Origin of the sequence: Pseudomonas sp. FeS53a, from assembly GCF_000931385.1 — a bacterium.
Classification (GTDB): Bacteria; Pseudomonadota; Gammaproteobacteria; order Pseudomonadales; family Pseudomonadaceae; genus Metapseudomonas; species Metapseudomonas otitidis.
Map to the genome: position 1 here is coordinate 1 of NZ_JYFT01000040.1, position 54611 is coordinate 54611.

Sequence of the window (54611 nt, forward strand, 5' to 3'; positions counted from 1 at the left end):
CTGGCCGCCGGCGATCACCACCTCGGCATCGCCGCAGCGAATGGCCTGGGCCGCGAGGTGCAGGGCCTTGAGGCCGGAGCCGCAGACCTTGTTCAGGGTCAGGGCCGGCACCGCGTGGGGCAGCCCGGCGAGGATGGCGGCCTGGCGGGCGGGGTTCTGGCCGGAGCCTGCGGTGAGCACCTGGCCGAGGATGACCTCGTCGACCTGGGCCCCGTCGAGGCCGGTCTGGGCCAGCAACTGGCGGATCACAGCGGCACCCAGCTCCGGCGCGGGGATGTTGGCCAGCGAGCCCTGGAAGCTGCCGACGGCGGTACGGGTGGCGGCAACGATGACGACGTCTTGCATGTCGATTCCTCCTCTCAGCCACGCCACGACGGACCTGGCCGGTCAATAAAAAACCGCCCCGGGAACCGCCATGCGTGGTGGCGGCGCGTCGGGGAGGCAGGGTAATCAGAAGCTCATTTCGATCACATCGTCCGGCACCACCAGCGGGCCGGCGGTCTTGGCGACGATCTCCTCCACGCTCACCCCGGGGGCGCGCTCGCGGAGGATGAAGGTGCCGTTCTCGATCTCCAGGTAGGCCAGGTCGGTGAGCACCTTGCGGATGCAGCCGCACCCGGTCAGCGGCAGGCTGCAATGGCGCAGCAGCTTGGACTCGCCGTCCTTCGAGGCGTGGGTCATGGTGACGATGATGTTGTCGGCACCGGCCACCAGGTCCATCGCGCCGCCCATGCCCTTGACCAGCTTGCCGGGGATCATCCAGGAGGCGATGTTGCCGTTGACGTCCACCTCGAACGCCCCCAGCACGGTGAGGTCCACGTGCCCGCCGCGGATCATCGCGAAGGACTCGGAGGAGTCGAAGATCGCCGCGCCCTTGACCGCCGTAACGGTCTGCTTTCCGGCATTGATCATGTCGGCGTCCACTTCCGCCTCGGTGGGGAAGGCGCCCATGCCCAGCAGGCCGTTCTCGGACTGCAGCATCACTTCCATGCCCTCGGGCACGTAGTTGGCCACCAGGGTGGGGATGCCGATCCCCAGGTTCACGTAGTAGCCGTCCTTCAGTTCGCGGGCCACGCGCTGGGCCATCTGTTCGCGGGTCAGTGCCATGTCGGTTTCCTCGGATTCGTCGTGTCGTGGTCAGCGAGTGGTGCGCTTTTCGATGCGCTTCTCGAAGGTCCCGCAGATCAGGCGATCGACATAGATGCCCGGGGTGTGGATCTGCGCCGGGTCCAGCTCGCCCGGCTCGACGATCTCCTCCACCTCCACCACCGTGATGCGCCCGGCGGTGGCCACCACCGGGTTGAAGTTGCGCGCGGTGTGGCGGTAGATCACGTTGCCGTAATGGTCGGCCTTCCAGCCCTTGACGATGGCGAAGTCACCGGTGATGGACGGTTCGAGGATGTAGTGACGGCCGTTGAACTGGCGCGCTTCCTTGCCCTCGGCCACCGGGGTGCCGTAGCCGGTGGCGGTGTAGAAGGCCGGGATGCCGGCGCCACCGGCGCGCAGCTTCTCGGCCAGGGTGCCCTGGGGCGTGAGTTCCACCTCCAGCTCACCGGAGAGCAGCTGCTGCTCGAACAGCGCGTTCTCGCCCACGTAGGAGGCGATCATCTTGCGGATCTGCCGGTCCTCCAGCAGCACGCCCAGGCCGAAGCCATCGACGCCGCAGTTGTTGGAGACCACGGTGAGGTCACGCACCCCGCGCCGCCGGATTTCGGCGATCAGGTTCTCCGGAATGCCGCAGAGGCCGAAGCCCCCGGCCAGGACGGTCATGCCATCGGTGAGCCCGTCGAGGGCTTCCGCGTAACTGCCTACACGCTTGTCGAGTCCGCTCATCGCTGATCCTCTGTTGTTGTTCTGCCTGGCCAGCCGGCCGGTGAGTGGGATGCAGCTTCTCGCGCACGGACTCATTTGTTAATTTTGTTTTTCCTCAGCATTGATCCGAAATCCTGATAAATGACCGTCAAGCAACTGCGTGCCTTCCTCGCCGTCGCCCAGAGCCTGAGCTTCGCCCAGGCCTGCGAACGCCTGCACCTGTCCCAGCCAGCCCTGTCCCTGGCGATCAAGACCCTGGAGGAATCCCTCGGCGGGCAGTTACTGGTGCGCACCACCCGCAGCGTCGCCCTCACACCCGAGGGCGAGACCCTGCTGCCCATCGCCCGGCGCCTGCTGGCCGACTGGGACGACGCCGAAGAGCTGCTGCACCAGCACTTCACCCTGCAACTGGGCAAGGTCGCCATCGCCGCCATGCCCTCCTTCGCCAGCAACCTGCTGCCGGTGGCGCTGAAAGCGTTCCGCGACCGCCACCCGAAGGTGAACGTCGCCGTGCACGACGTGATCAACGAACAGGTACTGGAAATGGTGCGCAGCCACCGCGTGGAACTGGGCATCGCCTTCGAGCCGTCGAGCCTGGAAGGCCTGGCCTTCACACCCTTCTACAGCGACCGCTTCGTCGCCGTGGTGCCGGCCGGCTGCGCGCTGGCCGAACGCGACACGGTGAGCTGGGCGGAGCTGCTGGGCGAGCCCTTCATCACCCTGCAACGCCCCTCGGCCGTGCGCCTGCTGCTGGAAGACAGCGTCGCCGCCCGCCACGGCCACCTGCCCGTCGCCTTCGAAAGCCACCAACTGGTCACCGTCGGCCGCATGGTCGCCCAGGGCCTGGGCGTCAGCGCCGTCCCCAGCCTGTGCATCCAGCAGATGGAAGAACTGGGCGCCCGCTGCGTCCCCCTCGACACCCCGCAAGTGGAACGCCGCGTCGGCCTGCTGCGCCTCTCCAGCCACCAACTCTCCACCGCCGCCCAGGCCCTGGCCGACGTGCTGCTGCACCTGCGCGATTGGGAGCACCAGCTAACCCCAGCGCGCCGAGCGCGCTAGAGCAGAAGAGCTGTTTCGGTACTCACAAGGTAAGCGGGCGTACGCCCTATTCCCCGTTCAACAACGCCTTCCCGTCCACACCCTCGCCGATCACCAGGTAATGCCCGCCGGCGACGTGGTGGAGGGTGCGCAGGTCGTCCTGGCCGTCGAAATGCCAGCGGCCTTCGCTGAATACCCGGCTGTCGGCCTGGGCGGCGATGACTTCACCGAGGAAGAGGTCGTAGCCCTGCTGAATGTGCGCCTCGGGCAGCAGGCGGCATTCCAGCCAGGCGACGCACCCGTCGATCAGCGGCGCAGCAACCTGTTCGCCCGGGAAGTGCCCGACCTGCCAGGTGGCGAACTTGTCGTGCCCGGCGGCGTCCAGTTCCTGGCCCGAGCTGGAGCCGAGGGTCTGCACCAGGTCCACCTGGTGGCGGGCCGGCACGCTGAGCACGAAATGGCCGTCGGCCTCCAGCAGGCGCCGGGTCCAGGTGGACTTGTCCAGCACCACGGCCACCTTCGGCGGGTCGAAGTCCAGGGGCATTGCCCAGGCGGCGGCCATGACGTTGCGCTTGCCGCCATGGGCGGTGCTGACCAGCACGGTGGGGCCGTGGTTGAGCAGGCGATAGGCCTTGGCGAGGGGGACGGGACGGCGGAATTCAGCGGACATGACACGCTCCAGCAGGGACACGGGCCCGGCAGCCTGCCTCAGCGCGGGCGGCGGCGTCCAGTGGCTACAGGCCGCGCAGGGCGAGCGCTGCCAGGCCCAGCAGGAGCACGCCGCACAGGCCGTGGCTGGCCCGTTGCCAGAGGGCCGAGGCGTTGCGCCGCAGCCAGGCAACCAGGCCGGCGCAGAGGAAGCAGCAGGCCACCGAGGCGGTCATGAAGCCGGCGAAGAAGGTGGCGGTCTGGGCCAGGCTCGGGGCCTCGCCGACGATGCCGGCCAGGGCACTGCCCAGGGCGCCCCAGTAGACGATGTTCTTCGGGTTGGTCAGGGAGATCGCCGCACCGGTCAGCAAGGCGCCCCGGTCCGCCGCTGGCGCGGCTGCGTCATCGGCCTCCGGCAGCCGCCAGGCATCCCCCAGGCTGCGCCAGCCGAGCCAGGCGAGGTAGGCGGCGCAGGCCAGGGTCAGCGGCACGCGCACCGCGTCCTGGGCCAGCAGCAGGGTCAGCCCGGCCAGCCCCAGCAGCGCCCAGAGGGCATCGCCGGCCAGGGAGCCCACCTGCACCATCAACGCCGGGCGGAAGCCATGCAGCAGGCCCCGGCGCAGGGTCTCGGCCAGCACGGCACCGGGCGACAGGCAGAACGCCACGCCGAACAGAAAGGCGGAAATGAACACCATCGACATCGAATGCTCCCAGGGCACGGCCAGAAAGGCGCGAGTATGCCGGCTCGCCCCAGGGCGGACTTGGATCAGATTGCAGTCTGGCCACGCAGGCGCCGTCCCAGTTCACCGGGGGTGATGCCGTAGGCGGCACGGAAGTGCCGGTTGAGGTGGCTCTGGTCGGCGAAGCCCAGGGCATGGGCCACCTCGGTGGCCGGCACGCCCGCCCGCAGCAGCCCACGGGCGCGGCAGGTGCGCAGTTGCATGGCCCACTGGCGCGGGCTCAGGCCGGTTTCCTTCTGGAAGGCACGCAGCAGGTGGAAGCGCGAGACGCCCACCAGCGCGGCCATTTCCTCCAGGTCGGGCGCGTCCTGCAGGCGGTCGGCCAGCAGGGCCTGGACCCGGGCCACCGGGCCGCGCCCGAGGGCGGTGCTGCGCGGCAGGCGTGCGGCGCAGGCATCCACCAGGTGCGCCAGCGCCTCCAGCAGGCGCTCCTCGGCGCGCTCGCGGGCGTGGGGGTCGGCCTGCAGGCCCAGCACGACCGCTTCGCTGAGGCACTGGCCCAGGCGCGGCTGGCGCCAGCAGGCACGCTCGAACTCAAGGTGGGCCAGGCCGAAGTCGGCAGCCAGTCGGTCTGCGCAGAGGTAGAGGCCGGCGAAGCGCCAGGGCTCGCCCTCCTTCACGCCGCCGCCCTGGATCTGGCCGGGGTTGTAGAGGGTGATGTCGCCCGGTTGTGCGCTGAAGGTGCGCCGGTCCAGCCACACCTCTTCCACGCCGACGAGGTTGACCCCGATGACGCATTCGTCGTGGCTGTGCTTGGCGAAGCGATGGCCGGTGCCGCTGCAATGGGCGACTTCCATCCGGCCCAGCATGGCCTGTCGGGAAGAGAACATCGCATCCGGCCCAGGTGGGAAAGGCGCCGAGCATACGGCGCCCGCCACCGGGCCGGCAATGTGCAGACGGTCAGGCCACCTGGGCCGGGGACGGCTCGGCGACGCTGCGGCCCAGTGGCAGGTGGGTCACGGGCAGGCTGTGCAACGCGGTATCGGCTTCCAGGCGCAAGGCATCGGCCTCGTCGAGCAGTTGGCGCCACTGCTGGGCGTCGATCACGGCGAAATCGTGCAGCGCATCGATGTAGCCGCGCGCCACCGCGAAGCGGTAGGCGAGCGCCCGGCGGTCCGGCGCGCTGCGCATCAGGGCCAGTTGCGTGCGCGCATTGTTCAACGCCAGTTCGGCGGAAATCTTCATGGTGTGGACTCCTTGCATGCGTCCTCGCAAGTCGGCGCCCCCTGGCGCATCGACAGGGTTTTGAACACGCCACCCCGCTCCAGGTTCAGCCAATCGTTCAACGGACGGGACCCCGCCAGGTGCGACGGGGTCCGACATCTCCTACGCAGTTGCCATTACAGGGCCATGACAGGCGATGGCCCTCGGCCTCAACGCAGGCTGCGCAGGTGCAGGAAGCCGAACAGCAGGACCTGGATGCGCTCCAGCCAGGGCGAAGGCCGGGCCCGCAGCTTGCGGTTGAACAGCGCGGCCTCGCCGACGTGGGCCAGCAGGACCAGGGCGGAAACCAGCAGCAGCGGCCGATGCAGGGTCTCGCCGAAGGGGTAGATGACGTTGAGCAGCGCCACCAGCCAGAACATGGCCAGCGCGCCCTTGAGGAAGGAAGGCAGGTGCATGGTGTCTCCATCGTGAGGGGCGGGAGACAGAGTGTGCCGCCTGGCGGCGGCACGGCTCTCCGCACTTTTGGTTGGCAGGCGCCCTGCCCGGCTCAACGCACGGTGAGAGCGATGGGGGCGTCCTCGAAGTCGAAGCAGCCGAGGAAGGTCTTGATGTCCAGCAGGTTGCCGTCGACCTTCACGTCCCCCAGCAGCGCGCCCTTGAGCAGGCTGTTCTCGCCGCTGATGACGGTGTCCAGGTAGCGCTTGTCGAGGGTCAGGCGCAGGGGCACGGCGGGGTCGATGCCGGACTTGAGCTGGGCCACGCCGCGGCGCACTTCCAGGGTCCAGGCTTCGTCGATGTCGGGGAAGGCGAAGCCCAGGGCCAGTTCGACGTCGCCGCTCTTCTCCGGGTCGATGCGCGTCACCCAGTTCTGCAGGAAGATGCGCGCCGGCAGGTTCTTCAGCATGTCCGGGGAGAGGAAGGCCGCGCGCACCCGGCGGGACATTTCCAGCGCCACGTCGCCCTCCAGCTTGCCTTCCAGCTCCATGGCACTCATCAGGTACCAGTTGCGCCAGTTGATGTTCATGCTGGCGTAGCCCAGGCGGCGGAAGCTGCGGGCCTTGATGTCGCGGGCGAGTTTGTCGTCGTGGTCGACGCGGATGGCGTAGCCGGACAGTTCGGCCGCCCATTGCCAGTCGCCCTTCAGGTAGGCGTCGCCGGCCGCCATCAGCACCTTGTCGCGACCACCCATGAGGGCGATCAGGCGCTTGGCCTTCTCCGCCGGCGGGATGGGGTCGAGGTCCACCGGGTCGCCCTGGAACCAGCCCAGGTAGCCCTGGTAGATCTGCCGCACGCTGTGCTTCACGGTGCCGTAGTACTCGCGCAGGTAGGGCGTGTAGCCGGCCAGGTGCGGCGGCAGCTTGACCTTCTCCACCAGTTCGTCGGGGGTCAGGCCCTTGTTCATCCAGCGCACGGTCTGGTCGTGGATGTAGGCGATGGCGTCGCGGGTCATGCGCAGCACCTCCTCCACCTTCTCCCGCCCGCTCACCGGCTGGCCGTGCAGCGGCACCATCACGTCGGCCTGGAAGGCCCGCAGCTTGTCCAGGCTCGCCACCCACACCACCGGGTCGCGGAACTTGGTGCCGCGCAGGGTGTGGACGTTGGGCAGGGTCGGGCCCTGGGTCACCTCGGCGCTGATGAGCACGCGGTTGTCCGGCAGGTAGAGGACGATTTCGTCCGGCGCCTCGCTGGGCACATGGAGGAACTGCACCTTAAGCCCGGCGATGGTGGTGTCGAGGCTGTCGCGGAAGGTGTCGGTGGGGGCGATGAAGGTGGAGGCGCCCTCGTGGGCCAGCGGGCCGAGGCCGGCGTTCATGTCGCGCTTGTCCTCGTCGGAGAGCGCAACACCGAAGCTGTAGCCCGAGCGCATGGCGAGGATCGGCCCCACCAGCGAGCCCTGGGTGACGACGTTGTCCAGCAGGGTTTCCTGGGCGTAGATGCGCACCTCGCCGCTCTTCACCTGCTCTTCGCTGACGAAGGCCTTCACGCCGTTGATGTGGTCCGGGTGGAAGTGGGTGTAGACGATGGCCTTGATGGGCTTGTCGCTGATCTTGCGGAACTCGGCGAGGACCTTGCGCGACTGGTCCACCGACTCGCCGGTGTCGACGATGATCAGCCCCTCGGGCGCCTCGATCATCACGCTGTTGGCGAGGTTCCAGCCCACTGCCGACCAGACGTTGTCGGCCACCTGGTAGACCTTCTGGTTGAAGTGCCGGGTGTGTTCGGCCAGTTCGGGGTTGATGCTGGCTTTCAGGGTTTCGTCGGGCAGGGCGGCGTCGGCCCCCAGGGGCAGGGTCGCGGCCAGCAGCAGGCCGCTGAAGCGGGTAGTCAGTCGCATGATCGGCTCGTTGTTGTTGTGGATGAGCGCAGACAGGCTGGCAGCGGCCGAATGATAATGCCAATGCATTCTTATCCAGCTTTCAATGCAGGTAACGCATGAACGACCTACGCCAGCTCCGTCACTTCGTTGCCCTGGCCGAACACGGCCACTTCGCCCGTGCCGCCGAGGCGGTGAACCTCAGCCAGCCGGCCCTGAGCCGCAGCATCCAGGCCCTGGAGAACGGCCTGGGCTGCCGCCTGCTGGACCGGGGGCCGCGCCAGGTGAGCCTGACCGCCCACGGCCGGCTGGTGCTGGAACACGCCCGGCGCCTGCTGGACGGCGACCGCGCGCTGCGCAGTGCGGTCTCCCAGCTGGACAACCTGGGCAGCGGCGAACTGCGTCTGGGTGCCGGCCCCTACCCCGCCGCCCGCCTGGTGCCCCGGGCGCTGGGGCGCTTCGCCGGGGCGCACCCCGGGGTGCGGGTGCAACTGGCCATCGACACCTGGTACAGCCTGCACCAGCGCCTGCTGGACGATGCCCTGGAGCTGTTCGTGGCCGATGTGCGGGAACTGCGCGACGACCCGCAGCTGGAGGTCACGCCGCTGCGCAGCTGGCCCGGGGTGATTTTCTGCCGACCGGGGCACCCGCTGCTGGGCCGGCGCCGGCACCGGCTGACGGCGGCCGACCTGGCAGCCTACCCGCTGGCCGGCACCCAGGTGCCTGCCGAGGTGGCGCAGGCCCTGGGGCAGTTGGCGGAAAGCGGCCAGCCGCTGGGCATCGAGTGCGACAACTTCATGGTGCTGAAGGCGCTGGTGGCGGAAAGCGACGTGCTGAGCATGGCGCCACTGGACGTGGTGGCCGAAGAGATCGAGGCCGGGCGCCTGGCCCTGCTGGAGCTGGCGCCCGGCCTGCTGTCGCAACGCTCGGCCTACGGCCTGGTCAGCCGCGCCGGGCGCACCCTGTCACCGGCGGCCGAGGCGATGCGCGGGCTGATCCTCGACGAGGACGCCCGCACCCCACCGGCCTCGGCCGGCTGAGCTAGCGCCCCCAGCCGCCGCGACCATCGTGGTCGTGACGGTCACGGCCCTGCCAGTAGCGGGGTCCGCCGTCCGGCTGGCCGCCCCAGTTCTGCAGGCGCGGGGTGTAGTCGTGGCGGCGTTCGCCCCAGTCGTTCCGGGGTTGCTGGCGCCAGTCCTGGCGTTGGTACTCATGCCGCTCGTAGCGCGGCGGGTCGCGCCGTTCCGGCCAGCCGCGCACCACGGGCGGCGGAGGCGGCGGTGCGTAGCGGCGCTCGCGGATGATGTAGGTGGGGTACGTGGGGTAGCCGGGATAGGACTCGACGCGGTAGTAGCCGCCGGACTGGCGCGGGTACTCGCGGTAGTCGTCGTAGTCATAGGCGGCGCAGCCCGTCAGGGGCAGGCCCAGTAAAGCCATCAGCAACAGGGTTCGATTGGACATGGCGGCCTCCTTCGACCGCTGGGACGGTGCCCACGAATGTCGGCACCCGGGATTGCTCCCACCGGATTCGACAGCGGGCCGGTGCGGCGGTGTGCAACCTGCCGTCGGCAAAATCCTTTACGGCGTATTTCCACGCACCACGGCGAGGCAGCGCGCCCCATCCCTGGGCGCCGGTGGGCAGCCGACGAACCACGGGGCGGGGCCCAGGCCCTTCTGCGGCGGGCCTTTGCCCGTGTTGGCACGGCCTTCGCTTTGTGACTGGCGTGCAGGAGCTACCCGGCCCACCGGGATCGCGGCACCACAATTTGCAATGGCTGGCTAGGGTTCCGGTCCGCGCAGGCGGATGACTGGTCCGAGAGCTGGCGACCTCCAGCGAGGTTACACGGCGGGACAAAAGCCCGGGAGAACGCGCCCCTTGATCGGGATGTGCCGCGCCGCTCCGCCCGCCCTCAACCGAACTGGAGGTACCCCATGCGCAAACCCCGTCTGTTCGCCCTCGCTGCCGCCACCCTCGCCGCGGCCTTCAGCCTCAACGCCTCCGCCGCCCAGAAGAGCAGCTTCGACGTCTGCTGGACGATCTACGCCGGCTGGATGCCGTGGGAGTACGGTGCCACCCAGGGCATCGTCGACAAGTGGGCGAAGAAGTACGGCATCGAGATCAAGGTCACCCAGCTCAACGACTACGTCGAATCCATCAACCAGTACACGGCGGGCCAGTTCGACGGTTGCACCATGACCAACATGGACGCCCTGACCATCCCCGCCGCTGGCGGCGTGGACAGCACCGCGCTGATCGTCAGCGACTTCTCCAACGGCAACGACGGCATCGTGCTCAAGGGTGAAGGCAAGACCCTCGGCGACCTCAAGGGCCTGCCGGTAAACCTGGTGGAGCTGTCCGTCTCCCACTACCTGCTGGCCCGTGCCCTGGAGCGCGCCCACCTGGTCGAGAAGGACGTGCAGGTGGTGAACACCTCCGATGCCGACATCGCCGCCGCCTTCGACACCGACGATGTGCAGGCGGTGACCACCTGGAACCCGATGCTCGCCGAGATCAAGGCCAAGCCCGGCACCAGCCTGGTGTTCGACTCCAGCAAGGTGCCCGGCGAGATCATGGACATGATGGTGGTGAACACCGAGACCCTGAAGGACAACCCGGCCCTGGGCAAGGCGCTGACCGGCGCCTGGTTCGAGATCGTCGCGCTGATGAAGGCCGGCAGCGCCGAGAGCACCGCCGCCCTGACGCACATGGCCAAGGCCTCGGGCACCGACCTGGCGGGTTACCAGGCCCAGCTGGACGCCACCCGCCTGTTCGGCACGCCGGCCGAGGCCCTGGAGTTCGTCACCAGCCCGAAGCTGCCGGCGACCATGGACAAGGTGGCCACCTTCTCCTTCGCCCACGGCCTGCTGGGTGAAGGCGCCAAGGACGCCCACGCGGTGGGCATGAGCTTCGCCAAAGGGCTGGTCACCGGCGACAAGGCCAACGTGAAGCTGCGCTTCGACCCGACCTACGTGCAGATGGCCGCCGACGGCACGCTCTGAGCCGCCCCGAACCGCTGGCGGGCGCCACCCCGGCCCCGCCTGCGCCGCCCCACGTCACCGAGTGCTCGCCATGCGCCTGATCAACCGCCACCCGGACCGTGCAGGAAGGCTGCTGCTGGTCCTGCTGCCCTTCGCCCTGCTGTTGCTGGCCTACTTCACCGGCTCGGCATCGCGTCTGGCGGAGAACCCCAACGACAAGCTGCTGCCCAGCGCCACGCAGATGGTCGAGGCGGTGCAGCGCCTGGCCTTCACCGAGGACAAGCGCTCCGGCCAGTACCTGTTCTGGCAGGACAGCGCCTCCAGCCTCAAGCGCCTGGCCACGGGCCTGGCCATCGCCGCGCTGCTGGGCCTGTGCCTGGGCATCGCCGCCGGCACCCTGCCGCTGTTCGGCACGCCGCTGTCGCCGCTGCTCACGGTGCTGTCGATGGTGCCGCCGCTGGCGATCCTGCCGATCCTGTTCATCGTCTTCGGCCTCGGCGAGCTGTCCAAGGTGATGCTGATCGTCATCGGCATCGCCCCCTGCATCGCCCGCGACCTGGAGCAGCGCGCCCGGGAAATCCCCCGCGAGCTGCTGATCAAGGCGCAGACCCTGGGCGCCAACACCTGGACCCTGATCCTCCGCGTGGTGCTGCCGCAGCTGCTGCCGCGCCTGCTCATCTCCCTGCGCCTGGTGCTGGGCTCGGCCTGGCTGTTCCTCATCGCCGCCGAGGCCATCGCCTCCACCGACGGCCTCGGCTACCGCATCTTCCTGGTCCGCCGCTACCTGGCCATGGACGTGATCCTGCCGTACGTGGTGTGGATCACCCTGCTCGCCTGGCTGATGGACCTGGGCCTGCGCCAGCTCACCCGCCTGGCCTTCCCCTGGTACGAAGGAGCCCAGGCATGAGCGCCTTCATCGAAGTGAAGAATCTGTGGCAGGCCTACGGCGACCAGGTGGTGCTGGAGAACCTCAACCTCAAGGTGAACGAAGGCGAGTTCTGCACCCTGGTCGGCGCCTCCGGCTGCGGCAAGTCCACCTTCCTGCGCATGCTGCTGGGCCAGGAGACACCCAGCCGCGGCCAGCTGCTGCTGGACGGCCAGCCCCTGGTGGCCGAGCCCGACGCCAGCCGTGGCGTGGTATTCCAGCGCTACTCGGTGTTCCCCCACCTGACGGTGCTGGACAACGTCGCCCTCGGCCTGGAGCTGCCCCGCTCGCCGCTGCTCGGCCGCCTCTTCGGCAGCGCCCGGCGCGAGGCCCGCGAGCAGGCCGCCGCCATGCTGGCCAAGGTCGGCCTCGGCCACGCGCTGGGCAAATACCCCGCGCAGCTCTCCGGCGGCATGCAGCAGCGTCTGGCCATCGCCCAGGCCCTGGTGATGAAGCCCCGCGTGCTGCTGCTCGACGAGCCCTTCGGCGCCCTCGACCCGGGCATCCGCAAGGACATGCACGACCTGCTGCTGGGTCTGTGGCAGGAAACCCGGCTGACCGTGTTCATGGTCACCCACGACCTCTCCGAAGGCTTCAGCCTCGGCACCCGGCTGATGGTCTTCGACAAGGTCCGCCACGACCCGCACGCGCCCAACGCCTACGGCGCGCGCATCACCTACGACATCCCCCTGAACAGCGACCGCCGCGCCGCGCGCGCCGCCGTCGAAGCCCTGCCGGAGCGCGTCACCCGCGCCCTGCAGACCGCCCCGGCCCATTGAAAGGAGCCTGCCCATGACCGCATCCCTGGCCCTGCGCCCCACCCTCTATGAAGAAACCGTCCCCGGCGGCGGCCACACCTCCTTCGTCCTCAAGCGCGGCCAGTTGCTGCGCATCAGCGACATCGAGGGCGGCGCCAACGTCAGCCTGCTGCTGTTCAACGCCGCCGAGAAAAGCGAGCGCCTGAACCTGCCTGACAGCCTCAAGTGCCAGCACACCGCTAAGCTCACCGCCGGCCACTGCCTGTACTCGGACATGGGCCGCGTGCTCGCCGCCATCACCGCCGACAGCTGCGGCTGGCACGACAGCTTCGGCGGCGTGCTCAACGCCGAGGAAGTGCGCGAGAAGTACGGCCAGGGCCGCTACCAGGAACTGCGCAACGGCTTCTTCCGCAACGGCGTCGACAACCTGCTGGTGGAAATGGGCAAGTGGGACCTGAACCTGCAGGACCTGCTGATGTGCCTGAACCTGTTCAGCAAGGTCACGGTGGACGCCGACGGCTGCTTCCACTTCGCGCCCGGCAACAGCCAGGCCGGCGATTTCATCGAGCTGTACGCGCCGATGGACACCCTGGTGGTGCTCACCGCCCTGCAGCACCCCATGGACCCCGACCCCGTCTACGCGCCCAAGCCCGTGCAGCTGGCCTGGCACAAGGTCGAGAGCGACGGCATCACCCTGCTCTGCCGCACCTCGCGCCCGGAAAACGGCCGTGGCTTCCACAACACCGAACGCCTGTACATCTGAGGGCCGCCCGATGAACCCGACTCCCAGCGACAAACACCCCGAAGCCGCCGTCTACACGGCCGTGATCGCCGCCGGCGAACCCTTCATGACCGAAGTGAAGGCCGGCCAGACCCTGCGCCTGCTCGACCTGGAGGGCAACCAGGCGGTGGACACCCTCTTCTACAGCGCGCGCAACCCGCGCGAGCGCTATGACGTGCAACGCACCCTGCGCAAGCAGAACCGCGTCTACCTCGGCCCCGGCAGCGTGCTCTGGTCCAACCTCGGCAACCCGATGCTGAGCATCGTCGCCGACACCTGCGGCCGCCACGACACCCTCGGCGGCGCCTGCGCCCAGGAAAGCAACACCGTGCGCTACGCCCTCGGCACCCGCTACATGCACAGCTGCCGCGACAACTTCCTGCGCGCCAGCCTGCACGACGGCCGCCTGGCCAAGCGCGACATCAGCGCCAACATCAACTTCTTCATGAACGTGCCGGTCACCCCCGAAGGCGGCCTCACCTTCGAGGACGGCATCTCCGCCCCCGGCAAGTACGTCGAGCTGCTGGCCCACATGGACGTCATCGTCCTCATCTCCAACTGCCCGCAGCTGAACAACCCCTGCAACGGCTGGAACCCGACTCCGGCGCAGGTGTTGGTATGGGAGTGAAGAAGCAGCGGCAAGGGGTGAGCGGCAAGCTGCAAGGGGTGCGGCGTTGGCTGTTCCTCCTGTGCCAGAGCCGTTCAGGGCAATGCCTCGGCAAGAACCCCGGACCTCGACCGTAGGAGCGAGCTCTGCTCGCGAACGCTTCGCCAGCAGAGCTGGCTCCTACAGGTGACAGCACGCCAGCCACGGACGACCGTGGTGCAGACGAACAAGGCGGGACGGCCCGTCATCCCTTTCGAGGGCTCCGCAATGTTTGAAAAACTCCTGATCGCCAACCGCGGCGCCATCGCCTGCCGCATCCTCCGCACCCTGCGCCAGCTCGACGTGCGCGGCGTCGCCGTGTACGCCGAGGCGGATGTCGCCAGCCTGCACATCCAGCAGGCCGACGAGGCCCACAGCCTGGGCGACGGCCCGGCCGCCAGCACCTACCTGGTGGTGGACAAGATCCTCGCCGTGGCCCGCGAGAGCGGCGCCCAGGCGATCCACCCCGGCTACGGCTTCGTCTCCGAGAACGCCGCCTTCGCCGAAGCCTGCGAGGCGGCCGGCATCGCCTTCGTCGGGCCGACGCCGGCGCAGCTGCGCGTCTTCGGCCTCAAGCACACCGCCCGTGCCTTGGCCAAGGCCGAGGGGGTGCCGATGCTCGAAGGCACCGAACTGCTGGAAAGCCTCGACGCGGCGCTGGTGGCCGGCGAGCAGGTGGGCTACCCGGTGATGCTCAAGAGCACCGCCGGCGGTGGCGGCATCGGCATGCGCGTATGCCGCTCGGCCAGCGAGTTGAGCGAAGCCTTCGAGGCGGTGAAGCGCCTGGGGCAGAACAACTTCAGCGACGCCGGGGTGTTCATCGAGAAGTACATCCAGCGGGCCCGCCACCTGGAAGTGCAGGTGTTCGGCGATGGCCGGGGCGAAGTGATCGCCCTCGGCGTGCGCGACTGCTCGGTGCAGCGGCGCAACCAGAAGGTGCTGGAGGAAACCCCCGCGCCCAACCTGCCCGCCGGCATGGCCGAGGCGCTCTGCGCCGCCGCCATCCAGCTGGCCAGGGCGGTCAGCTACCGCAGCGCCGGCACCGTGGAGTTCGTCTACGACAGCGAGGCCGAGCGCTTCTACTTCCTTGAAGTGAACACCCGCCTGCAGGTGGAGCACGGCGTCACCGAACAGGTCTGGGGCGTCGACCTGGTGCGCTGGATGGTCGAACTGGCCGCCGGCACCCTGCCCCCGCTCGCCGAACTGGCGAAGGGCCTGCGCCCCAGCGGCCACGCCATCCAGGCGCGGCTCTACGCCGAGGACCCGGGCCGCGACTTCCAGCCCAGCCCCGGGCTGCTCACCGCCGTGCGCTTCCCCGAGGCGGACGGCCGCGCCCTGCGCATCGACACCTGGGTGGAAGCCGGCTGCGAGATCCCGCCCTACTTCGACCCGATGATCGCCAAGCTGATCACCTGGGCAGCGAACCGCGATGAGGCCAGCGTCGCCCTCGAGCGCGCCCTGGCCGACACGCAGCTCTACGGCGTGGAAAGCAACCGCGACTACCTGCGGCAGATCCTGGCCGACGCGCCTTTCGCCAGCGGCCAGCCCTGGACCCGCTGCCTGGAACACCTCGCCTACCGCGCCCACACCGTCGAGGTGCTCGGCGCCGGCACCCAGACCACGGTGCAGGACTACCCCGGCCGCCTCGGTTACTGGGCCGTGGGCGTGCCGCCATCCGGCCCCATGGACAGCCGCGCCCTGCGCCTGGGTAACCGCCTGCTGGGCAACGAGGAAGGCGCCGCCGCGCTGGAAATCACCATGAGCGGCCCCACCCTGCGCTTCAACACCGACGCGGTGGTGGCCGTCACCGGCGCACCCATCCCGCTCAGTCTCGACGGCCAGCCGCAGCCATTGGGCACCGCGATCCTGGTGCCCGCCGGCGCCACCCTCGCCCTCGGCACACTTGCCGGCGCCGGCGCGCGCAGCTACCTGTGCCTGCGCGGCGGCCTGCAGGTGCCGGACTACTTGGGCAGCAAGAGCACCTTCACCCTCGGCCAGTTCGGCGGCCACGGCGGCCGCGCCCTGCGGGCCGGTGACGTGCTGCACCTGGCGCCCCTGGCCGACCGCGCAGCCGGAGCCCGCCTGCCCGAAGCCCTGTACCCACCGCTGCCCGATGTGCGCCGCCTCCGCGTGATCTACGGCCCCCACGGCGCACCGGAATACTTCACCCCGGCCTCCATCGAGACCTTCTTCGCCACCGCCTGGGAAGTGCACTTCAACTCCAGCCGCACCGGCGTGCGCCTGATCGGCCCGAAGCCGGAATGGGTGCGCGAGAGCGGCGGCGAGGCCGGCCTGCACCCCTCCAATATCCACGACAACCCCTACGCCATAGGCGCGGTGGACTTCACCGGCGACATGCCGGTGATCCTCGGCCCGGACGGCCCCAGCCTGGGCGGCTTCGTCTGCCCGGTGACGGTGATCGAGGCCGACCTCTGGCAGCTCGGCCAACTCAAGGCCGGCGACAAGGTGCGCTTCGAGCCGGTGGATATCGCCACGGCGCGGGCCTTGGCCAAGGCAGGTGACCGCGAATGCACCACCCTCCGTGGGAGCGAATTCATTCGCGACACAGGCGGCCATGAAATCGCGGATGAATCCGTGCCTAGAGGTGCGACCGAGCTTTCGAGCCCCATCGTCCTCGACCTCGGCCAGGACGCCACACGCCTGGTCGCGCGCCTCTCCGGCGACACCCACCTGCTGCTGGAGATCGGCGCGGCGGAGCTGGACCTGGTGCTGCGCTTCCGGGGTCACGCGCTGATGCAGGCGCTGGAGGCCGAGGCGCTGCAAGGCGTCATCGACCTGACCCCCGGCATCCGCTCGCTGCAGGTGCACTACCAGCCGGAGACCCTGCCCCTGGAACGCCTGCTGCAGGTGGTCGCGGGGCTCTGGGACGGCGTCTGCGCTGCTGGCGATCTCAAGGTGCCGTCGCGCATCGTCCACCTGCCGCTGTCCTGGGACGACCCGGCTTGCCAGTTGGCCATCGAGAAGTACATGACCACCGTGCGCAAGGACGCGCCCTGGTGCCCGAGCAACCTGGAATTCATCCGCCGCATCAACGACCTGCCCAACCTCGACGAGGTGCAGCGCACCGTGTTCGACGCCCGCTACCTGGTGATGGGCCTGGGCGACGTCTACCTCGGCGCGCCGGTGGCCACGCCGCTGGACCCGCGCCACCGCCTGGTGACCACCAAGTACAACCCGGCACGCACCTGGACGGCGGAGAATTCCGTGGGCATCGGCGGCGCCTACATGTGCGTCTACGGCATGGAAGGCCCCGGCGGCTACCAGTTCGTCGGCCGCACCCTGCAGATGTGGAACCGCTACCGCGAGGTGGCCGCCTTCGACGGCAAGCCCTGGCTGCTGCGCTTCTTCGACCAGATCCGCTTCTACCCGGTGAGTGCCGACGAACTGCTGCGCATCCGCCGCGACTTTCCCCTGGGGCGCTTCCCGCTGCGCATCGAGCACAGCGAGCTGCGTCTGGCGGACTACCAGGCCTTCCTCGCCGCCGAGGCCGAGGGCATCGCCGCCTTCCGCGCCCAGCAGCAGGCGGCGTTCAACGCCGAGCGGGAACGCTGGATCGCCTCCGGCCAGGCGCATTTCGATAGCGAGGAGCTGGCGCCGGAGCTGGGCGAGGACGCCCCGCTGGACGCCGGCCAGCACGCCATCGAAAGCCATATCGCCGGCAACCTCTGGCAGGTGCAGGTGGAGGCCGGCGCCAGCGTGAAGGCGGGCGATGTGCTGGTGATTCTGGAGTCGATGAAGATGGAGATCCCCCTCACCGCCCCGCGCGATGGCGTGGTCCGCGAAGTCCGCGTGCAACCCGGCTCCCCGGTGCGCGCCGGGCAGCGGGTGGTGGTGCTGGAGGAGGCCTGAGCCACGCGGCGGTGACGGGGACGCCCCCGTCACCGCGCCAGGCCCGCATCAGGCCATCTGCGTGATGGTGGCGCGGAAGCGCCGCAGGGCGGCGAGGAAGAAGGCGCTGCCGATGGCGAGGATGGCGAGGAACTGCGGCCAGACGATGTCGAGGCCGGCGCCACGGTAGAGGATGCCCTGGGCCAGGGCGACGAAGTGGGTGGTGGGGGCGATCAGCATCACGTGCTGCACCAGCTCCGGCATGCTCTCGCGCGGGGTGGTGGCACCGGAGAGGATCTGCAGCGGCATCAGCACCAGGATGGTGAGCAACCCGAGCTGCGGCATGGAGCGGGCAACGGTGCCGAGGAAGATGCCCATGGAGGTGGTGGCGAACAGGTGCAGCGCGGCCCCTACCAGGAACAGCGACAGCGAGCCGCTGATGGGCACGGCCAGCCAGCCGCGTACCACGAACACCAGACTCAGCGCAGTGGCCACCAGCACCACCAGGCCCATGGACCAGACCTTGGCCAGCATGATCTCGAAGGCGGTGAGCGGCATCACCAGCAGGTGCTCGACGGTGCCGTGTTCGCGCTCGCGGATCAGCGCGGCGCCGGTGAGGATGATGGAGAGCATGGTGATCTGGTTGATCACCTCCATTACCCCGCCGAACCAGGCCTGGGTGAGGTTGGGGTTGAACAGGGTGCGCATCTCCAGTTCCACCGGCATGGCCTGCTGGCCCCGGTGCCGGGCGACGAATTCGTTGACCTCGGTGGAGATGATGTTCTGCACGTAGCCGGCGCCGCTGAAGGCCTGGCCGATCTGCGTGGCGTCGACGTTGAGCTGCACCACCGGGTTGCGCCCGGCAAGCACGTCGCGCTGGAAGTCCGGCGGGATGTCGAGGGTGAAGGTGTAGCGACCGGTGTCCATGCCACGGTCCATGCCGGCCTGGTCGATCAGCTCGGGCGTGCGGAAGTACGGCGGCTGGAAGGCATTGACCAGGCGGTTGGAGAGCTGCGAGCGGTCCTCGTCGACCACGGCGATGGGCGCGTGGTGGAGGGTTTCCGGCAGGCCGGTGGCGGAGCTGTAGACGCCCATGCTGAAGGCCCAGAGGATCAGCGCCAGCATCGCGTAGTCACGCTGCAGGCTGCGGAACTCCTTGAGCCCCAGTTGCAGGATGTTGCTCAGGCTGCCCATGTCAGACCTCCTGCTTCTTCAGCGACAGGACGCTGAGGCCGAGCAGCACGGGGATGGTGATCAGCAGGGGCACGAAGTAGCCGGCCAGGTCGCTGAACCCCAGGGCCTTGGAAAACACCCCGCGGCTGATGATGAGGAAGTGGGTGGCCGGATAGGCCTGCCCGACCAGGGCGGCCGCCCCCTCCAGGGACGACACCGGGTGGATCAGCCCGGAGAACTGGATCGCCGGGACCATGGTGGCGATGGCCACGCCGAACACGGCGGCGATCTGGCTGCGCATGAAGGTGGACAGCAGCAGGCCGAGCCCGGTGGCGGTGATGACGTAGCACAGCGCGGCCAGCACCAGGGTGACGAAGCTGCCCTTGAGGGACACCCCGAACACCACCACGGCCAGGGCCACCATGAGCAGGAAGTTGATCATGCCCATGGCGACGTAGGGCAGTTGCTTGCCAAGGAGGAACTCCAGGCGGGTGACCGGCGTGACGTAGAGGTTGGTGATCGAGCCCAGCTCCTTCTCGCGCACCACGCCGAGGGCGGTGAGCATGGCCGGGATCATGATCAGCAACAGCGGGATCACCGCCGGCACCATGGCTTCCAGGCTCTCCACGTCGGGGTTGTAGCGGTAGCGCACTTCGGTGGTGACTGCCGTGGTGTAGCCGCCGGAGGGCGAGCGCCGCGCCAGTTCGGCGAGGTACTCCAGGTGCAGGCCCTGCACGTAGCCCTTCACGGTGTTGGCGCGGGTGGGCATGGCACCGTCGACCCACACGCCGACGGTGGGCCGGGCGCCGCGCTTGAGGTCGCGACCGAAGCCCGGCGGGATCTCCACCGCCAGGCTCAGCTCGCCACTGCGCATGCGCCGGTCCAGTTCGGCGTAGTCGTGGATCGGTGCGCGCTCGATGAAATAGCGCGAGCCGGCCAGGTTGAGGGCATAGGTCTCGCTGGTGGTGGTCTGGTCGCGGTCGAGCACGGCATAGGAGAGGTCTTCGACATCCATGCTGATGCCGTAGCCGATGATGAACATCAGCAGCACGGTGCCCAGCAGCGCGAGGGTCAGGCGGATCGGGTCACGGCGCAGCTCCATGCTTTCGCGCCGGGCGTAGCTGAACAGGCGGGCGAAGCTGAAGCCCCGGTCCTTGCTCGCGCCCTCCCCGCCCTTTGCCAGCACCGGCGCGGCCTGGGGCGGCTGTCCGCTGATGCCGGCGGCCTCTTCGAGGTAGGCGATGAAGGTGGCTTCGAGGGTGGGCAGGTTGCGCTTGGCCATGAGGCCGGCGGGTGTGTCGCTGTCCAGCACGCGCCCGGCGTGCATGAGGGAGATGCGGTCGCAGCGCTCGGCTTCGTTCATGAAGTGGGTGGAGATGAAGATGGTGACGCCGTCGTTGCGCGAGAGGTCGATCATCAGCTCCCAGAAGCCGTCGCGGGCCACCGGGTCCACGCCGGAGGTGGGTTCATCGAGGATCAGCAGCTCGGGACCGTGGATCACCGCCACGGCCAGCGACAGGCGCTGGCGGATGCCCAGTGGCAGGCCTTCGGGCAGCTCGTCCTGCACGCCGTCGAGGTCGAAGCGCTGGAGCATTTCGTCCACCCGCGGGCCGATGCGCTCGGGCGGGAGGTGGAACAGCCGGGCGTGCAGTTCGAGGTTCTGCCGCACCGTCAGTTCGCCGTAGAGGGAGAAGGCCTGGGACATGTAGCCGACCCGCCGACGGGTGGCCAGGTCGCTGGCGTCGACATCCTGCCCGAACAGGGCGCAGCGCCCTTCGCTGGCCGGCAGCAGGCCGGTGAGCATCTTCATCGTGGTGGACTTGCCGCAGCCGTTGGAGCCGAGGAAGCCGAAGATCTCGCCGCGCTCGATGCGGAAGCTCACGCGGTCCACGGCGACGAAGTCACCGAAGCGGCAGGTGAGCCCTTCGGCTTCGATGGCGATCTCGCCGTTGCCGCGCTCGCGGGGCGGGATGCTCAGGCGGTGGTGGCCGCTGCGCTTCTCTTCGGGCAGCAGGGCGATGAAGGCTTCTTCGAGGGTGTCGCAGCCGGTGCGCTGGCGGATCTCGGCCGGGGTGCCGGTGGCGAGTACCCGGCCGGCGTCCATGGCCACCAGGCTGTCGAAGCGGTCCGCTTCTTCCATGTAGGCGGTGGCCACCAGCACGCTCATGCCTTCGCGGCCCTGGCGGATGCGCCCGATCAGTTCCCAGAACTGGTTGCGCGACAGCGGGTCGACGCCGGTGGTGGGCTCGTCGAGGATCAGCAGGTCGGGGTCGTGGATCAGCGCGCAGCACAGGCCGAGCTTCTGCTTCATGCCGCCGGAGAGCTTGCCGGCAGGCCGTTCGCGGAAGGGGTCGAGGCCGGTGCTGCGCAGCAGGTCGTCGATGCGCCGTTCGCGTTCGGCGCGGTCGTGGCCGAACAGGCGTCCGAAGAAGTCGACGTTCTCGAACACGGTGAGCGTCGGGTAGAGGTTCTTGCCCAGCCCCTGGGGCATGTAGGCGACCCGCTGGCAGATGGCGCGGCGGTGACGGGCCGAGCGCATGTCGCCGTCGAGCACGCGGATGCTGCCGTCCTGCATGCGCCGGGCGCCGGAGAGCAGCGCCAGGAGGCTGGACTTGCCGACGCCGTCAGGGCCGATCAGCCCGACCATGCAGTTGGCGGGGATGGCCAGGTCGACATCGTTCAGGGCGAAGGTGTCGCCGTAGCGCAGAGAGACCCCGCTCAGCTGCGCTACGTGGCTGACGGCCTCCATCAGGGCACCTTGATTTCGAGGTGCTCGGGCCAGGTGGCCGCTTCATCCAGCTTGAGGTAGGCCATGCCGGGTACGCCGGTCTTCACGGCGGTGATGTGCTGCTTGAGCAGCGCCGGGTCGATGCGGGCCTTGACGCGGAACACCAGTTTTTCGCGCTCGCTGGCGGTTTCCACGGTCTTGGGGGTGAACTGGGCGACGCTGGCGACGTAGGAGACCTTGGCGGGGATGACGTACTGCGGCACGGCGTCGATCACCAGTCGCACTTCGGAGCCGAGGGTGACGCGGCCGGCCTGGGGCGCGGGGAGGAAGAAGGTCATGTAGACGTCACCCAGGTCCACCAGGTTGAGCAGCTTGCCGCCGGCCCCCAGCACTTCGCCGGGCTGGGCGACGCGGTACTGCACGCGGCCGTCGCGCGGGGCCTTGAGCAGGCTGTCCTCGATGTCGGCCGCCAGGCGGGTGACGGAGGCGCGTGCGGCTTCGATGGCGGATTCGGCCTCGATCACCTGGGAACGGGCGGCTTCGATGCCGGCCTTGGCCGAGACCACCTGGGAGCGCGAGGCGGCCAGGGCAGCCTGGGCGCTCTGCATCACGGCGCGGTCATCGTCCAGTTGCTGTTGGGGCAAGGCATTGCGCTTGACCAGGGCCTCGGTACGGGTGAAGCGCTTGCTGGCGGCGGTCAGCTCGGCCTCGCGCTGGCCGACCACGGCTTCGGCGGTGGCCTGCTCGCTCTGCCGCTGGGCCACCAGGGCCTGGGCGGTGAGGCGGGCGTTCTCGGTCTGGCGCACCTGGGCTTCGGCCTGGGCGAGCTGGGCCTGGAGCACCTGGGTGTCCATGCGCGCAACCACCTGGCCGGTCTTAACGAAGTCGCCCTCGTCCACGAGGATTTCGGCCACGCGGCCGGCCAGCTTGGTGGCCACGTCCACTTCAGTGGCCTCGATGCGGCCATTGCCGCTGGCGAAGCCCTCTCCCAGGCCGACCGGGCGCAGCACCCACCAGGCGCCGGCGCCGAGCGCGGCGACCACGAGCGCGGTGACGATCCAGCCTCGAACCTGTTTGCTTGGCTGCTTCATTTTTCAGTCCATTTCCTTGTGATGGTGGGGATCATCCGATAACTCCACGGAAATCACCTTGATACAGGTCAGGGTGCCTCCGTCGAGGATGAGGGCGCTTCCAGCGACTTGCGATATGATGGCGCCCGGCCTGATCGGCCAGACTTTCCAGTGACCGGCGCCAAGGCGCCATGGACCTTGTATGAACGACACCCTTCAAGACACCGACGCCCCGGCCGCCCCCGAGACCAGCACCGAGGCGACCGAGAAAAAGCCGAAGCAGAACCTGCCCTGGTACCAGACCCTGAAAGGCCACGACCGTGGCCAGCGCCCCGGCATGCCGCCGCGCGGCTCGCGCCGCTCCATGGGCAAGCGCTGACGCTCCGTGCCCCACCGGCGACCCCTTGCGGGTCGCCTGGATGCGGCCTTCGATCCCTGGCTGGCCGCGTCGATACCTGTCCCTCATCTTGCGTCCTCCGTGACTCCGGGGTTTAGTGGCGGCTGCTCCAACGAGACCGCCCCCATGCGCCGATCCCTCGCCCTCTTCCTGCTGTTGCTCTCGCCTGTTGCCGCCCTGGCCGACGACTTGCGCCAGTGGGTGCCGGCGCGCGAACTGCCTGGAATCCTAGAGCGGCTTCGCCGCGATCACCACCCGCATTTCGCCGTCGTGGATTACGGCCAGCGCTCCAGCGAGCCACGCTTCCTGCTGTTCGAGCGGCGCAGCCACGCGCTGCTGGGGCGGTTTTGCGTGGCCCACGGGCGCGGCTCGGACGCGGATCACGATGGCTACGCGGAGCGTTTTTCCGATCGTCCAGGCAGCCTGGCGTCTTCACTCGGGGTGTTCCGCACGGCCGAGGTGTTCCAGAGCGAGGCCCCGGGCCACGGCCTCTCCATGCGCCTGGAGGGGCTGAGCCGCAGCAACCGCAATGCGATGGCGCGGGCCATCGTGGTGCATGCGCGGGACTACATGGAGCACGACTTCATCGAGGCCCACGGTGTGGCGGGCCGCAGCAACGGCTGCCTGGTGCTGGCCAGCGCCGACCGTGACCGGGTGATCCGCCAACTGCAGGGGGGTGCGCTGATCTTCGCCATCGGTCCGCGCTGACGATTCTGCGTACCGGCTCACGCTGCTGGATGGCGCTGTCATTTTCCGGTCGCTTTTGGGCTTTAGCGTCAGGTCTCCGTCGATTCGCCCGTATGGAGACATGCCTTGAACCACGAAAACAACGACACCGCCGTGCTGTTCGGCAACGGCGACGAGCTGCCCAGCAACGGCTCGGACAACCTGCACATCAATGACCTGATTGCCGGCCTGAAGCGCCGTGAGGTGCTGGCCGGTGGCGCCACCCTGGGCGCCCTTGCCTTCCTTGGCGTGAGCCTGCCCGGCCAGGCCCAGGCCACCGAGATCGAGGCCGAGGCACGCGGCCTGGGCTTCCCCTTCCGCCCGCGCAAGCGCCTGGGCTTCGAGGGCATTCCCACCGGCCGCGCCGACACCGTGACGGTGCCGCCGGGCTACAAGGCCACTGCGTTCATTCCGTGGGGTACGCCCATCACCGGCCGCTACCCGGCCTTCGCCGATGACGCCAGCAACAGCGCCCAGGACCAGGCCGAGCAGACCGGCATGCACCACGACGGCATGCACTTCTTCCCCATCGATGCCCGCCACGGCATCGGCGCGCGCTCGGACCACGGCCTGCTGGTGCTGAACCACGAGTACATCGACGCGCCGCTGCTGCACCCGAACGGCCCGACCGTGGTGAACGGCAAGCGCACCAGCGCCGAGGAGGTCCGCAAGGAGATCAACGCCCATGGCGTGTCGGTGGTGGAGATCCGCCGTGACGTGCGCGGCGAGTGGAATGTAGTGCCCAGCCCGCGCAACCGCCGCATCACCGCGGCGACGCCGATGCGCATCAGCGGCCCGGCACGCGGCCACGCGCTGATGCAGACCCGCTACAGCCCGGACGGCACCCAGTCGCGCGGTACCCAGAACAACTGCTCCAATGGTTTCACCCCCTGGGGCACCTACCTGACCTGCGAGGAGAACTGGGCCGGCTACTTCGCCACCCGCGACGCCGACCTGCCCCGCGAACTGAAGCGCTATGGCCTGCGCAACACCAGCCGCTTCGGCTGGGAAACGCTGGCGGGCGATGAATTCGAGCGCTTCGACGCGACCCGCAAGGCCGCCGATGCCAAGGGCGACTACCGCAACGAGCCGAACCAGTTCGGTTGGATCGTGGAGATCGACCCGTTCGACCCCACTTCCACTCCGGTCAAACGCACGGCCCTGGGCCGTTTTGCCCACGAGGGCCTGATCTTCGCGCCGGTGAAGCCAGGGCGCCGGGTGGTCTGCTACTCCGGCGACGATTCGCAGAACGAGTACATCTACAAGTACGTCAGCCGCGACACCTTCCGCCCGGGCAAGCGCAACCATCGCCTGCTGGACGACGGCACGCTCTACGTGGCGCGCTTCAACGCCGATGGCAGCGGCCAGTGGCTGGCCCTGGACATCAACGACCCGGCCTTCCAGCAGGCCTGCCAGAAGGCCGGCGTGACCTTCGCCGACCAGGGCGATGTGCTGGTGAACACCCGCCTGGCTGCCGACACCGTGGGTGCGACCAAGATGGACCGCCCGGAATGGGGCGCGGTGAACCCGGACAACGGCGAGGTGTACTTCACCCTGACCAACAACACCGCGCGCACCACGCCGGACGCACCCAACCCGCGCCCGAACAATGCCTACGGCCACATCATCCGCTGGCGCGAGCAGAGCCGTGACTACGCAGGCGCACGCTTCAACTGGAACCTGTTCCTGCTGGCCGGCCCGCAGAGCGACAGCCGTGGCCCGAACGGCCAGCCGCTGGACGCCGGCACCATCCTCGCCAGCCCGGACGGGTTGTGGTTCGACGAGGACGGCCGCCTGTGGATCCAGACCGACATGAGCGGCAGCCAGCTGGCATCCGGCCCGTTCGGCAACAACCAGATGCTGGTGGCGGACCCGCGCACCGGGGAGATGAAGCGCTTCCTGGTGGGACCGCTGGGCGCGGAGATCACCGGGATCACGGCGACGCCGGACTTCCGCACGCTGTTCGTCAACATCCAGCACCCGGGCGAGGGCTCGACCCCGACCAACCTGACCAGCACCTGGCCGGACGGCCCGGGCCGCCGGCCGCGCTCGGCGACGGTGGTGATCACCCGGGAAGACCGTCGGCGCATCCTCTGACCCCTCCGCCACTGGCCGAACTGCCAGGGCACTCCGACCGGCCAGCAATGGCCGGTCCCTTTTGACACTGGGAGACTGGCGGCTCACTCACCACGAGCCTCGCCATGCCGACCAACCGCCTCGCCAAAGCCACCTGGCTGATCACCCGCCTCCCTGCTGCACTGCACACACCCTTGCTGAGCCTGCTGATCGGCAGCCAGGTGAAGTTCGCCGGCACCGGGCGCATCCGCGTCCACCACCTGGGCCGCGACCGGGCGGTGATGAGCCTGGCCAATCGCAAGCGCGTGCAGAACCACATCGGCGGGGTGCACGCCGCTGCCATGGCGCTGCTGGCGGAGTCGGCGACGGGCATCCTGGTGGGCATGAGCGTGCCGGACACCCGCATTCCGCTGATCCGTACCCTGCACGTGGATTACCTGCGGCGGGCGAGTGGCGGCCTCAGGGCCGAGGCGCGGCTTTCACCCGAGCAATTGCGCCAGATCGAAGACGAGGAAAAGGGCGAGGTGACCGTGGAGGTGCGCGTGACCGACGAGAGCGGTGCCGAGCCGATCCGCTGCCAGATGGTCTGGGCCTGGGTGCCGCGTAGGAAGGATCGCGTCGACTAAGCTTCCCGGCATTTCACACCATGCAGGAGGCACGATGCCCAACAAGACACTGCTGCTGAGCGCCATCGCGCTCGCCATTACGACGGCCAGCGCCACCCTCTATTGGCGCCTGCAAGCGGATACCGAGGCAGTTGCTCCCGTTGCAGCGGCACCAACCGCCAGCGCCCCCGCAACAGCCCGCTCCGAACAGTCTGGCGAGCAACCACCAAAAGCAGAGACAGAGACCAAGCCAGCCGTGGACCCGGCACTGGTGGATGCCTACTCCAAACGCCTGGCGTTCGACAGCGAGTACCGGGGCTTCTTCGACAAGGCCTCCCAGTTGTCGGAGGCGGAACGGGAGGCGGAAGCCGAGCGGTTGCGCAAGGGGCTTGAAGAGCGCGAGGCACGAGGCGATCTGGCAGCGAGCGAGTCGCTGATGCTGCAGATCGCGCTGATCCAGGCGACAGAGAGCGATCCGGAGGAGCAGAAGAGCCGCGCAAACGCCCTGCTCAGCCGCTACCAGGCAGCCAGCGAGGCCCGAGAAAAGGCCCTGGCGCAGCAGCCTTCACCGCAGTTCAAACGCTACAAGCAGGATGAGAAACGCATCGTCGAGGAAGTGATGGCGTTGGAGGCGATACCGGATGGCCTGTCCCGCAACGAGTACCTGCGCCAGCGACTGCAGGAAGCCCGGGAGCAGGCCTATCGGTGAGGTGACCGGGGCGCGCAAGGCGCCCCGGCGGGTTCAGAGCAGTTTGTTGATGGCGTCGTAGATCAGGTTGTTGGGCTTGGCTCGGTCCGCCGAATCGCTGAGCTCGGAGGCGTCCAGCACCGGACCTTGGCCATTGAGCACGTTGTCGATGAAGTGGCTGAGTTCCAGACCCTGCTCCTGGATATCGCCGTTGGCGAAGTCGACGATGGTGGTGCAGTGGCTCTCGTTAAGGGCCCGGTACTGCGGGAAGTAGCCCCCGAAGTTCGGCAGGTTGGCCAGGGTGTCGCGCAGGCGCGCGGTGTCCACCTGCCACTTGGCCTTGATCAGCGCCTCCTTGGTGGCCTTGTCCGCAGCATTGGCGATTTCTGGGTAGAACCGCTCATAGGAATAGGACGAGTAGTTCAGGTCCTGCCAGAAGTGCGTATGACCCAGGCGGTCCCCTGGGAAGTTGGCTGCCAGGGCCGGGTAGAGGCTGCCCAGGTTGGAGAGACTCACGCCCGGCAGGCGCGACTGCAGGAACTGCAGCGGCCCCTGGTCAAGCCCCCAGGCGCTGCGGATGAGGTTCTGCAGTGGCAGCGAGGGGTAGGTCTGGCTGTCGCCGCCCACGGCAGCACTGAAGACCGGCCCGGAGTCGTCGATCAGGAAGCCGCGATCAGGCGCGAGGTCCTGGCGAAGCACCGAGTGACTGATCAGGCTGCCCGCACCGCCGGCACTGCAGCCGGTGGACAGCATCTGGCCGGGGCGCTCCAGGTTGTCCTTCAGCCAGCCGAGCACTGCCCGGCCGTTGCGCAAGCCGTTGTGGTGCCAGACCAGGGGAGGCTTCTTCCCACTCGGATCGTCATAGACCGCTACCTTGTCGCCGGCATAGAGGTCACCGGTGCAATAGGGGATGTAGACGATGTTCCAGCCTTGGGTCTTCACCCGGGAGTACGGGTGGAGGCGCACGACGAAGGGGCTGACCAGGCTGGCTTGGGGGTTCGCCAGCTTCATGTAGTCATCCGGAATGCCATTGGGGTTGCGCGCGCCGCGGATGCCGGCCTGGCCGGAACAGCTGGCGTAGTCCCAGCAGGCGCCGCCGCCTTCCATGTAGATCAGGGTGTTGCTGGTGTTCGGCATCCGGTTGACGAAGAACTTGTAGGGTGAGCCGTCACCGCATACCGCCCCGGTCTCCGGTGCAAGCTGGACGGTCTGCCAGGCGAAGTAGGCCGTCGGCGTGAAGCCGGACCTGAAACCGGCCGGGTTGGCCAGCATCGGGTAGGGGCCAACGCGCTGCTCGGCCCGCACGGGGTTATCAGCCTTGGGCGGAGAGGTCAGGTTGAGAAGTGTCTTCCAGGCACCGTAGTCACCGAGTTCAGCGTGGGCTTGGAAGGTTGGCAACAGGCAGGACAACAAGATGATGCTGCAGCGCAGGCGCGTAGCGAGCCTCATGGGCAGTTCCCTCTTTTCTTGATGTTTTGATGAGACCACCAAGCCCGGAAAGGCCGAGGACATGGGGGTCCGATTGACCCCCTGAGTACCGCCGGGAAACAGGGGAAACGCTCTGAAAAAGCGCAGCTGGTACGCTAGTACAGCATTCAGAGTGCCTCAATAAGCCGCTGCCAGAATTATTCGGGATAGAAACCGCTACCTTTGTAGTAGTTGGCGCTAATGCACCGGTAACTTTTAGTCGCCTCTGTAGGATTAATTAGGTAGTGATTAAATATTCTCCAGTCAAACGAGAATGAATATCAACTACAGGCCATCTAACTTGCCGCTGCGGCATAGCGACGCAATCCGACCAAGGCCTAACAAAAAACTGAAACCCGCGGCCCATCTGGCTTTCATAGCAGTACAAGGTCCTTTTACTGCCCTCGGAGTTAATTTTTCGACCTGAAAAATTTACTTGTTCCCCCTTACGGGCATAAAATTGTTCGAATAGATTGCCGGGTGCTTCTGCTCCGGCATAACCCTAATAACACGAGTGAACGCCGTTCCTTGTAGAAGGAGTTCGGGCATGTCGGAAGCCACTGCCATCCTGTCCCATAACTGGGGTTTCGCTGTTTTCCTGCTGGGCGTCTTCGGCCTGATCGCATTCATGCTCGGCGTCTCAGCCCTCCTCGGTAGCCGCGCCTTCGGCCGCGCCAAGAACGACCCCTTCGAATCCGGGATGCTCCCCACCGGCAGCGCCCGCCTCCGCCTCTCCGCCAAGTTCTATCTGGTCGCGATGCTCTTCGTGATCTTCGACGTCGAAGCCCTCTTTCTCTTCGCATGGGCCGTATCTGTTCGCGAAAGCGGATGGGCCGGGCTCATCGAGGCCACCATTTTCATAGCAATTCTGTTGGCAGGTCTTGCCTATCTCTGGCGCATCGGAGCCCTCGACTGGGCCCCCGAAGGTCGTCGTAATCGGCAGGCGAAGCTAAAACAATGAGGCTTTGGCAATGCAATACAAACTTACTCGGATCGATCCGACTGCTCCCAACGAGCAGTACCCGATCGGCGAGCGGGAGGTCGTCACTGACCCTCTGCTAGAAGATCAGGTCCACAAGAACATCTTCATGGGCAAGCTCGAGGATGTTCTGAGCAACGCGGTCAACTGGGGTCGCAAGAACTCCCTGTGGCCGTACAACTTCGGTCTGTCGTGCTGCTACGTGGAGATGACCACCGCCTTCACCGCGCCCCACGACATCGCCCGCTTCGGTGCCGAAGTCATTCGTGCATCACCCCGCCAGGCTGACTTCATGGTCATCGCCGGCACCTGCTTCATCAAGATGGCGCCGATCATCCAGCGCCTCTATGAGCAGATGCTGGAGCCCAAGTGGGTGATCTCGATGGGCTCGTGCGCCAATTCCGGTGGCATGTACGACATCTACTCGGTGGTCCAGGGTGTGGACAAATTCCTCCCCGTGGACGTGTACATCCCTGGCTGCCCTCCCCGCCCGGAGGCATTCCTGCAAGGCCTCATGCTGCTGCAGGAATCCATCGGCCAGGAGCGCCGCCCGCTTTCCTGGGTCGTCGGCGACCAAGGCATCTACCGTGCCGAAATGCCGTCGCAGAAGGAACAGCGCCGCGAACAGCGTATTCAGGTCACCAACCTGCGCAGCCCCGACGAAGTCTGATACGGGTCTTTCCACGAGAAAGCCCGTTTCACTCTGTACGTTGACCGAAAGCGACCGAGACCATGACTGCAGACACCGTTCTGTCTATTCCGCCTTACAAGGCTGACGACCAAGATGTCGTCGTTGAGCTGAACTCCCGCTTCGGCGCCGAGAGCTTCACCATCCAGGCAACCCGCACCGGCATGCCGGTGATCTGGGTCCCCCGCGAAAAACTCGTCGAAGTACTGACCTTCCTGCGCAACGCCCCCCGCCCCTTCGTCATGCTGTACGACCTGCATGGCGTCGACGAGCGTCTGCGCACCCAGCGCCGCGGCCTGCCGGGCGCCGACTTCACGGTGTTCTACCACCTGATCTCGCTGGAACGTAATAGTGACGTGATGATCAAGGTCGCCTTGTCCGAGGGCGACCTCAACCTGCCCAGCGTCACCCGGATCTGGCCCAACGCCAACTGGTACGAACGCGAGGTCTGGGACCTCTACGGCATCACCTTCACCGGGCACCCGCACCTGACCCGCATCATGATGCCGCCGACCTGGCAGGGTCACCCGCTGCGCAAGGACTACCCGGCGCGCGCCACCGAATTCGACCCCTTCAGCCTCACGCTGGCCAAGCAGCAGCTCGAGGAAGAAGCCGCCCGCTTCAACCCCGAGGACTGGGGCATGAAGCGCCAGGGCGAGAACGAGGACTACATGTTCCTCAACCTCGGCCCCAACCACCCCTCCGCCCACGGTGCCTTCCGCATCGTGCTGCAGCTGGACGGTGAAGAGATCGTCGACTGCGTCCCGGACATCGGTTACCACCACCGTGGCGCCGAGAAGATGGCCGAGCGCCAGTCCTGGCACAGCTTCATCCCCTACACCGACCGCATCGACTACCTCGGCGGGGTGATGAACAACCTGCCGTACGTACTGGCCGTCGAGAAGCTCGCCGGCATTCAGGTACCGCAGAAAGTCGACACCATTCGCATCATGCTGGCGGAGTTCTTCCGCATCACCAGCCACCTGCTGTTCCTGGGCACCTACATCCAGGACGTGGGCGCCATGACCCCGGTGTTCTTCACCTTCACCGACCGCCAACGTGCCTACAAGGTGATCGAAGCCATCACCGGCTTCCGCCTGCATCCGGCCTGGTACCGCATCGGCGGTGTCGCCCATGACCTGCCGCGCGGCTGGGACAAGCTGGTCAAGGAATTCGTCGATTGGCTGCCCAAGCGCCTGGACGAGTACACCAAGGCCGCACTGCAGAACAGCATCCTCAAAGGCCGGACCATCGGCGTTGCGCAGTACAACACCAAGGAAGCCCTGGAATGGGGCACCACCGGTGCCGGCCTGCGCGCCACCGGTTGTGACTTCGACCTGCGCAAGGCCCGCCCCTACTCCGGCTACGAGAACTTCGAATTCGAAGTCCCGCTGGCCCACAACGGCGACGCCTACGACCGCTGCATGGTCCGCGTGGAAGAGATGCGCCAGAGCATCCGCATCATCGACCAGTGCCTGAAGAACATGCCGGAAGGCCCGTACAAGGCCGACCACCCGCTGACCACGCCGCCGCCGAAAGAGCGCACGCTGCAGCACATCGAAACCCTGATCACCCACTTCCTGCAGGTTTCCTGGGGTCCGGTCATGCCGGCCAACGAAGCCTTCCAGATGATCGAGGCGACCAAGGGCATCAACAGCTACTACCTGACGAGCGATGGCAGCACCATGAGCTACCGCACCCGGATCCGGACGCCCAGCTTCGCCCACCTGCAGCAGATCCCCTCGGTGATCCGCGGCAGCATGGTGGCCGACCTGATCGCCTACCTGGGCAGTATCGACTTCGTTATGGCTGACGTGGACCGCTGACATGAGCATTATCCAGACCGACCGTTTCGTCCTCAGCGAAACCGAACGCTCGGCCATCGAGCACGAGATGCACCACTACGAGGACCCGCGCGCGGCGTCCATCGAAGCCCTCAAGATCGTCCAGAAGGAGCGCGGCTGGGTGCCGGACGGCGCTGCCGACGCCATCGGCGAGATCCTCGGCATCCCTGCCAGCGACGTCGAAGGCGTTGCCACCTTCTACAGCCAGATCTTCCGCCAGCCGGTCGGCCGCCACGTGATCCGTGTGTGCGACAGCATGACCTGCTTCATCGGTGGCCATGAATCCGTGCTGGGCCGTATCCAGGAACAGCTCGGCATCGGCCTTGGCCAGACCACCGCCGACAACCGCTTCACCCTGCTGCCGGTGTGCTGCCTCGGCAACTGCGACAAGGCACCGGCCCTGATGATCGATGACGACACCTACGGCAACGTCAGCGCCGACGGCGTCTCGCAACTGCTGGAGGCCTATCAATGAAGACCCTCACCTCCATCGGTCCGTCGAACCGCATCCAGCGCAGCGCGGAAACCCACCCGCTGACCTGGCGCCTGCGTGACGACGCCCAGCCCGTCTGGCTGGAGGAATACCAGCAGAAGAACGGCTATGCCGCCGCGCGCAAGGCACTGGGCGAGATGGCCCAGGCCGACATCGTCCAGCAGGTCAAGGACTCCGGCCTCAAGGGCCGTGGTGGCGCAGGCTTCCCCACCGGCGTGAAGTGGGGCCTGATGCCTGCCGACGAATCCATGAACATCCGCTACCTGCTGTGCAACGCGGATGAAATGGAGCCCAACACCTGGAAGGACCGCCTGCTGATGGAGCAACTGCCCCACCTGCTGGTGGAAGGCATGCTGATCAGCGCCCGCGCGCTCAAGGCCTACCGTGGCTACATCTTCCTGCGTGGCGAGTACGTCGACGCGGCGCGCAACCTCAACCGCGCCATCGACGAAGCCAAGGCCGCCGGCCTGCTGGGCAAGAACATCCTCGGGTCGGGCTTCGACTTCGAGCTGTTCGTCCACACGGGCGCCGGCCGCTACATCTGCGGTGAAGAAACCGCGCTGATCAACTCCCTCGAAGGGCGCCGCGCCAACCCGCGCGCCAAGCCGCCCTTCCCCGCCGCCGTCGGCGTCTGGGGCAAGCCCACCTGCGTCAACAACGTCGAGACCCTGTGCAACGTCCCGGCGATCGTTGCCAACGGCGTGGACTGGTACAAATCCCTCGCCCGTCCGGGCAGCGAAGACATGGGCACCAAGCTCATGGGCTTCTCCGGCAAGGTGAAGAACCCCGGCCTCTGGGAGCTGCCCTTCGGCGTCAGCGCCCGCGAGCTGTTCGAGGACTACGCTGGCGGCATGCGCGACGGCTTCAAGCTGAAAGCCTGGCAGCCCGGCGGTGCCGGCACCGGTTTCCTGCTGCCCGAGCACCTGGATGCCTCCATGTACGCCGCCGGCATCGCCAAGGTCGGCACCCGCATGGGCACCGGCCTGGCACTCGCCGTGGACGACAGCATCAACATGGTCTCGCTGCTGCGCAACATGGAAGAGTTCTTCGCCCGCGAGTCCTGCGGCTGGTGCACCCCCTGCCGGGATGGCCTGCCCTGGAGCGTCAAGGTCCTGCGCGCCCTCGAACGTGGCGAAGGACAGGCCGGCGACCTCGAGACCCTCGAGGGCCTGGTGAACTTCCTCGGCCCAGGCAAGACCTTCTGCGCCCACGCACCGGGTGCCGTCGAGCCACTGGGTAGCGCACTGAAGTATTTCCGACCGGAGTTCGAGGCAGGCATTGCCCGCAACGCACCGGCGAACCGACCCGAAGTGGTCGGCGCATAAGAGCCAGTTCCGACGGTTGGCGGCCGCCACAAGCGGCCCCGATCGCAACCAGATTCCATTAGCCAAGCCCGGTAACGGGCAGATGAAGACTGAACCATGGCCACTATCCACGTAGACGGCAAGACGCTCGAAGTCGATGGTGCAGACAACCTCCTGCAGGCCTGTCTGTCACTCGGACTCGACATCCCCTACTTCTGCTGGCACCCGGCGCTCGGTAGCGTCGGCGCCTGCCGCCAGTGCGCGGTCAAGCAGTACACCGACGAGAACGACAAACGCGGTCGCCTCGTCATGTCCTGCATGACCCCTGCCACTGACAACACCTGGATCTCCATCGAAGACGAAGAGGCGAAGCAGTTCCGCGCCAGCGTCGTCGAATGGCTGATGACCAACCACCCGCACGACTGCCCCGTGTGCGAGGAAGGCGGTCACTGCCACCTGCAGGACATGACGGTGATGACCGGCCACAACGCCCGTCGCTACCGCTTCACCAAGCGCACCCACCAGAACCAGGAACTCGGCCCGTTCATCGCCCACGAGATGAACCGCTGCATCGCCTGCTACCGCTGCGTGCGCTACTACAAGGACTACGCCGGTGGCACCGACCTGGGCGTCTACGGCGCCCACGACAACGTCTACTTCGGCCGCGTCGAGAACGGCACGCTGGAGAGCGAATTCTCCGGCAACCTCGTCGAGGTCTGCCCCACGGGCGTGTTCACCGACAAGACCCACTCCGAGCGCTACAACCGCAAGTGGGACATGCAGTTCGCCCCGAGCATCTGCCACGGCTGCTCCAGCGGCTGCAACATCAGCCCCGGTGAGCGCTACGGCGAGATCCGCCGCATCGAGAACCGCTTCAACGGCTCGGTGAACCACTACTTCCTCTGCGACCGAGGCCGCTTCGGCTACGGCTACGTCAACCGCGAAGACCGTCCCCGCCAGCCGCTGCTGGCAGGTGCTCCGCTGAGCATCGACGCAGCGCTGGACAAGGCTGCCGAACTGCTCAAGGGCAAGCGCGTCATCGGCATCGGTTCACCCCGCGCCAGCCTGGAAAGCAACTTCGCCCTGCGTGAGCTGGTGGGCGAGGCCAACTACTACTCCGGCATCGCCGCCGGTGAGCTGGCCAACATCCGCCTGATCCGCGACGTGCTGCAGAACGGCCCGCTGCCGGTGCCGACCCTGCGCGAGATCGAAGACCACGACGCCGTCTTCGTCCTCGGCGAAGACCTCACCCAGACCGCTGCACGCGTGGCACTCGCCCTGCGCCAGGCAGTGAAGGGCAAGGCCACCGAGATCGCAGCCTCGATGAAGATCCAGGACTGGCATATGGCAGCCGTGCAGAACGTCGCCCAGCACGCCCTGAACCCGCTGTTCATCGCCAGTGTCACCGAGACCCGCCTCGACGACGTCGCCACCGAAAGCGTGCATGCCGCCCCGGCTGACCTGGCCCGTATCGGCTTCGCCGTGGCCCACGCCATCGACCCGAACGCACCCGCCGTGGACGGGCTGGAGGCCGAGGCCCGCGAGCTGGTCCAGCGCATTGCCGATGCCCTGCTGGCCGCCAAGCGCCCGCTGATCGTCTCCGGTGCTTCCCTGGGCGAAAAAGCCCTCATCGAAGCCGCCGCGAACATCGCCAGCGCCCTGAAGAACCGCGAGAAGAATGGCTCCATCAGCCTGGTGGTACCGGAAGCCAACAGCATGGGCCTGGCCCTGCTCCTGGGTGAAGAGCTCGGTGGGAAATCCGTGGACGCCGCCCTGGAAGCCCTCACCTCCGGCCAGGCCGACGCGGTCGTCATCCTCGAGAACGACCTCTACCGCCGTGCCGACACCGCCAAGGTGGACGCTGCCCTGGCCGCGGCCAAGGCCGTGATCGTCGCCGATCACCAGCAGACCGCCACCACCGAGCGCGCCCACCTCGTGCTGCCGGCCGCCTCCTTCGCCGAAGGCGACGGCACCCTGGTCAGCCAGGAAGGTCGTGCCCAGCGCTTCTTCCAGGTGTTCGAGCCGAGCTACTACGACGCCAACATCCTCGTTCGCGAGGGCTGGCGCTGGCTGCACGCCCTGCACAGCACCCTGCAAGGCAAGCCGGTCGACTGGACCCAGCTGGACCAGGTCACCAGCGCCTGCGCCGAGACCTCCCCGCTGCTCGCCGGCATCCGCGATGCCGCCCCGAGCGCCTCGTTCCGCATCAAGGGCCTCAAGCTCGCACGCGAACCGCACCGCTACAGCGGCCGCACCGCCATGCGCGCCAACATCAGCGTGCACGAGCCCCGCCAACCGCAGGACCAGGACTCCCCGTTCGCCTTCTCCATGGAAGGCTACGCCGGCAGTGCCGAGCCCCGCCAGCAGATCCCGTTCGCCTGGTCCCCAGGCTGGAACTCGCCCCAGGCCTGGAACAAGTTCCAGGACGAAGTGGGCGGCCACCTACGTGCCGGTGATCCGGGCGTACGCCTGATCGAAGCCAAGGGCAATGTCCTGCCCTGGTTCGCCGTCGCCGCGCCGTTCAACCCGGCGCAAGGCACCTGGCAGGTCGTCCCGCTGCATCACCTGTTCGGCAGCGAGGAGAACTCCTCCCGCGCCGCGCCGATCCAGGCACGCATTCCCGAGGCCTACGTGGCCCTGGCCAAGGATGAGGCGGACCGCCTCGGCGTGAACGATGGCGCGCAACTGACCGTACGGGTCAACGGCCAGGCCCTGCGCCTGCCGCTGCAAGTACGCGAAGAGCTGGCCGTCGGCCTGGTGGGCCTGCCCGCCGGTCTGCCGGGCATGCCGGCCGCGCTGGCTGGTGCCACCGTCACCCTGCTGCAGGAGGCCGCGCAATGAGCTGGCTCACTCCCGAGCTGATCGACATCGTCATCGCGGTGGTCAAGGCCGTGGTGATCCTGCTTGCCGTGGTCATCTGCGGCGCCCTGCTCAGCTTCATCGAGCGGCGCCTGCTGGGCTGGTGGCAGGACCGCTACGGTCCCAACCGCGTCGGCCCGTTCGGCATGTTCCAGATCGCCGCCGACATGCTGAAGATGTTCTTCAAGGAAGACTGGACCCCGCCGTTCGCCGACAAGATGATCTTCACCCTCGCTCCGGTGATCGCCATGAGCGCCCTGCTCATCGCCTTCGCCGTGGTGCCGATCACTCCCACCTGGGGCGTCGCCGACCTGAACATCGGCATCCTGTTCTTCTTCGCCATGGCTGGGATCACCGTCTACGCGGTGCTCTTCGCCGGCTGGTCGAGCAACAACAAGTTCGCCCTGCTCGGCAGCCTGCGCGCCTCGGCCCAGACCGTCTCCTACGAGGTGTTCCTGGCGCTGTCGCTGATGGGCATCGTCGCCCAGGTCGGCTCGTTCAACCTGCGCGACATCGTCGAATACCAGGCCCAGCACCTGTGGTTCATCATTCCGCAGTTCTTCGGCTTCTGTACCTTCTTCATCGCCGGCGTCGCCGTGACCCACCGTCACCCCTTCGACCAGCCGGAAGCGGAACAGGAACTGGCCGACGGCTACCACATCGAGTACGCCGGCATGAAATGGGGCATGTTCTTCGTCGGCGAGTACATCGGCATCGTGCTGGTGTCCGCGCTGCTGGTGACCCTGTTCTTCGGCGGCTGGCACGGTCCGTTCGGCATCCTGCCGCAGATCCCGTTCATCTGGTTCGCCCTGAAGACCGCCTTCTTCATCATGCTGTTCATCCTGCTCCGCGCGTCGATCCCGCGTCCGCGCTATGACCAGGTGATGGCCTTCAGCTGGAAGTTCTGCCTCCCGCTGACCCTGATCAACCTGCTGGTGACCGGCGCCGTCGTGCTCGCGGCCCAGTAAGGAGAAGCCCATGATCAAGTACATCTATGACGTGGTAGCCGGCACCTTCACCCAGCTTCGCAGCCTGGTGATGGTGTTCTCCCACGGCTTTCGCAAGCGTGACACCCTGCAATACCCCGAAGAACCCGTGTACCTGCCGCCACGCTACCGTGGCCGCATCGTGCTGACCCGCGACCCCGACGGCGAAGAGCGCTGCGTGGCCTGCAACCTGTGCGCCGTGGCCTGCCCGGTCGGCTGCATCTCGCTGCAGAAGGCCGAGACCGAAGACGGCCGCTGGTACCCCGAGTTCTTCCGCATCAACTTCTCCCGCTGCATCTTCTGCGGCCTGTGCGAAGAAGCCTGTCCCACCACCGCGATCCAGCTGACGCCGGATTTCGAGATGGGCGAGTACAAGCGCCAGGACCTGGTCTACGAGAAGGAAGACCTGCTGATCTCCGGCCCCGGCAAGAATCCGGACTACAACTTCTATCGCGTGGCGGGCATGGCCATTGCCGGCAAACCGAAAGGTGCCGCGCAGAACGAGGCCGAGCCGATCAACGTGAAGAGCCTGCTGCCCTAAGGAGACGTTGCGTGGAATTCGCTTTCTATTTCGCTGCCGGCGTCGCCGTGGTGTCCACCCTGCGGGTGATCACCAACACCAATCCGGTGCATGCCCTGCTCTACCTCATCGTCTCGCTGCTGTCGGTGTCGATGTGCTTCTTCGCCCTGGGTGCGCCCTTCGCCGGCGCCCTGGAGATCATCGTCTACGCGGGCGCCATCATGGTGCTGTTCGTCTTCGTGGTGATGATGCTCAACCTCGGCCCGGCCGTGGTGGAGCAGGAACGCAAGTGGCTCACGCCCGGGATCTGGGTCAGCCCTGCCGCCCTCTCCTTCGCCCTGCTCGCCGAGCTGCTGTACGTGCTGTTCAGCCAGCAGAGCGGCGCTGCCATCGGCCACACCACCGTGGACGCGAAAGCCGTCGGCATCAGCCTGTTCGGCCCCTACCTGCTGGCCGTGGAGCTCGCCTCCATGCTGCTGCTGGCGGCACTGGTCGCGGCCTACCACCTCGGCCGCCACGAAGCGAAGGAGTAATGCCATGAGTGCAATCCCACTGGAACACGGGCTCGCCGTCGCCGGCATCCTCTTCGCCCTCGGGCTCGCCGGCCTGATGGTGCGCCGTAACATCCTCTTCGTCCTGATGAGCCTGGAAGTCATGATGAACTCGGCCGCCCTGGCCTTCGTGGTCGCCGGTGCCCGCTGGGCCCAGGCCGACGGCCAGATCATGTTCATTCTGGTGATCACCCTCGCAGCCGCCGAGGCCAGCATCGGCCTGGCGATCCTGCTGCAGCTGTATCGCCGCTTCCACACCCTCGATATCGACGCTGCCAGCGAGATGCGCGGATGAACCTTCTATTCCTGACCTTCCTGTTCCCGCTGCTCGGCTGGTTCGTCCTGTCGTTCTCTCGCGGGCGTCTCTCCGAAAACGCCTCCGCCGTGATCGGCGTCGGCTCCGTCGGCCTCTCTGCCCTCACGGCGGCCTGGGTCATCTGGCAGTTCCACGTGTCGCCGCCGGAAGGCGGTGTCTACACCCAGGTGCTCTGGCAGTGGATGAGCGTGAACAACTTCGCGCCCAGCTTCACGCTCTACCTGGACGGCCTCTCGGTCACCATGCTCGGCGTGGTCACCGGCGTCGGCTTCCTGATCCACCTGTTCGCCTCCTGGTACATGCGCGGTGAAGAGGGCTACTCGCGCTTCTTCTCGTACACCAACCTGTTCATCACCAGCATGCTGTTCCTGGTGCTGGGCGATAACCTGCTGTTCCTGTACTTCGGCTGGGAAGGCGTGGGCCTCTGCTCCTACCTGCTGATCGGCTTCTACTACAGCAACCCGAACAACGGTAACGCCGCGCTCAAGGCCTTCATCGTCACCCGCATCGGCGACGTGTTCATGGCCATCGGCCTGTTCATCCTGTTCATGCACCTCGGCACCCTGAACATCCAGGAGCTGATGAAGCTGGCACCCGAGAAGTACGTGGCCGGTGACAGCTGGCTGTGGTTCGCCACCCTGATGCTGCTGGGTGGCGCAGTGGGCAAATCCGCCCAGCTGCCGCTGCAGACCTGGCTGGCCGACGCCATGGCCGGCCCGACCCCGGTTTCCGCACTGATCCACGCGGCCACCATGGTCACCGCGGGCGTCTACCTGATCGCCCGGACCCACGGCCTGTTCCTGCTCACCCCTGAGATCCTCGAACTGGTGGGCATCGTCGGTGGCGTCACCCTGGTGCTGGCCGGCTTCGCCGCGCTGGTGCAGACCGACATCAAGCGCATCCTCGCCTACTCCACCATGAGCCAGATCGGCTACATGTTCCTCGCCCTGGGCGTGGGGGCATGGGACGCGGCGATCTTCCACCTGATGACCCACGCCTTCTTCAAGGCCCTGCTGTTCCTTGCCTCCGGTGCGGTGATCAACGCCTGCCACCACGAGCAGAACATCTTCAAGATGGGCGGCCTGTGGAAGAAGCTCCCCCTCGCCTACGCCAGCTTCATCGTCGGCGGCGCGGCCCTGGCGGCACTGCCCCTGGTCACCGCGGGCTTCTACTCCAAGGACGAGATCCTCTGGGAAGCCTTCGCCAGCGGTCACCAGTGGCTGCTCTACGCAGGCCTGGCCGGTGCCTTCCTGACCTCGATCTACACCTTCCGCCTGATCTTCATCGCCTTCCACGGCGAAGCGAAGACCGAGGCCCATGCCGGCCACGGTGTGGCCCACTGGCTGCCGCTGTCGGTGCTGATCGTGTTGTCCACCTTCATCGGTGCGCTGATCACCCCGCCGCTGGCCGGCGTGCTGCCGCAGAGCGTCGGCCATGCCGGTGGCGAAGCCAAGCACAGCCTGGAAATCGCCTCGGGCGCCATCGCCCTGGCGGGCATCCTGCTGGCCGCCCTGCTCTTCCTCGGCAAGCGTCGCTTCGTCAGCGCCGTCGCCCAGAGTGCACCGGGCCGCTTCCTCGGGGCCTGGTGGTACGCCGCCTGGGGCTTCGACTGGCTCTACGACAAGCTGTTCGTCAAGCCCTACCTGCTGGCCACCCGCCTGCTGGGCAACGACCCGATCGACTCCGGCATCGGCCTGATCCCGCGCCTCGTTCGTGGCGGCAACGGCATGCTGAGCAGCAGCCAGACCGGCCAGCTGCGCTGGTACGCGGTCTCCCTGGTGGGTGGTGCCGTGCTGGTGCTCGGCGCCGTGCTGCTGACCTGAATCTTCTTAAGGAATTGAGCCCGTCATGATTCTGCCCTGGCTAATCCTGATTCCCTTCATCGGCGGCCTGCTGTGCTGGCAAGGTGAGCGCTTCGGCACCACCCTGCCTCGCTGGATTGCGCTGCTGACCATGTCCCTGCTGTTCGGCCTCGGCCTCTGGCTGTGGGCCACCGGCGACTTCACCCTGGCCCCTGCCCCGGGTGCCGATCCGGTCTGGGCGCACGAGTTCAAGGTCAACTGGATCGAGCGCTTCGGCATCACCATCCACCTCGCGATGGATGGCCTGTCGGTGCTGATGGTGACCCTCACCGGCCTGCTCGGCGTGCTGTCCGTGCTGTGCTCCTGGAACGAGATCCAGAACCGCGTCGGCTTCTTCCACCTCAACCTGATGTGGATCCTCGGCGGCGTGGTCGGCGTGTTCCTGGCCGTCGACCTGTTCCTGTTCTTCTTCTTCTGGGAAATGATGCTGGTGCCGATGTACTTCCTCATCGCGCTCTGGGGTCACAGCGGCAGCAAGGGCAAGACCCGCATCTATGCCGCCACCAAGTTCTTCATCTTCACCCAGGCCAGTGGTCTGGTGATGCTGGTGGCGATCCTCGGCCTGGTGCTGGTGCACTACAACGCCACCGGCGTGCTGACCTTCAACTACGCCGACCTGCTGAAGACGCCGCTCACGCCCACTGCCGAGTACCTGCTGATGCTGGGCTTCTTCATCGCCTTCGCGGTGAAGTTCCCGGTGGTGCCGTTCCACTCCTGGCTGCCGGACGCCCACGCCCAGGCGCCCACCGCGGGCTCCGTGGACCTGGCCGGCATCCTGCTGAAGACCGCTGCCTACGGCCTGATGCGCTTCGCCCTGCCGCTGTTCCCCAACGCCTCGGCCGAGTTCGCACCCATCGCCCACTGGCTCGGCGTGTTCGCCATCGTCTACGGCGCCCTGCTCTCCTTCGCACAGACCGACATCAAGCGCCTGGTGGCCTTCTCCAGCGTCTCGCACATGGGCTTCGTGCTGATCGCCATCTACTCCGGCAGCCAGATCGCGCTGCAGGGTGCAGTGGTGCAGATGATGGCCCACGGCCTGTCGGCCGCCGCGCTGTTCATCCTCTGTGGCCAGCTGTACGAGCGCCTGCACACCCGTGACATGCGTCAGATGGGTGGCATCTGGAGCCGCATGCCCTACCTGCCGGCCATCAGCCTGTTCTTCGCCGCCGCCGCCCTCGGCCTGCCCGGCACCGGCAACTTCGTGGGTGAGTTCCTGATCCTCCTGGGCTCCTTCGAGAAGGCCATGTGGGTGACCATCATCGCCGCCACCGGCCTGGTGTTCGGCTCTGTCTACTCGCTGATCATGATCCACCGCGCCCACTTCGGTGCCGCCAAGTCCGACGCTCCGCTGCAGGGCCTCAAGCCCCGCGAACTGATCATGGTGCTCGGCCTCGCCGCGCTGCTGATCCTCCTGGGCGTCTACCCGCAACCGGTGCTGGACACCTCCGCTGCCAGCATGCACGGCGTGCATCAGTGGCTGGATGCAGCCTTCACCCAACTCGCCTCGGCCCGGTAGCTGTCATGGAACATCACGCTGTGGAATTCACGACTCAACACCTGATCGCCCTGCTGCCGCTGCTGGTTGCCTGCGCCACTGTCGTCGCAGTGATGCTGGCCGTGGCCTGGAAGCGTAACCACACCCTCACCTTCGGCCTGTCGGTGGTCGGCCTCAACGCCGCCCTGCTGGCCATCATCCCGGCGCTGGGCGTCACCCCCATCGAGGTGACCCCGCTGCTGAAGGTCGACACCTTCGGCTGCTACTACATGGCGCTGGTACTAGCCTCCACCCTGGCGTGCGTCACCCTGATCCACGCCTACCTGGGCGGTAACACCGGCCAGGGCTACCCGGGCAACCGCGAGGAGATGTACCTGCTGATCCTCCTGTCCGCCTGCGGTGGCATGGTGCTGGTCACCGCGCAGCACATGGCCGGCCTGTTCATCGGTCTGGAGCTGCTGTCGGTTCCGGTCTACGGCATGGTGGCGTACGCCTTCTTCAACAAGCGTTCGCTGGAAGCCGGCATCAAGTACATGGTGCTTTCGGCCGCCGGTTCCGCCTTCCTGCTGTTCGGCATGGCCCTGCTCTACGCCGACGCCGGCACCCTGAGCTTCGCCGGCATCGGCGCCAAGTTCTCCGGCCAGGGCGTGCCCGGTGGTCTGGTGCAACTGGGCATCGGCATGATGCTGGTCGGCCTGGCGTTCAAGCTGTCCCTGGTGCCCTTCCACCTCTGGACGCCGGACGTCTACGAAGGCTCTCCGGCACCGGTGTCGGCCTTCCTGGCCACCGCCAGCAAGGTCGCCGTGTTCGCCGTGCTGGTTCGCCTTTACCAGATCTCCCCGGCCACTGCCGGTGGCTGGCTGAACGACCTGCTGGCCGCCATCGCCGTCGCCTCGATCCTGTTCGGCAACCTGCTGGCCCTGCTGCAAAGCAACATCAAGCGCCTGCTGGGCTACTCCTCCATCGCCCACTTCGGCTACCTGCTGATCGCTCTGATCGCCACCAAGGGCATGGCCGTGGAGGCCATCGGCGTCTACCTGGCCACCTACGTGCTGACCAGCCTGGGTGCGTTCGGTGTGGTGACCCTGATGTCCACACCCTACAACGGCCGTGACTGCGACGCCCTGTACGAATACCGCGGCCTGTTCTGGCGCCGTCCGTACCTGACTGCCGTGCTCACCGTGATGATGCTGTCGCTCGCCGGCATTCCGCTCACTGCGGGCTTCATCGGCAAGTTCTTCGTCATCGCCGCCGGTGTCGAATCCCACCTCTGGCTGCTGCTGGGCGTGATGATCCTGGGCAGCGCCATCGGCGTGTTCTATTACCTGCGGGTCATGGTCACGCTGTTCCTGGTGGAGCCGAACCTGCGTCGTCACGACGCCGACCTGCACTGGGCCCAGCGCGCCGGCGGCATCATGCTGCTGATCGTCGCCCTGCTCACCTTCGTGCTCGGCGTCTACCCGCAGCCGCTGCTGGACCTGGTCCAGCACTCCAGCCTGGTCGCACTCGGCCACTGAGTGCCCCACGGCAGCAACGAAGAAGCCCGGCGAATGCCGGGCTTTTTCATGGCCGTTCACTTCGGGGTCCCCTCCCCTTCCGCCTCCAGGCAGGTGAAACCAGCAAGACCATGGCGCCAGCCGGCAAGTCCCGGCATCATCGGCAGCCTGCTCCAGCGGGCAATCCCGCCGCCGCACCCCATCAAGGACGAAGCTGTGCACCCAAGACCTGACCTGCTGTTCATCCCCGATTTCCTCGACGAGCCGGACAGGCACTTGCGCCAACTGCTCGAAACGGTCACCTGGGACACCCGCATGCGCGCGCGACGCACCGCCAGCTACGGGGTCGCCTACAACTACTCGCAGATCCACTACCCCGCCACGCCACTACCGGCCTGGGCCCAACGGCTTGGCGATCACATGCAGCCGGTCATTGGCTTCTCTGCCAACAACTGCCTGCTCAACCTCTACGAAGACGGCCAGTCATCCATGGGCTTTCATTCCGATGAGTGCGAGGTGCTGGAAACCGGCACCGGGGTGGCCATCCTCTCCCTCGGGGACTCCCGCGAGATCCGCTTCCGCAGCAAGGCCGACCGCGAGCACGAAGTGACCTGGACGCTACCGTCCGGCTCGCTGCTCTACATGGACCAGGCCGTCCAGGCCCACTGGCTGCACGCCATTCCCCGGACCGAAGCCGCCGGCCCGCGCATCAGCCTCACCTTCCGCCGCCTGCGGGCAGCGCCTTAAGGCAGGCGGACCCGCCGACGGGTGCTGACGAACAACCCCCAGCTGGCCATGAACAGCGCCGCCACCAGCGGGCCGATGACGAAGCCATTGAGGCCGAACAGCGAAATCCCGCCCAGGGTGGAGAGCAGCACCAGGTAGTCCGGCATGCGCGTGTCCTTGCCCACCAGGATCGGCCGCAGCAGGTTGTCCACCATGCCGATCACCAGCACGCCCACCAGCACCAGCACCACGCCCTGCCAGAGGTCCCCGCTGAGCATCAGCCAGGCCGCCACCGGCGCCCAGATCAGCCCCGAGCCCACTGCCGGCAGCAGGGACAGGAAGGCCATCAGCACGCCCCAGAGCAATGCACTGGGGATGTCCAGCAGCCAGAACACCACGCCACCCAACCCGCCCTGGATCACCGCCACCACCACGTTGCCCTTGACCGTCGCCCGCACCACACGGGTGAACTTCAGCTGCAGGCGACGCTTGTGGTGATCCGCCAGGGGCACCGCCGTGCGGATGTGCCGCACGATTTCCGGGCCGTCGCGGAGGAAGAAGAACAGCAGGTAGAGCATCAGGAAGAAGCCGATCACCACCTGGAAGGTGTCCTGCCCGATGGAGAACGCCTGGGTCGCAAGGAACTGGCTGCCCTGGGTGGCAGCGCCCACCAGGCGGTCACGCAGGCCGTTCAGGTTGTCCAGGCCGAAGCGCCCCAGCTGATGCTGTAGCGCCTGCGGGAGCAGGTCGATGAAGCGTTCCAGGTACATGCCCAGGTCCAGCTCGCCGGACTCCAGCCGGCTGTACAGATCGGCCCCTTGCTGCACCAGCAGCAGGCCGATCAGGCACACCGGGATGATCGCCACCAGCAGGCAAACTCCCAGGGTCAGCAGCGCCGACAGGTTGCCCCGCCCACCCAGGCGCAGGGCCAGGCGGCGTTGCAGTGGTGCGAACACCACCGCCAGCACCACCGCCCAGAAGGCGGCGCCATAGAACGGCAGCAGGATCCAGATGAAGGCCAGGGAGACCAGCACCAGCAGCAGGATCAGCGAGCGAAGTTCGAGGGGATAGCGAGAGGCGGACATGGGCGGGCGGTATCCAGTGGGGTTACCGGTTTAGTCCGCCAGTGTCCGCACAAAGTGCGAAGACTTTGCAGGTGCAGCGCCCGAAAGCGCCAGGGGTGGAGTCGCCTTGGCCCGAGCTTCAGCCCGGAACGCGAATGGCCTCGCGCCCCGAGCCGAACGGGCCGGCGATCAGATGCGGAACTGACGCACCAGCGCACCCAGGCGTTCGCCCAGGGCGGCCAGGGAGCGGGCGGTCTCGGCACCCTGGCGGGTGTCGTCGGCGACGCTGTCCACGGCCACGGCGATCTGGTGCACGCTGCGGTTGATCTCCTCGGCCACCGCCGTCTGCTCCTCGGCAGCGCTGGCGATCTGCGCGTTCATGGCGTTGATGGTGCCGATCAGCCCGGCGATGGCGTCCAGCGAGGCGCCGGCCTGGTTGGCCTGCTCGCTGGTGACCTCGCCGGCATCGCTGGAGCGGCGCATGGCGGTCACCGCGTCCTGGGTGCCCTGTTGCAGGCGGTCGATCATGCCCTGGATTTCCTGGGTGCTCTGCTGGGTGCGGCTGGCCAGGGCACGCACCTCGTCGGCCACCACGGCGAAGCCGCGACCGGCTTCACCCGCGCGGGCCGCCTCGATGGCGGCGTTGAGGGCCAGCAGGTTGGTCTGCTCGGCAATGGAGCGGATCACCCCCAGCACGCTGACGATGGACTGCACGTCCTGCTGCAGGCTGTCCAGGGACACGCCGCTCTCGCGGATGTCGCCCACCAGCGAGTGGATACGGGTGATGCTGCCGTCCACCACGCGCTTGGCGGCCTGGCCTTCCTGGTCGGTCTTCTGTGCGGCCTCGGCGGCCCCCTGGGCGCTCTGGGCCACCTCGTGGGCAGCGGCGCTCATCTCGTTGATGGCAGTGGCCACCTGGTCGGTCTCGTGGCGCTGGCGCTCCATGGCCTGCTCGGAGCGGTGGGCCTGGGCGGACACCTGGTCCACCAGGCCGGTGAGCTGCACGGTCATCTCGACGATCTGGCGCACCAGGCCGTGGATCTTCTCGACGAAGCGGTTGAAGGAGCCGGCCAGTTCGCCCAGCTCGTCCTGGCTGTTGATCGGCAGGCGGTGGGTCAGGTCACCGTCACCGGCGGCGATGTCGTCGAGGTTGGCCTTGATCTGCTGCAACGGACGCAGGAAGGCGTTGGCCAGGGTCGTGCCGACGATGCCGAACACCACCAGCAAAATCGCCGCAATCACCACGATGCTGGTGAGGATGGTGCTGATGCGCGCGTCGATCGCCTCCTGCACCTCGGCCACCTGGGCCTCGACGCCGTCCAGGTTCACCGCCGTGCCCAGGGCCATGTCCCACTTGGGCAGGTAATAGCTGTAGGCGAGCTTGGGCACCTGCACGCTCTCGTTGCCCGGCAAGGGCGAGCTGTAGAAGACGTAGCGGCTGTCATCCTTGGCGACCCGGACCAGTTCGTCGTTCACGGCCACGCCGTTGACGTCCTTGCGGCCGGAGAAGCTCTTGCCCACGTCCACTGGGCTGTCGCCACGGAACAGGCGGATCACCTGGGAGTCGTAGGCGAAGAAGTAGCTGTCCTTGCCGTACTTGATCTTCTTCAGGATCTCGATGGCTTTTTCGCGGCTCGCCATGTCATTGGCGGCCGACGCGTCATACAGCATCTGCACCGAGCCCAGGGCGATCTGCATGTAATGCTGCAGTTCACGGCGGTTCTCATCGATCAGACGCTCGCGGGTTTCCTTCACCTCACCCTCGGCGAGGCTCAGCAGGACCTTGGCTGCTGCGCCGCTGAGCACGACGGCGAACAGTATCACCGGCGCGAGCGCCAGCAGCAGGACCTTGGTTTTGAGTGTCAGGCGCATGTATCCATTCCTCAGGGCGGCAGACCGGGAAAACGAAAGGGGGACAGCCGAGGTATCGGCTGTCCCTTCATTAGCTATAGCGAATCGTGGGGAAAACGCGGCGGAACGAGCGCTCCGTCACAACACCATGGCCGCCAGCCAGCCGAAGGCCAGCAGGGGCAGGTTGTAATGCAGAAAGGTGGGCACCACGGTGTCCCAGATGTGGTTGTGCTGGCCGTCCACGTTCAGGCCGGAGGTAGGGCCCAGCGTCGAGTCGGAGGCCGGCGAACCGGCGTCTCCCAGTGCGCCGGCGGTGCCGACGATGGAGACGATGGCCAGCGGGCTGAAGCCCAGCTGCAGACACAGCGGCACGAAGATCGCCGCGATGATCGGCACCGTGGAGAACGACGAGCCGATGCCCATGGTCACCAGCAGCCCCACCAGCAGCATCAGCAGCGCGCCAAGCGCCTTGCTGTTGCCGATCAGCCCGGCGGAGGTCTCCACCAGGGTGGCCACCTGGCCAGTGGCGCGCATCACCTCGGCGAAGCCGGCGGCGGCGATCATGATGAAGCCGATCATCGCCATCATCTTCATGCCCTCGGTGAACAGGTCGTCCACCTGGCGCCAGCGCACCACGCCGCTGGCGGAGAACAGCAGGAAGCCCACCAGTGCGCCGACGATCATCGAGTCCAGCCACAGCTGCACCACGAAGGCGGCGACAATGGCCGCCCCGGCCGCCAGCAGGCTGCGGCGGTCGTAGGCCACCTCCACCTGCTCGGCGGCGGCGATGCGCTCCAGGTCGTAGACGCGCTTGCGCCGGTAGCTGAACAGCACCGCGATCAGCAGGCCCGCGACCATGCCCAGCGCCGGGATGGCCATCGCCTGGGTGACGCTGACGCCACTGATGTCCGCCCCGCTGCGGGCCACGTTGGCCAGCAGGATCTCGTTGAGGAAGATGTTGCCGAAGCCCACCGGCAGGAACATGTACGGCGTGATCAGGCCGAAGGTGATCACGCAGGCCACCAGCCGGCGGTCGATCTGCAGGCGGGTCAGCACGTACAGCAGCGGCGGCACCAGCAGCGGGATGAAGGCGATGTGGATCGGCAGGATGTTCTGCGAGGCGATCGCAACGCCCAGCAACAGCGCCACCAGTCCCCATTTCAGGGCACTGCCGCCGTTGCCATCCTGGCGCCCCACCAGCGCCAGCACCCGGTCGGCCAGCGCATGGGCTAGCCCGGAGCGGGAAATTGCCACGGCAAAGGCTCCCAGCATCGCGTAGGACAGGGCAACGGTCGCACCACCGCCCAGCCCCTTGTTGAAGGCCTCCAGCGTGCCGTCCACGCCAAGCCCACCCAGCAGGCCGCCCACCAGCGCACCCAGGATCAGCGCCAGCACCACGTGCACGCGCAGCAGGCTCAGCACCAGCATCACGCCGACTGCCACGATCACCGCATTCATTCCACTCTCCCGAAGGCCGCCCTGTTCAAGGAGAGCGGCAAAAAAAGCGGCGTACTCTGCCGAAAGCGAACGATACTGTCAAAACGGATACATGTTCAGAATGCTGAACGATACGTGCATAATCCTTGCATGCTGCGCCCGCAGCAGTCGTTTCGAGTTGGAAGCCCCATCGCCAGGACCGGCCTGATCAAGTATGTGGCCAGCTGGCCGATAGCCGCCTTGTAGTCTGACGAGAAGAAGGAAAAGACCATGCCGTTCAGTCGCCTTTCCATCCAGTGGAAGATCACCCTGCTCGCCGGCCTCTGCCTGCTGGCCATCGTGACCCTCCTGGTAGGCGCCTCCCTCTACCAGTCCAAACGCAGCGCCGAACTGGTGAAGGCCTCCAGCTCCCAGATGCTCGACCAGAGCGCCCGGCAACGGATGCAGGCCCGTGGCGAACTGCAGGCCATCCGCATCCAGCGCTACTTCATGGACGCCTACCAGTACGGCAAGGGCTTTTCCCGCCAGATACTGTTCCTCAAGGAACAGGCCGAGAAGCGCTTTCTCGACGCCTTCGACCTGCGCGAGGACCTGACCCGCCAGGTGCGCACCAGCCTCGAAGCCAACCCCAGCCTGCTGGGCCTCTACGTGGTCTTCGAACCCAACGCGCTGGATGGCAAGGACGAGCTGTTCAACGAGCAGGGCGAACTGGGCAGCAACGAGAAGGGCCGCTTCGCCCTCTACTGGTCCCAGGCCACGCCCGGCAAGCTGCTGTCGGAAACCATGGACGAGAAGATGCTCGCGGACAGCAGCACCGGCCCCAGCGGCTCGCCCTACAACGCTTGGTACACCTGCCCCATGCAGACCCGTGACTCCTGCGTGCTGGAGCCCTACTTCGACGATGTCGGCGGCCGCAAGATCCTCATGACCAGCATCGCCTTCCCGCTGATCCAGAACGACAAGGTCATCGGCGTCATGGGCCTGGACATCAGCCTCGACAGCCTCCAGCAGCTCAGCCAGCAAGGCAGCCAGGAGCTGTACGACGGCAAGGCCCACATCAGCATCATCAGCCCCGCCGGCCTGCTCGCCGGCCACAGCCAGGACATCGGCAAGCTCAGCCAGAAGCTCGACGCCGTCTTCGGTGCCGACGCCGCCGCCCTCACCTCTGCCCTCCAGAGCGGCAAGCCCAGCAACGTCGACAAGGACGGCATGCTGCGGGTGATGGAGCCCTTCAAGCCGATCCCCACCGCCTCGCCCTGGAGCGTGCTGCTGGAAGTGCCGGACAAGGTGCTGCTCGCCCCCGCCATCAAGCTGCAGAAGGAGCTGGACGCCCAGCGCGACGCCAGCAGCCTGGTTTCGGCCCTCATCGGCCTCGCCGCCGCCGTACTCGGCCTCGGCCTGATGTGGCTCACCGCCCTCGGCGTCACCCGGCCGATCCTCGGCGTGGCCGCCATGCTGAAGAACATCGCCAGCGGCGAAGGCGACCTCACCCGCCGCCTGGAATACGCCCGCCAGGACGAACTGGGCGAGCTGGCCGGCTGGTTCAACCGTTTCCTCGACAAGCTGCAGCCGATCATCGCCGACGTGAAGCGCTCGGTTCAGGATGCCCGGGGCACTGCCGACCAGGCCTCCTCCATCGCCGAACAGACCAGCGCCGGCATGCAGCAGCAGTACAAGGAAGTCGACCAAGTGGCCACCGCCTCCAACGAGATGAGCGCCACCGCCCACGACGTGGCCCACAGCGCCGCCCAGGCCGCCGAAGCCGCACGGGGCGCCGACCTGGCCACCCAGGAAGGCCTGGCGATGATCGACCGCACCACCAGCGCCATCGAGCAGCTGGCCAGCGAGATGAGCGCCGCCATGGAAGAGGTGCAAGGCCTCTCCAGCAGCAGCGAGCAGATCGGCTCGGTGCTGGAAGTGATCCGCGCCATCGCCGAGCAGACCAACCTGCTGGCCCTCAACGCCGCCATCGAAGCCGCCCGCGCAGGGGAAGCCGGCCGCGGCTTCGCCGTGGTCGCCGACGAGGTACGCAGCCTGGCCAAGCGCACCCAGGACTCGGTGGAAGAGATCCGCCAGGTCATCGAAGGCCTGCAACACGGCACCCGCGAAGTGGTCGGCTCCATGCACAGCAGCCACCGCCAGGCCCAGAACAGCGTCGAGCAGGTCGGCCAGACGGTGACCTCGCTGCGCAAGATCGGCGATGCCGTCACCGTGATCACCGACATGAACCTGCAGATCGCCAGCGCCGCCGAGGAGCAGAGCGCCGTGGCCGAGGAGATCAACCGCAACGTCGCCGCCATCCGCGATGTCACCGAATCCCTCTCGGTGCGGGCGCGGGAGTCGGCCGAGGTCAGCCAGAACCTCAACCGCCTGGCCAACCACCAGCAGGGCCTGATGGACCAGTTCAAGGTCTGACGCCATCGGCTCCACGCCCTGGCACGCCGGCGCTTGTTCGCCGGCGTGCCGCTCGCTAGCCTGCCTCTCCCCTTCCTCGTTCCTGCAAGGACAACACAATGCTCAACTACGCCATCGTGGCCGGCTCCAGCCGCGCCAACAGCCAGTCCGGCAAGGTCGCCCGCTTCATCCGCCAGCGCCTGGTCGACCTGAAGCTGGCCGATGAGGCCGGCACCTCGGTCATCGACCTCGGCCAGCAGCCGCTGCCACTGTGGCCCACCGAAGACACCGGCCCCTGGGTCGGCTTCCAGCAACAGCTGAAGGCCGCCGACGCGGTGGTGATCATCGCCCCCGAGTGGAACGGCATGGCCTGCCCGGCCATCAAGAACTTCTTCATCTATGCCAGCAAGGCCGAACTGGCCCACAAGCCGGGGCTGCTGGTGGGCGTCTCCTCCGGCATCGGCGGTGGCTACCCGATCAGCGAGCTGCGCGCCTCCAGCTACAAGAACTGCCGCCTCTGCTACCTGCCCGAACACCTGATCGTCCGCGGCGTGGAGAAGGTGCTCAACGGCGCCGAGGTGGCCAGCGAAGACGACCAGCGCATCCGCGACCGCCTGGACTACGACCTGGACATCCTCGCCAAGTACGCCACCGCCCTGCAGCCGGTGCGTGCCAGCATCGACTTCAGCAACCCCGCCTTCACCAACGGCATGTAAGCGCGCCGGCCCCGCCACACTGCGCGGGGCCGTCCCTCACAGCGCCCGCCCCTTACAGCGAAAGCGCCCGCTGCACCACCGCACCGCGCGGATCACCGCTGGGGCCCACCAGCGCGTAGTTGTAGCCATTGCGCGACCAGTAGCGCGCCTCCAGGTCACCGTCCTGGCGGCTGCCGCTGGGCATCTCGGCATAGAGCGCGCCAGGCGAGCGCAGGTACAGGCTGACCCGCTGGCCGTTGGCGTCCTCGAACAGCAGGATCGCCGCCGCCCCCTGCTCATTGGTCAGCAGCCGCCCACCCACCGGGCGCAAGCCGTAGGGCGACAGGTCGGGAATGCGCGACGCGTGGGTGAAACGCCGGTCCAGCCAGGCCTGGAGGTTGCCGGCATCGCCCTGCACATCCACCGCGACGCTGCCCAGGGCGAACAGGCGGTGCGCCTCCAGGGCGTCCTGCATGGGCGGGATGTCCGCCAGCAGGGTCTGCTCACGGGCCTGCCAGCCACCCACGCCTCCCAGCCCCAGGGCCAGCAGCAAGGCGGCCGCCGTCGCCCATTGGCGCCGTTGGCGGGCCAGCCGTGCGCGGCGGATGGCACGCGGGTCCAGCGCCGGGTTGGGCGGCAGCCCCTGCAGGTCGGCGAGGCCGGCACGCAGGTGCTGCATGTCCTGGCGCCAGCTCTCCACCTGGGCGGCAGCCTCGGGGTGGCGGGCCAGCCAGGCCTCCACCAGGCGGGCCTGCGCGGGGTCGAGCTGGCCGTCCAGGTAGGCGTGGAGATCGTGTTCGCTGGGTTCGAAGGAAGTCATTTGAGTATCCGCAACGAAGGGGGTGCGATTTCGCCCTCGGCCAGCGCGCGCAGGGCCTTGCGCGCGCGGGAGAGGCGGGACATGACAGTGCCGATGGGCAGGTCCAGGGCCTCGGCGGCCTCCTTGTAGCTGAGCCCCTCCACCCCCACCAGCACCAGCAGCGCGCGCTGCTCGGCCGGCAGGCGGGCGAAGGCATCGAGGGTCGAGCGTGCCTCCACCTGCGCCTCCAGCGACGGAGTCTCGTCGGCACCGGCCAGGCCGAAGAAACCCAACACCTTGGCGTAGCGACGGGCGCGCCGCTGCCCGTCGAGGAACTTGCGGTAGAGGATGGCGAACAGCCAGGCCCGCAGGCTCTCGGCCTGGCGCGGCCCCTGGCGGTCGCCCAGGGCGCGCTCCACCGTGGCCTGCACCAGGTCATCGGCACTGGCGGGCTCGCGGGTCAGCCAGAGGGCGAAACGGCGCAGGCGCTGCAGCAGTTCGCGAAGTTCGTCGTCATCGATGTCATGCATGGGGAACGGGGCTCGGTGCAAGGATGCTGTGGAGGAAGACGCCCCAGCCGCAACTTTATTCCAGCCGGCGGGAATAAATCCTCCGCTCGTACGTCCCACCGGCTCAATGACCTAGCCAGAGGAGCCATCCATGACCCCTTCCCCCTTCAGCCGCGCCCAGCTCGCCGGCCGGCTCTCGCTGATCGGCCTGGCGGTCGCCGGGCTGGCCGGCGCCTTCGCCTGGACCGCCGGCTGGATCGGCCCGCAGCGCCTCACGCCGCAACGCATCATCGACACTTTCGAAGCCAACGCCGGCCACTACCCCGGCTACCGCAAGAACCACGCGAAGGGCCTGTGCATCAGCGGCCAGTTCCAGTCCAGCGGCGCGGCTGCCGCCTATTCCCGCGCCCAGGTCTTCGCTCCGGGCGACATCCCGGTGAGCGGGCGCCTGGCCATCGGCGGCAGCAACCCCTTCGCTGCCGATGCCAGCGTGCCGGTGCGCAGCCTGGCCCTGCGCCTGCGCAGCGCCGACGGCCAGGAGTGGCGCACCGGCATGAACACCCCGGCGGTGCTGGCGGTGGGCACGGTGGAGGCCTTCTTCGAGCAAGTGCTCGCCTCGGCCCCCGATCCGGCCACCGGCAAGCCGGACCCGGCGAAGGTGCAGGCCTTCTTCGACGCCCACCCGGAGAGCGCGGCCTTCCGCCAGTGGGCCCAGACCAACAAGCCGTCCAACAGCTTCGCCAACGCCCGCTACCACGGCCTCAATGCCTTCCGCCTGGTGAACGCCGAGGGCCAGGCCCGCTACGTGCGCTGGGCGATGGTGCCGGAAGCGCCCTACGAACCCCTGGACGCCCAGGTGGACGACCCGGACTTCCTCGCCCACGACCTCTACCGCCGCCTGGCCCAGGGCCCGCTGCGCTGGCACCTGGTGCTGACCCTGGCCGAGGATGGCGACCCGGTGGACGACCCGTCCCGCGCCTGGCCCGCCGAGCGCCAGCAGGTGGAGGCCGGCACCCTGGTGATCGACCGCGCCCAGCCCGAGGACCAAGGAGACTGCCGCGACATCAACTTCGACCCGCTGGTGCTGCCCGACGGTATCGAGCCCTCGGCCGATCCGATCCTCGCCGCCCGCTCGGCCGCCTACGCCGTCTCCTTCAAC

The 54611-nt window shown here is 67.5% G+C and carries 48 protein-coding genes, 3 pseudogenes and 1 riboswitch; of the genes and pseudogenes, 31 read left to right on the top strand and 20 right to left on the bottom strand.

Annotation, left to right across the window (positions count from 1 at the left end; all coding sequences use genetic code 11):
• From SZ55_RS11655 to SZ55_RS11665, 3 genes are all read right to left on the bottom strand, one after another.
• A partial coding sequence (locus tag SZ55_RS11655) for a beta-ketoacyl synthase N-terminal-like domain-containing protein (RefSeq protein WP_044405777.1) occupies positions 1-345 on the bottom strand: 345 nt, incomplete at its 3' end.
• Positions 346-450: 105 nt separating this feature from the next.
• Complete coding sequence (locus tag SZ55_RS11660; RefSeq protein ID WP_044405779.1) at positions 451-1107, bottom strand: CoA transferase subunit B; 657 nt, start codon at positions 1105-1107, stop codon at positions 451-453.
• Positions 1108-1137: 30 nt separating this feature from the next.
• Positions 1138-1833, bottom strand: coding sequence for a CoA transferase subunit A (locus SZ55_RS11665; RefSeq protein WP_044405780.1), 696 nt, complete (start codon positions 1831-1833; stop codon positions 1138-1140).
• A 120-nt stretch (positions 1834-1953) separates the two neighbouring features.
• Here SZ55_RS11665 and SZ55_RS11670 point away from each other — a divergent pair, with 120 nt between their 5' ends.
• A complete protein-coding gene (locus SZ55_RS11670) occupies positions 1954-2871 on the top strand; it encodes a LysR family transcriptional regulator (protein WP_044405781.1) in 918 nt (305 codons plus the stop codon).
• 46 nt (positions 2872-2917) lie between these two features.
• Here the strand turns inward: SZ55_RS11670 and SZ55_RS11675 are convergent, their stop codons facing one another.
• The 6 genes from SZ55_RS11675 to SZ55_RS11700 all read right to left on the bottom strand — a co-directional run bounded on the left by SZ55_RS11675 (position 2918) and on the right by SZ55_RS11700 (position 7737).
• Positions 2918-3520 carry a flavin reductase family protein gene (locus SZ55_RS11675; RefSeq protein ID WP_044405782.1) on the bottom strand — a complete coding sequence of 201 codons (603 nt, stop codon included), beginning with the start codon at positions 3518-3520 and terminating at the stop codon, positions 2918-2920.
• 64 nt (positions 3521-3584) lie between these two features.
• Positions 3585-4199: a LysE family transporter gene (locus SZ55_RS11680; protein ID WP_044405783.1), complete on the bottom strand. Its 615-nt coding sequence runs from the start codon at positions 4197-4199 to the stop codon at positions 3585-3587.
• A 65-nt stretch (positions 4200-4264) separates the two neighbouring features.
• Entirely contained in the window at positions 4265-5068 is an 804-nt protein-coding gene (locus SZ55_RS11685; RefSeq protein WP_044405785.1) for a helix-turn-helix transcriptional regulator, read from the bottom strand.
• Between the two features lie 70 nt (positions 5069-5138).
• A complete protein-coding gene (locus SZ55_RS11690) occupies positions 5139-5423 on the bottom strand; it encodes a hypothetical protein (RefSeq protein ID WP_044405786.1) in 285 nt (94 codons plus the stop codon).
• Between the two features lie 188 nt (positions 5424-5611).
• Positions 5612-5857, bottom strand: coding sequence for a DUF1145 domain-containing protein (locus SZ55_RS11695; protein WP_044405788.1), 246 nt, complete (start codon positions 5855-5857; stop codon positions 5612-5614).
• A gap of 92 nt (positions 5858-5949) precedes the next feature.
• Entirely contained in the window at positions 5950-7737 is a 1788-nt protein-coding gene (locus SZ55_RS11700; protein WP_044405847.1) for an alkyl/aryl-sulfatase, read from the bottom strand.
• A gap of 98 nt (positions 7738-7835) precedes the next feature.
• On the opposite strand from SZ55_RS11700, the gene SZ55_RS11705 reads away from it, so the two are divergent.
• A complete protein-coding gene (locus SZ55_RS11705; protein ID WP_044405789.1) occupies positions 7836-8756 on the top strand; it encodes a LysR family transcriptional regulator in 921 nt (306 codons plus the stop codon).
• 1 nt (position 8757) lies between these two features.
• Here the strand turns inward: SZ55_RS11705 and SZ55_RS11710 are convergent, their stop codons facing one another.
• A complete protein-coding gene (locus SZ55_RS11710; RefSeq protein WP_052807586.1) occupies positions 8758-9177 on the bottom strand; it encodes a hypothetical protein in 420 nt (139 codons plus the stop codon).
• Between the two features lie 307 nt (positions 9178-9484).
• A riboswitch (guanidine-I (ykkC/yxkD leader) is annotated at positions 9485-9584 on the top strand.
• Positions 9585-9648: 64 nt separating this feature from the next.
• On the opposite strand from SZ55_RS11710, the gene SZ55_RS11715 reads away from it, so the two are divergent.
• The 6 genes from SZ55_RS11715 to uca all read left to right on the top strand — a co-directional run bounded on the left by SZ55_RS11715 (position 9649) and on the right by uca (position 17675).
• The gene (locus SZ55_RS11715) at positions 9649-10716 is read left to right on the top strand and encodes a putative urea ABC transporter substrate-binding protein (protein ID WP_044405791.1); all 1068 of its coding nucleotides are present in this window, start codon (positions 9649-9651) and stop codon (positions 10714-10716) included.
• 70 nt (positions 10717-10786) lie between these two features.
• Positions 10787-11602, top strand: a complete 816-nt coding sequence (locus SZ55_RS11720; protein WP_044405793.1) for an ABC transporter permease — start codon at positions 10787-10789, stop codon at positions 11600-11602.
• The gene (locus SZ55_RS11725; protein WP_044405795.1) at positions 11599-12399 is read left to right on the top strand and encodes an ABC transporter ATP-binding protein; all 801 of its coding nucleotides are present in this window, start codon (positions 11599-11601) and stop codon (positions 12397-12399) included. The genes SZ55_RS11720 and SZ55_RS11725 overlap by 4 nt, the downstream gene beginning before the upstream one ends.
• A 13-nt stretch (positions 12400-12412) precedes the next feature.
• Positions 12413-13141, top strand: coding sequence for an urea amidolyase associated protein UAAP1 (locus tag SZ55_RS11730; protein WP_044405797.1), 729 nt, complete (start codon positions 12413-12415; stop codon positions 13139-13141).
• 10 nt (positions 13142-13151) lie between these two features.
• Positions 13152-13787 (top strand): urea amidolyase associated protein UAAP2, encoded by a 636-nt coding sequence (locus SZ55_RS11735; RefSeq protein ID WP_044405798.1) that lies wholly within the window; start codon positions 13152-13154, stop codon positions 13785-13787.
• A 246-nt stretch (positions 13788-14033) separates the two neighbouring features.
• Positions 14034-17675, top strand: a complete 3642-nt coding sequence (uca, locus tag SZ55_RS11740) for an urea carboxylase (RefSeq protein WP_044405800.1) — start codon at positions 14034-14036, stop codon at positions 17673-17675.
• Positions 17676-17723: 48 nt separating this feature from the next.
• Here uca and SZ55_RS11745 read toward each other — a convergent pair whose 3' ends face one another.
• Genes SZ55_RS11745 through SZ55_RS11755 form a run of 3 tightly spaced genes read right to left on the bottom strand, consistent with a single transcriptional unit; the run spans position 17724 to position 22646 of the window.
• Positions 17724-18848 (bottom strand): ABC transporter permease, encoded by a 1125-nt coding sequence (locus SZ55_RS11745; protein ID WP_044405802.1) that lies wholly within the window; start codon positions 18846-18848, stop codon positions 17724-17726.
• Between the two features lies 1 nt (position 18849).
• Positions 18850-21576 carry a ribosome-associated ATPase/putative transporter RbbA gene (gene rbbA / locus SZ55_RS11750; RefSeq protein WP_044405803.1) on the bottom strand — a complete coding sequence of 909 codons (2727 nt, stop codon included), beginning with the start codon at positions 21574-21576 and terminating at the stop codon, positions 18850-18852.
• Positions 21576-22646 carry an HlyD family secretion protein gene (locus tag SZ55_RS11755; RefSeq protein WP_044405804.1) on the bottom strand — a complete coding sequence of 357 codons (1071 nt, stop codon included), beginning with the start codon at positions 22644-22646 and terminating at the stop codon, positions 21576-21578. The genes rbbA and SZ55_RS11755 overlap by 1 nt, the downstream gene beginning before the upstream one ends.
• 181 nt (positions 22647-22827) lie before the next feature.
• On the opposite strand from SZ55_RS11755, the gene SZ55_RS28450 reads away from it, so the two are divergent.
• The 5 genes from SZ55_RS28450 to SZ55_RS11775 all read left to right on the top strand — a co-directional run bounded on the left by SZ55_RS28450 (position 22828) and on the right by SZ55_RS11775 (position 27138).
• The gene (locus SZ55_RS28450; protein WP_164707328.1) at positions 22828-23004 is read left to right on the top strand and encodes a hypothetical protein; all 177 of its coding nucleotides are present in this window, start codon (positions 22828-22830) and stop codon (positions 23002-23004) included.
• Positions 23005-23148: 144 nt separating this feature from the next.
• Positions 23149-23730, top strand: coding sequence for a murein L,D-transpeptidase catalytic domain-containing protein (locus SZ55_RS11760; protein WP_044405805.1), 582 nt, complete (start codon positions 23149-23151; stop codon positions 23728-23730).
• A 105-nt stretch (positions 23731-23835) separates the two neighbouring features.
• Positions 23836-25845, top strand: coding sequence for a PhoX family protein (locus tag SZ55_RS11765; protein ID WP_044405806.1), 2010 nt, complete (start codon positions 23836-23838; stop codon positions 25843-25845).
• A gap of 104 nt (positions 25846-25949) precedes the next feature.
• Positions 25950-26450 carry a DUF4442 domain-containing protein gene (locus tag SZ55_RS11770; RefSeq protein ID WP_044405807.1) on the top strand — a complete coding sequence of 167 codons (501 nt, stop codon included), beginning with the start codon at positions 25950-25952 and terminating at the stop codon, positions 26448-26450.
• Between the two features lie 34 nt (positions 26451-26484).
• Complete coding sequence (locus SZ55_RS11775) at positions 26485-27138, top strand: hypothetical protein (RefSeq protein ID WP_044405808.1); 654 nt, start codon at positions 26485-26487, stop codon at positions 27136-27138.
• Positions 27139-27171: 33 nt separating this feature from the next.
• Here SZ55_RS11775 and SZ55_RS11780 read toward each other — a convergent pair whose 3' ends face one another.
• On the bottom strand, positions 27172-28566 hold the full coding sequence (locus SZ55_RS11780) for a pectin acetylesterase-family hydrolase (RefSeq protein WP_044405809.1): 1395 nt from the start codon (positions 28564-28566) through the stop codon (positions 27172-27174).
• 565 nt (positions 28567-29131) lie between these two features.
• Here SZ55_RS11780 and SZ55_RS11785 point away from each other — a divergent pair.
• The 14 genes from SZ55_RS11785 to SZ55_RS11850 all read left to right on the top strand — a co-directional run bounded on the left by SZ55_RS11785 (position 29132) and on the right by SZ55_RS11850 (position 44724).
• Positions 29132-29545, top strand: coding sequence for an NADH-quinone oxidoreductase subunit A (locus SZ55_RS11785; protein WP_044405810.1), 414 nt, complete (start codon positions 29132-29134; stop codon positions 29543-29545).
• 10 nt (positions 29546-29555) lie between these two features.
• Positions 29556-30233 (top strand): NuoB/complex I 20 kDa subunit family protein, encoded by a 678-nt coding sequence (locus tag SZ55_RS11790; protein ID WP_044405811.1) that lies wholly within the window; start codon positions 29556-29558, stop codon positions 30231-30233.
• A 62-nt stretch (positions 30234-30295) separates the two neighbouring features.
• Positions 30296-32077, top strand: a complete 1782-nt coding sequence (gene nuoC / locus SZ55_RS11795; protein WP_044405812.1) for an NADH-quinone oxidoreductase subunit C/D — start codon at positions 30296-30298, stop codon at positions 32075-32077.
• Position 32078: 1 nt separating this feature from the next.
• Positions 32079-32570 carry an NADH-quinone oxidoreductase subunit NuoE gene (gene nuoE / locus SZ55_RS11800; RefSeq protein ID WP_044405814.1) on the top strand — a complete coding sequence of 164 codons (492 nt, stop codon included), beginning with the start codon at positions 32079-32081 and terminating at the stop codon, positions 32568-32570.
• Positions 32567-33913 (top strand): NADH-quinone oxidoreductase subunit NuoF, encoded by a 1347-nt coding sequence (gene nuoF / locus SZ55_RS11805; RefSeq protein ID WP_044405816.1) that lies wholly within the window; start codon positions 32567-32569, stop codon positions 33911-33913. Before nuoE ends, nuoF begins: the two co-directional genes overlap by 4 nt.
• Before the next feature lie 96 nt (positions 33914-34009).
• The gene (gene nuoG, locus SZ55_RS11810) at positions 34010-36733 is read left to right on the top strand and encodes an NADH-quinone oxidoreductase subunit NuoG (RefSeq protein ID WP_044405818.1); all 2724 of its coding nucleotides are present in this window, start codon (positions 34010-34012) and stop codon (positions 36731-36733) included.
• Positions 36730-37719: an NADH-quinone oxidoreductase subunit NuoH gene (gene nuoH / locus SZ55_RS11815; RefSeq protein WP_044405820.1), complete on the top strand. Its 990-nt coding sequence runs from the start codon at positions 36730-36732 to the stop codon at positions 37717-37719. The genes nuoG and nuoH overlap by 4 nt, the downstream gene beginning before the upstream one ends.
• A gap of 10 nt (positions 37720-37729) precedes the next feature.
• Entirely contained in the window at positions 37730-38278 is a 549-nt protein-coding gene (gene nuoI, locus SZ55_RS11820) for an NADH-quinone oxidoreductase subunit NuoI (protein WP_044405822.1), read from the top strand.
• An 11-nt stretch (positions 38279-38289) separates the two neighbouring features.
• Complete coding sequence (nuoJ, locus tag SZ55_RS11825; RefSeq protein ID WP_044405824.1) at positions 38290-38790, top strand: NADH-quinone oxidoreductase subunit J; 501 nt, start codon at positions 38290-38292, stop codon at positions 38788-38790.
• Between the two features lie 4 nt (positions 38791-38794).
• Entirely contained in the window at positions 38795-39103 is a 309-nt protein-coding gene (nuoK, locus tag SZ55_RS11830) for an NADH-quinone oxidoreductase subunit NuoK (RefSeq protein ID WP_044405825.1), read from the top strand.
• Positions 39100-40947, top strand: coding sequence for an NADH-quinone oxidoreductase subunit L (gene nuoL / locus SZ55_RS11835; protein ID WP_044405827.1), 1848 nt, complete (start codon positions 39100-39102; stop codon positions 40945-40947). The genes nuoK and nuoL overlap by 4 nt, the downstream gene beginning before the upstream one ends.
• A 25-nt stretch (positions 40948-40972) precedes the next feature.
• On the top strand, positions 40973-42502 hold the full coding sequence (nuoM, locus tag SZ55_RS11840) for an NADH-quinone oxidoreductase subunit M (protein ID WP_044405829.1): 1530 nt from the start codon (positions 40973-40975) through the stop codon (positions 42500-42502).
• Between the two features lie 20 nt (positions 42503-42522).
• Complete coding sequence (nuoN, locus tag SZ55_RS11845) at positions 42523-43998, top strand: NADH-quinone oxidoreductase subunit NuoN (RefSeq protein WP_044405831.1); 1476 nt, start codon at positions 42523-42525, stop codon at positions 43996-43998.
• A 195-nt stretch (positions 43999-44193) separates the two neighbouring features.
• Positions 44194-44724, top strand: a complete 531-nt coding sequence (locus tag SZ55_RS11850) for an alpha-ketoglutarate-dependent dioxygenase AlkB (protein WP_044405833.1) — start codon at positions 44194-44196, stop codon at positions 44722-44724.
• Here the strand turns inward: SZ55_RS11850 and SZ55_RS11855 are convergent.
• From SZ55_RS11855 to SZ55_RS11865, 4 genes and pseudogenes are all read right to left on the bottom strand, one after another.
• Positions 44721-45788, bottom strand: a complete 1068-nt coding sequence (locus SZ55_RS11855) for an AI-2E family transporter (RefSeq protein ID WP_044405834.1) — start codon at positions 45786-45788, stop codon at positions 44721-44723. The two genes, SZ55_RS11850 and SZ55_RS11855, sit on opposite strands and share 4 nt — an antisense overlap.
• A 168-nt stretch (positions 45789-45956) precedes the next feature.
• Positions 45957-46778 (bottom strand): methyl-accepting chemotaxis protein, encoded by an 822-nt coding sequence (locus tag SZ55_RS29065; RefSeq protein WP_373467126.1) that lies wholly within the window; start codon positions 46776-46778, stop codon positions 45957-45959.
• 36 nt (positions 46779-46814) lie between these two features.
• A pseudogene (locus tag SZ55_RS29070) lies at positions 46815-47639 on the bottom strand (cache domain-containing protein); the annotation flags it as partial.
• Positions 47640-47756: 117 nt separating this feature from the next.
• Entirely contained in the window at positions 47757-49076 is a 1320-nt protein-coding gene (locus SZ55_RS11865; RefSeq protein WP_044405836.1) for a Na+/H+ antiporter family protein, read from the bottom strand.
• A 468-nt stretch (positions 49077-49544) separates the two neighbouring features.
• Here SZ55_RS11865 and SZ55_RS29075 point away from each other — a divergent pair.
• The 3 genes and pseudogenes from SZ55_RS29075 to SZ55_RS11875 all read left to right on the top strand — a co-directional run.
• Positions 49545-50564: pseudogene (locus SZ55_RS29075) on the top strand (PDC sensor domain-containing protein); the annotation flags it as partial.
• A 378-nt stretch (positions 50565-50942) separates the two neighbouring features.
• Positions 50943-51470, top strand: a pseudogene (locus SZ55_RS29080) (methyl-accepting chemotaxis protein); the annotation flags it as partial.
• Between the two features lie 98 nt (positions 51471-51568).
• Positions 51569-52165 carry an NADPH-dependent FMN reductase gene (locus SZ55_RS11875; protein ID WP_044405839.1) on the top strand — a complete coding sequence of 199 codons (597 nt, stop codon included), beginning with the start codon at positions 51569-51571 and terminating at the stop codon, positions 52163-52165.
• Between the two features lie 52 nt (positions 52166-52217).
• Here SZ55_RS11875 and SZ55_RS11880 read toward each other — a convergent pair whose 3' ends face one another.
• On the bottom strand, positions 52218-52964 hold the full coding sequence (locus SZ55_RS11880) for an anti-sigma factor family protein (RefSeq protein ID WP_044405841.1): 747 nt from the start codon (positions 52962-52964) through the stop codon (positions 52218-52220).
• Positions 52961-53473 (bottom strand): sigma-70 family RNA polymerase sigma factor, encoded by a 513-nt coding sequence (locus SZ55_RS11885; protein WP_044405843.1) that lies wholly within the window; start codon positions 53471-53473, stop codon positions 52961-52963. Before SZ55_RS11885 ends, SZ55_RS11880 begins: the two co-directional genes overlap by 4 nt.
• Before the next feature lie 130 nt (positions 53474-53603).
• Between SZ55_RS11885 and SZ55_RS11890 the strand changes: the two genes are divergently transcribed.
• Positions 53604-54611: catalase family peroxidase (locus SZ55_RS11890; protein WP_044405845.1), on the top strand; the 1008-nt coding region annotated here is incomplete at its 3' end.

Bases quoted from the DNA above. Each gene is read 5' to 3' on its own strand.
- SZ55_RS11675 (WP_044405782.1), bottom strand. From the start codon at position 3,520: ATGTCCGCTGAATTCCGCCGTCCCGTCCCCCTCGCCAAGGCCTATCGC.
- SZ55_RS11855 (WP_044405834.1), bottom strand. From the start codon at position 45,788: ATGTCCGCCTCTCGCTATCCCCTCGAACTTCGCTCGCTGATCCTGCTG.
- nuoH (WP_044405820.1), top strand. From the start codon at position 36,730: ATGAGCTGGCTCACTCCCGAGCTGATCGACATCGTCATCGCGGTGGTC.
- nuoL (WP_044405827.1), top strand. From the start codon at position 39,100: ATGAACCTTCTATTCCTGACCTTCCTGTTCCCGCTGCTCGGCTGGTTC.
- SZ55_RS11755 (WP_044405804.1), bottom strand. From the start codon at position 22,646: ATGAAGCAGCCAAGCAAACAGGTTCGAGGCTGGATCGTCACCGCGCTC.
- rbbA (WP_044405803.1), bottom strand. From the start codon at position 21,576: ATGGAGGCCGTCAGCCACGTAGCGCAGCTGAGCGGGGTCTCTCTGCGC.
- SZ55_RS11880 (WP_044405841.1), bottom strand. From the start codon at position 52,964: ATGACTTCCTTCGAACCCAGCGAACACGATCTCCACGCCTACCTGGAC.
- SZ55_RS11720 (WP_044405793.1), top strand. From the start codon at position 10,787: ATGCGCCTGATCAACCGCCACCCGGACCGTGCAGGAAGGCTGCTGCTG.
- nuoI (WP_044405822.1), top strand. From the start codon at position 37,730: ATGATCAAGTACATCTATGACGTGGTAGCCGGCACCTTCACCCAGCTT.
- SZ55_RS11875 (WP_044405839.1), top strand. From the start codon at position 51,569: ATGCTCAACTACGCCATCGTGGCCGGCTCCAGCCGCGCCAACAGCCAG.
- SZ55_RS11690 (WP_044405786.1), bottom strand. From the start codon at position 5,423: ATGAAGATTTCCGCCGAACTGGCGTTGAACAATGCGCGCACGCAACTG.
- SZ55_RS11715 (WP_044405791.1), top strand. From the start codon at position 9,649: ATGCGCAAACCCCGTCTGTTCGCCCTCGCTGCCGCCACCCTCGCCGCG.
- SZ55_RS11670 (WP_044405781.1), top strand. From the start codon at position 1,954: ATGACCGTCAAGCAACTGCGTGCCTTCCTCGCCGTCGCCCAGAGCCTG.
- nuoG (WP_044405818.1), top strand. From the start codon at position 34,010: ATGGCCACTATCCACGTAGACGGCAAGACGCTCGAAGTCGATGGTGCA.
- nuoE (WP_044405814.1), top strand. From the start codon at position 32,079: ATGAGCATTATCCAGACCGACCGTTTCGTCCTCAGCGAAACCGAACGC.
- SZ55_RS11695 (WP_044405788.1), bottom strand. From the start codon at position 5,857: ATGCACCTGCCTTCCTTCCTCAAGGGCGCGCTGGCCATGTTCTGGCTG.
- SZ55_RS11735 (WP_044405798.1), top strand. From the start codon at position 13,152: ATGAACCCGACTCCCAGCGACAAACACCCCGAAGCCGCCGTCTACACG.
- SZ55_RS11775 (WP_044405808.1), top strand. From the start codon at position 26,485: ATGCCCAACAAGACACTGCTGCTGAGCGCCATCGCGCTCGCCATTACG.
- SZ55_RS11665 (WP_044405780.1), bottom strand. From the start codon at position 1,833: ATGAGCGGACTCGACAAGCGTGTAGGCAGTTACGCGGAAGCCCTCGAC.
- SZ55_RS11790 (WP_044405811.1), top strand. From the start codon at position 29,556: ATGCAATACAAACTTACTCGGATCGATCCGACTGCTCCCAACGAGCAG.
- SZ55_RS11780 (WP_044405809.1), bottom strand. From the start codon at position 28,566: ATGAGGCTCGCTACGCGCCTGCGCTGCAGCATCATCTTGTTGTCCTGC.
- SZ55_RS11760 (WP_044405805.1), top strand. From the start codon at position 23,149: ATGCGCCGATCCCTCGCCCTCTTCCTGCTGTTGCTCTCGCCTGTTGCC.
- nuoM (WP_044405829.1), top strand. From the start codon at position 40,973: ATGATTCTGCCCTGGCTAATCCTGATTCCCTTCATCGGCGGCCTGCTG.
- SZ55_RS11685 (WP_044405785.1), bottom strand. From the start codon at position 5,068: ATGTTCTCTTCCCGACAGGCCATGCTGGGCCGGATGGAAGTCGCCCAT.
- SZ55_RS11865 (WP_044405836.1), bottom strand. From the start codon at position 49,076: ATGAATGCGGTGATCGTGGCAGTCGGCGTGATGCTGGTGCTGAGCCTG.
- uca (WP_044405800.1), top strand. From the start codon at position 14,034: ATGTTTGAAAAACTCCTGATCGCCAACCGCGGCGCCATCGCCTGCCGC.
- nuoF (WP_044405816.1), top strand. From the start codon at position 32,567: ATGAAGACCCTCACCTCCATCGGTCCGTCGAACCGCATCCAGCGCAGC.
- SZ55_RS11730 (WP_044405797.1), top strand. From the start codon at position 12,413: ATGACCGCATCCCTGGCCCTGCGCCCCACCCTCTATGAAGAAACCGTC.
- SZ55_RS11725 (WP_044405795.1), top strand. From the start codon at position 11,599: ATGAGCGCCTTCATCGAAGTGAAGAATCTGTGGCAGGCCTACGGCGAC.
- SZ55_RS11785 (WP_044405810.1), top strand. From the start codon at position 29,132: ATGTCGGAAGCCACTGCCATCCTGTCCCATAACTGGGGTTTCGCTGTT.
- nuoC (WP_044405812.1), top strand. From the start codon at position 30,296: ATGACTGCAGACACCGTTCTGTCTATTCCGCCTTACAAGGCTGACGAC.
- SZ55_RS11770 (WP_044405807.1), top strand. From the start codon at position 25,950: ATGCCGACCAACCGCCTCGCCAAAGCCACCTGGCTGATCACCCGCCTC.
- SZ55_RS28450 (WP_164707328.1), top strand. From the start codon at position 22,828: ATGAACGACACCCTTCAAGACACCGACGCCCCGGCCGCCCCCGAGACC.
- SZ55_RS11700 (WP_044405847.1), bottom strand. From the start codon at position 7,737: ATGCGACTGACTACCCGCTTCAGCGGCCTGCTGCTGGCCGCGACCCTG.
- SZ55_RS11705 (WP_044405789.1), top strand. From the start codon at position 7,836: ATGAACGACCTACGCCAGCTCCGTCACTTCGTTGCCCTGGCCGAACAC.
- nuoK (WP_044405825.1), top strand. From the start codon at position 38,795: ATGAGTGCAATCCCACTGGAACACGGGCTCGCCGTCGCCGGCATCCTC.
- SZ55_RS11710 (WP_052807586.1), bottom strand. From the start codon at position 9,177: ATGTCCAATCGAACCCTGTTGCTGATGGCTTTACTGGGCCTGCCCCTG.
- SZ55_RS11885 (WP_044405843.1), bottom strand. From the start codon at position 53,473: ATGCATGACATCGATGACGACGAACTTCGCGAACTGCTGCAGCGCCTG.
- SZ55_RS11660 (WP_044405779.1), bottom strand. From the start codon at position 1,107: ATGGCACTGACCCGCGAACAGATGGCCCAGCGCGTGGCCCGCGAACTG.
- SZ55_RS11745 (WP_044405802.1), bottom strand. From the start codon at position 18,848: ATGGGCAGCCTGAGCAACATCCTGCAACTGGGGCTCAAGGAGTTCCGC.
- SZ55_RS29065 (WP_373467126.1), bottom strand. From the start codon at position 46,778: ATGACCGTGCAGCTCACCGGCCTGGTGGACCAGGTGTCCGCCCAGGCC.
- SZ55_RS11680 (WP_044405783.1), bottom strand. From the start codon at position 4,199: ATGTCGATGGTGTTCATTTCCGCCTTTCTGTTCGGCGTGGCGTTCTGC.